Here is a 57,671-nt window from a genome sequence, read left to right as displayed (position 1 = left end):
GTCCCGGAATGTGGACCAACTACCAGTGGAAGAACATGGTCGGACCGCGGGAGAGCCGGCCGGACTACACCGGATGGTGGTACGAGCACGAGTCGAACGGCTGGGGGATACCGGACTTCCTCAACTTCGCCGAGGCCCTGGGTATCAACGCGGTTCCCACGTTCAACTCGTACGAGACTCCACAGGACATGGCCGACTTCGTCGACTACCTCAAAGGCTCCACCAGCACCACCTGGGGTGCTCGGCGCGCCGCTGACGGACACCCGGCCCCCTACGCGTTCCGTCAGATCGAGTTCGGCAACGAGGAGAAGGTCGACTCGACCTACGCCACCCGCTTCAACAACGCCGCGAACGCGATCTGGGCGAAGGACCCCTCGATCATCGTGACGGTCGCTGACGTGGAGTACACGAACGTCATCGCGGATCCCGACCACGTGACCGGCGCGGGGAGTGGGCTCGGCTCCCTGTCGGCCTACCAAACGATCCTGAGCAACGCGGTCGCCCACAACGCCCAGATCGCGATCGACCTCCACATCGGCGACGACGCCCCCGAGCGGGTACACCAATCGATCGATGCGCTGAGGAGCTTCGACCACTGGCTGCACGAGTACAACCCGGGCGCCAACTACCACATCAACGTCTTCGAGCTCAACTCCGGGCAGCACAACATGGAACGCGCCCTGGCGAACGCGAAGGCGATCTCGCTGCTCCAGCAGTACGGAGACCGGGTGACCGTGGTCGCGTCGGCGAACGCCCTGCAGCCGGACGGGCAGAACGACAACGGCTGGGACCAGGGCCTGGTGTTCTTCGACACTCACCGCAGCTGGCTCCAGCCGCCCGGGTACGTCACCGCGATGTTCTCCGAGAGCAACCTGGGAACCGTCGTGCACGCCGAGACGAACAACCCGTCCCTGGCCGTGAGCGCGCAGTTCAACGGAAGCAAGCTGGTCCTCAACGTGACGAATGAGTCCTCGACGGCGCAGTCGCCCACGATCGCGCTCACGGGCTTCGCGCCTACGAGCCGGACGGCTCAGATCACCAGTCTCAGCGGCGCACGCACCGATCAGAACAACGCCGGCAACGTCAACCAGGTGACACCGCAGAACAGCACGACTGCCTACACGCTCGTCGGCAACGCGCTGAACCTGACGTTCGCGGCCAACTCCGTCACCGTCGTCACACTGTCCTAGCTGGGAGTGCGGTCCGTGGATTCGTGTTTGGCCCCGGGGCAGGTTCCGCGCCGGTTCAGGGTGGCTTCGCCGGTGAGTCCGCGGGCCGTGAGGCCGATCATTGCGAGGCGGATCATGGCTTCGGCGCGGTGTGGGTGGGTTTCGTGGTCGCGGGCGAGGCGACGGCGGTGCATGAGCCATCCGATGCTGCGCTCGATCGTCCGCCGTCTCGGAATGATCGTGAACTCGCGTGCGCCCGGCGGTCGTTGGGCGGGGCGGACGTCGATGCCGAGGCGGGCGCCGTGGTCGACGGCGGTAGTGCGGTAGCCGGGCGTCCACCCAGGCCTTGGTCACGCTGGGTTGGGCGGCGGCGATGCGGGACAGCATTGTCACGCCCACCGTGACCAGGGCTCGGGTGCCATCGCCAGGACGCGCTCTCGGCGGTCACCTGCTACCGCCAACTCACGTTCCGGCAGAGGCACGCGGGCCACCGCCGACATCGAGCGGCGCGAAGCGGCAGTCCGCCACAGCACAGGCAGCAGCCGATGTCATCCGGTCACTGCCGGCGCACCAGACGCGTCGGCATCCGCGCCGCCTCCGCTGCTGTGCCCGGTACTCAATCGGCCGTGGCGCGGAGGGCAACCCGGGTGGTGCCCCTTCTCATGGTGCAGGCGATCAATGGGCTTCGCCCCGCCTTCACTCCGGCGCCGTAGGGGTGTCCGTCCCGGGCTCGGCCTGTGGGGAGGACGGGGTCTGGAAGGAAATGTGGGAAAAGTCGCGGCCTTGGACTACCGGCGCAGCGAAGGTGCCGCCGCTGATCTCGTTGTGGAAACTCCCGGTGTCCAGCGAATTGGCCAGCTCGTACCACCGACGCAAATCTGCCTGAAAATCCGCGTCCAACGCAGCCCGGACGGCGAGTGCTGTGCTCAACGCATGGGCCCGCCCCACTTCGTCCGGGGACTCCGCCAGGTGGGCCAGCTCTGCCTCTCCCGAACGGGCGGCCACGGCGTGTGCATTGCCGCGCCGCCGAAACGGGCGTCGTACCAGCGAGCTCAGCGCCGCCCAGGCCTGTTGGCCGGCCTTGCCGCCGGCTCCGCCCGCCAGCGCCGCCAAGAGTGCCACCGAAATCGGCTCCAACTCCCTCTCCGCCCCTTCGCTTTCGATGGGTGGGGGTGGCAGCGTGTGCTGCCACCCCGGTGCGCCGACTGACCCTCAGAGGGTCACATCATGATGCACCGATTCGCGCTGACCGTTGCGGTGGAGGCGAGCTCTGGAGCGAGGGCGGGCACTCCAGGTGCGGCCGGGAGTGCCCATCGCGCTCGCGGTGCCGGCCGTCTGAAGCCGGCCGGGCGGCGTCCGGCAAGGCGACCGCTCATGAGCATGGTCATCGACCACACCGCCACGGTTTGTTCCTGTCCTTGCGGCTTCAACGCGGCCTCGATCAGGCCCCACGGAGCCGGGAAAGTGCCGCGCGGGAGGGGCTCGCCGGCTCGCGAACGGGGCTCGTACTTCGCCCGCGGCGGATTCCCCTTCCCACGCGCAGGGGCTCCGCCGGGGCAAGGTCCGGGGAGAGCCACGTTCGCCCGGTTTGATCGCCGAATGCGGTGGGAGGTCAGGACAGCCTCTCCGCAGGAGCCATACGACCCGGACGCGGAAGACGTCCGGCTTCGCCGCGTCAGCGGCGCGGAGCGCGGATCCCTCCAGGACCGGGCGGCCCGTTCCGGTGTTGCCGATCGGGTTCACGCGTACGGTGTGCACCCGCGCCCCCGGGCCGGCCTCACACCGAGAACTCGCGTATCACCGTGTTGCGGAACACCGCGCTGCCGCCGATCGTGAACAGTGCGAGCCGGGTGTCCAGTAGATACGGGAACACCTGGCTGGTGTGCACGTAGCGGCCGTCGTCGACGAACATCTCCACCGACGTGCGGTCCACCAGGATGCGCAGCTTCACCGTGCCGGCGGACGGGTCGACCGGGCTGTGGCTCTCCTGCCACTTGCCGGACGTGTCGGCGTTCACCGTGTTGCGTCGGTTGAGGAAGGCGTAGTTGGCGTAGATCCCGGCGTCGATGTGCCGACCACCGTTGGGTGAGCGCCTCAACTGGAGTCCGGCACCGGTGAGTTGGGACCAGGTGATCTCGGTCGTCACCTCGTACGAGATACCGGTGTAGTCGAGCACCTTCGTGCCGTCCACGGTCACGTCGCCCAGGTTCACGGTGCGGGAGACATGCGAGTCGAGGCCGGCGACGGGCTGGGAGGCGAGGTAGTAGGTGCCGTCGGACGCCTTCTCCAGGGTGATCTCGCGGACGACGGAGTCGGTGCCGTTGAAGCCGTCGCAGTCGATGGTGGGGGTGGTGTCGGCGTAGTCCCAGTTGTTCACCCAGCCGATCGCGTACCGGGCGGCCGCGTCCACCGCGCCGCTCGCGTCCCGCTTCTCGAAGGTGACGGCGCCGTACCAGTCCCAGCCGTGGTCGAGCCACTGCGGGTCGCTCGCATCGGCGGTGAACGCGCTGCCGTCGAAGGAACCCGTCCAGTAGGCGTACGTGTTGGGCAGCCCCGAGCTCTTCCCGTTGGCGCTCACACCGAGCACCCATTTCACGGTGCCGTCGCCGGCGGCGATACGGAACAGGTCGGGGCACTCCAGGACGCCGATGCCGTCGTGGACGAAACCGTTCACGTACGTCCAGGACTTGAGGTCGTCGGAGTGGTAGAAACCGATCTTGTCGTTCTCGGCGAGGGCCATCACCCAGCGGCCCCGGTCCTCGTCGCGGATCACCTTGGGGTCGCGGAAGTCGGCGACGCCGGGGTTGGGCAGGACGGGGTCGGTCCCGTAGTTGTCGAAGGTGAGACCGCCGTCGGTCGAGTAGTACAGGAACTGCTCCTGGTGGTCGGTGCCGCCGCCGGGGGACATGGTGACGATGACGACCACCGCACCCGCGCCGAATCCGGCCGTGTTGCCGGTGTCGACCACCGCCGAACCCGACCAGAGGTCGCCGTTGGACGTGGTGTCCTTGGGCACGGCGACCCCGCGGTCGGTGAAGGAGACCAGGTCCTTGGTGGTGGCCAGGCGCCACGCGGTGCCGACGACGCCGGTGAAGTAGTCGGCGTTGTAGAGGTAGTAGTAGTGGTACTCGCCGTCGATCCAGACGGGCCGCTGCGGGTCGTTCTTCCACTGGTCGGGGACCGTGAAGTGGTACGCGGCGCGGTAACTCGCCCCGCTCGCAGCGGAGTTGGTGCTGTTCTCGGCCGTGGCCCCGGGCTTGGGCTCCGTGGCGGCGGTGGCGGTTTTGGTGGACAGCAGCGCGGCGGCGGTGCCCGTCGCCGATCCCGCGAACAGTGATCTCCTGGAAATCCCCGATGTTCCGGGCATGACGCATCGTTCCTCTCGTGGCGGCCCATGAGGGCCCGTGGCGGGTCGTCGCGCACGTGAGTGCGGCTCACAACGCGGAGGGCGTGAAAAATCGGCTCCTGCGAACGAGGACTGTAGACCTAACTCGTTAAAGGTCAAGCGTTCCCGACCCTTGACAGGCCTACCGCCCGGTTCCCATCATCTGGGGCATCACCCCTGAACTAACACGAGTTAGGCCCGTTAGATGACTGACTCGCACCTCCCCCGCCGCACGCTGTTGCGGTACGGCGCGTACGGGGCCGGGGCAGCCGCCCTGGCCGGTACCGCGGCAAGCTGGGACCGGCTCACAGGAGCCGACATCCCCGGCCGTGACGACGGCTCCCTCGTCGTCGCCACCCTCGGCTCCGCCTTCGACCCGGCCACCGTCGACGCCCTCACCAAGGGCTTCCACCGGCTCCACCCCGACATCCCGCTGCGGGTGAACGCGGTGCAGGCCGTCGACTGGTCGGATTTCTTCGCGAAGATCCTCACCCAGATCGCCGCGGGTACCGCCCCTGACCTGGTGTATGTAGCCACCGAGGGCGTGCAGTTGTTCGCCCAGCGGCTCGGCGTATCACTGGACCGCTGGGTGCGGCGGGACGCGGCGGAGCTGCGTGAGTACTTCGCCGACGTCCACCCCTCGCTGGTCGAGTCGATGATGTACGAGGGCAACCTCTACCAGCTGCCCATGGAGTTCAACGCCGCCGACATGTACCTCAACAAGCAGGTGCTGAAGCGGGCCGGCGCGGGGTTCCCGGCGGCCGACTGGAGCCGCGACGACTTCACCGCGCTGCTGCGGAAGCTGAAACGTACCGGCGGCGCGCACTTCACGCCGTACTTCTGGACCAACCGGCTGTGGGGCGGCGTCGTGCCCTGGCTCTTCGCGAACGGCACGAACCTGCTGAAGGAGTCGAAGGCACCCGGCGGCTCCTGGCTGTGGGACACCTTCTACCCGGCCGCCGACCGGCAGGGGCGCGGCGGGGGCTTCCGCTGGACGACTCCGCAGGCCACCGCCGGCCGGGTCGAGGAGGCGTACGACTATCTCGCCTCCCTCGTCCAGGAGAACCTGTGCACCCGGCCCGAGGGCGGCAACGGCAGCAACCTGGTCGGCGTGTTCTCCACCGGCCACGTCGGCGTCACACCGGCGGGCGGCTTCTGGGCGGGCGGCCTGCAGCTGGCCGGCATGCGGGCCGCCGACTACGACGTGCAGTACTTCCCGCGCTGGCGTACCCAGCGCCACCAGTTCGGCGCGGCGGGCTACGCGCTGCTGCGCACCTCGAAGAAGCAGGAAGCCGCCTGGGAGTTCATCAAGTACGCGGCCCGCAAGGACACCATGACCCGGCTGTTCCGGAGCAACCAGACCACCCCGGCCCGGCGTTCGATGCTGAACACCGCCCGCTACGCCGCGAGCGGCCCGGCCCACTGGCAGGTCTTCTACGACACCCTCGACCGGTTTCCCGACACCGGCCCGATCCCCGCGCCGCCGCAGGTCGCCGAGGTGACCGACGTCCTGCTCAAGTACACCGGCACCGCGCTGGCCTCGCCGCGTGCGGTGGGTCCCGCGCTGCGCCGGATGCAGGGCGACCTGGAGCAGGCCATGGAGCGTGAGGTATGACGAACACCCAGACCCCGGCCGTACGTCCACGGGCCGCCACGCCACCCGCCGTCGCCGCGCGGCCGTCCGTCCGCGACCGCGGCGCCCGGCTGCTGGCCGCGCTGTTCCTGGCGCCCACGGTCGTCGGCATCGTCGTCTTCACGGTCGTGCCGATCATCGGGTCCGTCGTGCTGAGCCTGTTCCACTGGAACGTGATCGACCCGCCCCGTTTCGCCGGCGGCGCCAACTACCGCACGACCTTCACGGACTCGACCGTCCTGGTCTCCTTCCGCAACACGCTCCTCTTCATGGTTTTCGCGGTCACGCTGCAACTGCTGATCGCGCTGACGCTGGCGCTCGCGCTGAACGGGCGGATGCCGGTGTGGCTGCGGTCGGTGTTCCGTTCGGCGTTCTTCTTCCCGCTGGTGCTGTCCGCCGCTTCGATCTCGGTGGTGATGAAGTACCTGTTCAACCAGGACTTCGGGGTGGTGAACTGGCTGATCGGCCTGGTCGGCGTCGCGCCCGTGCCCTGGCTGACCTCGGAGCACGCGGCGATGGCCACGGTGGTCCTGGTCTACGTCTGGCAGCAGTTCGGCTTCTCGTTCCTGCTGTTCATCGGCGGTCTGAACAACATCCCCAAGGAGATCCACGAGGCCGCCGCTCTCGACGGCGCGACCGGCCTGCGCAAGCACCTCGGCATCACGCTGCCGCTGTTGTCGCCGACGCTGCTCGTCGCGTCGGTGGTCGGCATCATCAACGCCCTGCAGGTCTTCGAACAGCCTTACGTCCTCACCGACGGCGGACCCGGCGACGCCACCCGCACCGTGGTGATGGTGATCTACGAGAGGGCGTTCGAGCAGCTCGACTTCGGCGAGGCATCCGCGGTGGGCGTGCTGCTCTTCGTGATGATCATGGCGGTCACCGCCCTCCAGTTCCGGCTCAGCCGGCGTTTCGTCCACTACCAGTGAGCCGGTGAGCCGCATGAGCCAAGCAACCCCGACCCTGAGTCGCCTACGTTATTCACTCACCCCCTGGGCCCGGATCGCCGCACTGACCGTGTGCGCCCTGCTGACGCTGGGCCCGGTCATCTGGACCGTCGCCACCTCGTTGCGCACTCCGGCCCAGTCCTTCGACCTGCCCCCGCAGATCATCCCGACGCACCCGACGACCGCGGCCTACCGCGGGGTCTTCCAGCAGATCGACGTGTGGCTGCTCGCCCTGAACTCCGCGCTGGTGACGGCACTGATCGCCGTCGGCCAGATGATCACGGCGGGCCTGGCCGGATACGCCTTCGCGCGCTTGGAGTTCCGTTTCAAGAAGCCGCTCTTCGGCCTGGTCCTGGCGACCATGATGGTGCCGTTGCAGGTCACCATCGTGCCGGTGTTCCTGGTGCTGAAGACGATGGGCCTCACCGACACGCTCCTCGGCCTGATCATCCCGGCCTTCCCGACCGCCTTCGGCACGTTCCTGATGCGCCAGTACTTCCTCGGTATGCCGAAGGACCTGGGCGAGGCGGCCATGCTGGACGGCGCGGGGACCTGGCGGATCTTCCGCTCGGTGTACGCGCCGCTGGCCACACCCGGCCTCGCGATCGTCGGCGTGCTGGCCTTCAACTACCACTGGAACGAGTTCTTCCGCCCGCTGATCCTGGAGACCTCCAGCCAGAACTACACGCTTCCGCTGGGCCTGGTCTCCCTGCAGGGCAACCTCGGCACCGGATCCATCTCGGTGGTCCTGGCCGGGGTCGTGCTCTCGATGCTCCCCGCCGTCGCCGTGTTCGCCGTCGGCCAGCGCCCTCTGCGCGAGGGCATCACGTCCGCAGGAGTCAACCGTTGAGCACTGACCCCAACGTGCCGCGTTTCAGGGTCCGTCCGCCCGCCGGCTGGATCAACGACCCCAATGGGCCGTTCCGTTGGCGGGACCGCTACCACCTCTTCTACCAGCACAACCCCGACGCACCGGTGCACGCGAACGTCCACTGGGGTCATGCCTCCAGCGCCGACCTCGTGCACTGGGAGCACCACCCGATCGCGCTCACCCCGACGCCGGGCGGCCCCGACGAGGCCGGCTGCTGGTCGGGCTGCGTGACCGACGACGCCGGCACACCGACCGCCGTATACACGGGAGTTGACCATTCCCACACCGGACTCGGCACCATCTGCCTGGCGCGGGCGGCGGACCCGGACGACGAGCGGCTGACCGAGTGGAAGCCGCTGCCGACGCCGGTGGTGGCGGGGCCGCCGCCGGGACTGGACGTGGTGATGTTCCGCGACCCGTTCGTCTTCCGCCACGCGGACAGACGCTGGGCCCTCGTCGGCGCCGGGCACGCCGACGGCACGCCGTCGGTCCTGCTCTACGACTGCGACGACCTGACCGACTGGCGGTTCGCCGGTGTGCTGCTTGACGGCAGGGACCCGGTGGCCGCGGGCGCGTTCGGCGACAAGGCCGTGGGCTGGGAGTGCCCGCACCTGTACCGGACAGCGGGCGGCGACCACGTACTTCTGGTGTCCCTGTGGGACGGGGATCCCTGCTCCACCGGATACCTGACGGGCCGTCTGCAGGCCTATGGACAGGGCGCGTTGGGGTTCGTGCCGCGCGCCGGCGGCCGGCTCGACCAGGGGCGGGACTTCTACGCTCCCGCCGTCCTCCAGGAGCCGGATCGCGCACTGCTGTGGGGCTGGTCGTGGGAGGCCCGCCCGCAGGAGGAGATACAGCGGGCCGGATGGGCAGGCGTCCTCACCGCGCCACGGGTCGTCGACGTCCACCCCGACGGTTCACTGCGGGTGAGTCCGGCTCCGGAGCTCGAACTGCTGCGCCCGGCCGAGCCGTTCGTCACCGCACCGGACCGGGTTCCGCTTCCACAGGCGTACGACCTGACGGTCACCGCACGCGAACCGACCATGGTGAGCCTGCTCCGGGACGCGTCGGGCCGGGAGCTGACTGTCCGGGCGGACCCTGCCTCGGGGACCGTCGTCCTCGACCGCGGCGCCTGGCCCCGGACCGGCAGGGAAGGCTCCGCCCCGATCACCGTGTACGTGCCGAAGGCGCCGGAACTCACGCTCCGGCTGCTCGTCGACGGCTCGCTCCTCGAACTCTTCGTCGCGGACCGGGCCATGGTCACCGAGCGCGTCTACCGGCGCCCCGGCGACATCGCCGAGTTGCTCGTCGACGGGCCGGGTGCCCGGGTCACCGGGTGGGCGCCGGACCCACGGAGGCGCGGCTGACCACGGGGCAGGCCAGGCGCCGGACGGTCGCGGGCGGCGTACGGTCGGCTTCGATGGCGTCCAGGAGCAGCCGGGCCGCCGCCTCGCCCATCGCCCGGTGCGGCAGCGCGATGGAGGTGAGCGGCGGGGTGAGGAACGCGGCCATGTGCTCCTGGTCGTCGTAACCGACCACCGACAGATCGGCGGGCACGTCGATCCCGAGCCGGGTCGCGGCGTGCAGGACACCCGCCGCGACCCGGTCGTTGTAGCACAGGACGCCTGTGGGGCGACGGCCCCGCTCGACCCCGTCGAGCAGGCGCAGCGCCCCCGCGTATCCCGCGGAGATCTCCCCGCCGCCGCGCACGATCCACTCCCCGGGCACGGTGATGCCCTCGGCGCGCAGCGCGTCCCGGAAGCCGCGGGTACGTTCCACCGAGGCGATGTCGTCCAGACCGCCGATCACGGCGAGCCGGCGGTGGCCCGCGCCGAGCAGCAGCCGGGCGGCGGTACGGCCACCGGCGCGCTCGGCGGGGACCACGGCGGGCAGGGAGTCGTCCTCGGGCAGGCAGTTGGCCAGCACGGAGTGGGTGCGGTGCAGGCCCTCGGGGACGCGGACCCGGCGCAGTGACATGGCCGCGTAGATGATGCCGTCCACGCGCCGGTTGAGCAGTTCCGCGACGGCCGCGTCCTCCTTGGCCGGGTCACCGCCGGAGTCGACGGTGAGGACGAGATGGTCCCTGTCCCAGGCGGTCTCCATGGCGCCGCGCAGCAGCCGGCCGGCGAACGGTGAGGACGCGATCTCGTCGGTGACCAGCCCGACCACGGCCGTACGGCGACGGCGCAGACCGCGGGCCACCGGGTCGGGGCGGTAGCCCAGCTGGGCCACGGCCTGCCGGATGCGTTCCTGGGTGGCGGGCGAGAGGTTGCCCTCGGCTCGGCCGTTGAACACGAAGGACACCGCGGTGTGCGACACACCGGCGAGCCGGGCGACGTCCCGTGACGTCGGGCGCCCGGTGCCCGTGTTCCTGCTCTCCTCGGCACCGCCCACGCCGTCCGCCGCCCTCGCCCAGCCCGTCCCTGTCGATCACCGCCCACCCTATCCGCGGGGAGCGCCACGGCACACAGGAGATCCTCAGGGCGCCGCGGCGTGGGCGTCCGATGTGACCACCGGATTCGCCGGAGGACGGGGACCGCTTCGGACTGGGCGTAAGCACGACATCCGCCGGCGATGCCGACCCACCGGCCCGGTGGAGGGCAGCGCCGGCCGGACCGCGCAAGCCGCTCACGACGACCGTGCTGTGGTGGCGGACCTGACCGGCGCCCTCGCTGAAGGTGACGTCCTTGGTCCGGTGAACGGTGTTCTCGATGACCCAGTGCGTGCGTACCCGGGCCAGACGACGAGCTGCTTGACGATGATGGTGAAACCGTGACGCGCCGCGTGCTCAATGAGTGCTGCTACCAGCGACTCCTCACACTGACCATGTAGGACACGGTCCAAGGACTTCGACGGTCTCCTCCAGCGGCGTCGCGTGGTCGTTGCGGTGCAGCTGGTGCAGCTGGTGCAGCTGGTGCAGCTGGTGCAGGTCGATGCAGTCGGTTCCGAGGCGGCGCAGCGAGTGGTCGACCTCGGTCATGATCGCCTTGCGCGACAGACCGCGGCCATTGGCGCCGGGTCGTATCGGGTGTGCCGGAGTTTGGTCGCGATCACCACGTCGTCGCGGGGCCTTCTTGATGCCCGGCGGGGACCCCGACGAGGTTGTCGCCTCCGCTGGGATGTCTCCTCCACTCGAACTCTGAGCAGCGCAGCGCCGCTCGAGCCGTGGGTTTCAGAGGGTGGACACCGTGTGGGCACGGTCGGCCATGGCCCGTTTCGCCGACCCTGCATGTGGGGCGAAGCGCTCCCACCCGTGCGGAACTCCGGGGTGGACGTGCAGCTCTATGGGCACGCCGGCGGCAGCGAGCTGTTGGGCGTAGGCGATTGCCTCGTCGCGGAAGATGTCGAGATCACCGACATCGATGTAGGCGGGCGCGAGACCGGTGAAGTCGGTAAGCCGTGCGGGGGCGGCTACGGGCGACACCGTGTCGGCACCGAAGGCGTCGCCGAGGACGGCTCTCCAGGCGGTGTAGTTGTTGTCGTAGGTCCAGGTGAGGTATGTGCTCCTGGCGGGGTCGGGTGTCTGGTTGCGGTCGTCGAGCATGGGATAGACCAGGATCTGGCGCGCCAGTGCGACGCTGCGGTCGCGGGCGAGGATTGCCGCGCCGGCCGTGGGTCCGCCGCCGCCGCTGTCACCCATGACAGCGATACGGCCAGGGTCGACACCGAGTTCGTCGGCGTGACCGATGAGCCAGGTGAGAGCCGCGAAGACGTCTTCGGCCAGGGTGGTACCGATGCCCTCGTCGGGTGCCCGGCGGTAGTCGACCGACAGGAACGGCACGCCGGTGCGGTCGACGTACCAGGAGATGACCTCGTCGTACAGATCGAGGGTGCCCATGACCATGCCCCCGCCATGGGCGTAGACGACGGCCGGCGTGGGCGCGGCGCCGGCCGAACCACTGGGTTCCCGGCTGTTCTTGGTGTACCAGCGCAGCCGGATGGCTGCTTCGTCATGGCCGCGCGCGTAGTAGGTGCTGCTCTGGACGCCGGAGGACGCGGGCACGAGACCGGCCATGTATGCCTGGCCGGCTTCGCCTACGGCCCGTAGCGTCCGCCAGTCTCCGCGCTCGGGACGCGGCCCGGCGGCAGTCTGTTCGGCCAGGGCTGCCATGACATCGACGATTTCGGGATCAAGGCTGTAGCTCATAGCGCGCGGATGCTCTCGTGTGGGCGCCACCGGACCGTGGCCGGTCGGGGGCGGTCGGCGTCGAGGCGGGAGAGTCAGTACCCGGGGTTCTGGTTGAAGATCACGACGAGACTGACGATCTCGCCGTCGCGAACACTGAAGTAATTGGAGAGGATGATCTCGTCCGGGAGGCTGGTCTTGTCGAACGTGCCGTCGTAGGCGCCCCGCACGACGGTGTCACCGTGGTGGTCGAGGACCTCCCGGACGTCGATGGTGACGCTGTCGCCGACCATCTCGCGCTCCACCCACCGGCGTACGGCGTCCTTGCCGACGAACTCGCGGCGGTTGTCGTTGACGTAGGCGTCCTTGGCGAAGGTGGCCATGACGGCCTCGAGGTTGAAGGCGTTGATGGCGTGGATGTGCTCGGCCACCACGCCGGTCAGCTCGGTTGCGCGCATGAGGTGCCCTCCGGTCGTGTCGATCCGACCCCAGCGGCCGGTGGTGAAAACACTCCCCGCTGCCGTGGCGGGAGGGTCAATGTCACCTTGGAGGCGTGACTCTCCCGTATGGGGAGAGTGCACAATCGAGCCATGAAGACGTCGTTGTCGATCGGCGATTTCTCCCGTGCGACGCATCTGAGTGTGAAGACGCTCCGGTACTACCACCGCATCCGACTGCTTGAGCCGGCTGATGTCGACCCGCACACCGGCTACCGCCGCTACACCACCGAACAGATTCCGACCGCGCAGATCATCCGGCGCTTCCGAGATCTGGACATGCCGGTGCACGAGGTGCAGGCGGTGCTGTCCGCGCCGGACGCGCAGGCGCGCAACACTCTCATCGCGGGGCATCTGAGTCGGCTGGAGGAAGGTCTGTCCCGCACACAGACCGCGGTGACCTCCCTGCGTGACCTGCTGAGGCAGCCTTCCCCCGCGGAGCCGGCCAACATCGCCCACCGCAGCGTCGAGGCGACCCCGGCGGTGGCCGTCACGGAAACTGTCGATCTGGATGACGCCTTGAACTGGTACCAGGGCGCTCTCGGTGAGCTGTATGCGACCCTGGCCGCCCAGAACGTGCCTCCCGCGGGTCCGGCCGGCGGCATCTTCAGCGGCGACCTGTTCACCCACGAACGGGGACAAGCGACCATCTTCGTGCCCTGCGTCGGCACGCTGCGGCCCCTGGGCCGGGTGAGCCCGCTTGTCGTTCCGGCCGTCGAACTGGCGACCATCGAGCACCTTGGCCCGCACACCGGCATCGACCGCGCCTACGGCACGCTCGCGACCTACGTCACCCGCCATGCGCTGGCGGTCGAGGGCCCGATCCGCGAGTACTACCTCACCGGCCGCCACGACACCACCGACCAGGCGCAGTGGCGCACCGAAATCGGCTGGCCCATCTTCCGTACGCACATCTGAGCGCGCCGCAGATGCGGGGATCTGACCCGAACCCGCGGGGATGGCCGCGTGACCTTGTGCTGGCCTGCGTCGTTGCTCACCCGCTTCACCCGCTTCACCCGCTTCACCCGCTTCACCCGCTTCACCCGCTTCACCCGCTTCACCCGCTTCACGCGCCACGGGGGAGGGTCCCAAGGCCAGGGCCAGTCAAAACGCCGCAACCATGGCCCACGGCACTCGCAGGGGTGGCCCCAAGGCTATGACCGCGGCGAAGAAGTGCGCCTACTGGGCCCTGCGTCAGCGGGGATGGCCCCTACCAGTCGCTCTACGTCCCCGGCCTGCTGTACTCCCCACGCCCGCGGGAATGGTCCCCGGTCACGCACCATCCGAAAACGGGCGATCGAGGCCCGGCCGCTGGTCGCCATGGTCGTGATCGCTGCCACCTGCACCCGGGCAGGTCATTGCGTGTTGTTCGGCCTGCCGTGCCGGGTCTGTGAGGTGACTCCCGTGGGCCGGCCTCGGCCATGATGCCGTCACCGGAGGGGTCTGTTTGCCGGACTGATGGGAGCAGTGGGACGGTAACCCGCCTCGGCCGAACCGTCGAGGCGCGTGCCGCCGAGCCTGGCTTCCATCGTCACGCGACTGCGGACAAGACACCTACCGGGGCAGTGTCCGCACACGGAACAGCCCCCAAGTCGGCCTGTCGGATGCCGACCGGGTTGCCGGCGAAAGATGCCGACCGTGATCGGTGTGGGTCGCTTCAGCGCTGTGATCGTCCTGGCTGATCTGCATGACGCCAACTGGATTCTGACGGCACGTCGAACTCGCCACTGCGGCACGAGTCGCGTGGTTCAACCACCAGCACCTCCCCTCTGTGATTGGCGATATCCGTCCGCCGAACTTGAAGCCGACTCCTACGTCCAGCAGTCCAACTCGGGTCTGGAGTCGACACGTAGAGCGTCCAACAATCCGGGATCGATTCACCTTGGAGGGGCGTCGAGGGCACGCGCCGTCGGGAGGGCAGGGGGCTCGACGAAGACGTTCCTTTGAACGACTTGCACTGCCGGAAGGGGGTCTCGACGGCACGTTGGCCAGAGTCGCCTCAGAGCGCAAGGACCGCGTAGATGTTCCGGCTTGCCAGCTCTTGGCCGAAGCGAGACGACGGAAAGGTCAGAGGTCGTTGCCGTTCCCCACGACGAGCGGAAGGCGGTGCGTGAGGCGCCGCGGCTGCCCGGCGGAGGCTCGAGCACACAGACTCCTTACTCGGCCCAGTACGCTGAACACTGACCTCGAAGAACGACCCGTCGCTCGACAGAGCCGCAGATGAGGGGCGGTTCCGGAGAAATCCGGAACCGCCCCCTTGATCGTTTTTTGCCGTCACAGGGACCGGCAGCCCCTCAGCCGCCACTCACACCTGCGGCCTACGAACCCTTCTCCTGCCGTGGGAAGGCCTGGTCCGCGCCGGGCAGGGTGGGGGCCGGCAGCGTCGCCACCTCCTCCTTCGCTTTCTCCCGCTGCTCCGCCGTGTCCTGCGGCACCTTCGGTGGGCGCGGGCGGGCGCCGCGGAAGCGGAACGCGGAGGTGAGGTCGCCGAAGGTGTCCCGATAGCCCATCACGTAGGGGCCGTTGACGCCGTCGGCGGCGCGGTGGGCCGGCAGCCAGTTGTCCATCTTGCCGTTGTTCCAGGCGCAGTGCTGCACGTCCCAGGCGTGGCTGGTGGACGGGGCGGCCTGGGCACTGGAGGTGTGCCGCGCTCAGCTCCACGGCGCATCTGTACTCGCCGGTCGTCTTCGACGACATCAACTACGCGAGCCGCCCCTACGTCCCGCTGGAGGCCTACGGCCGGTCCAAGACCGCGATCGTGCTGTTCGCCGTCGAGGCCGGCCGGCGCTGGGCGGCGGACGGCATCACCGCCAACGCCGTGATGCCCGGCGGCATCCGAACTCCCTTGCAGCAGCATGCCTTTGGCGACGACGTGTCGGGCGAGGCGCGGACGGTCTACGACACCTAGCCGTGGCGCACCGCCGCCCAGGGCGCCGCCACTTCGGCGCTGGTGGCCGGCTCGCCGCTGGTCGATGGAGTGACCGGACGGTACTTCCAGGACAGCGCCGAAGGCCCGGTCATCGACCCGAAGGAACTGGAGACGGACCCGGAGCCGGTAGGTGTCGCCGAGTACGCGCTCGCCCCGACGGCCGCCGAGCGCCTGTGGGAGCTGTTCGCGACCGCGGTCTCCGGCCGGCGTCCGTGACGGGAACGGTAAGAGTAAGAGGGGGAGCGAGCCGCTTCTCCAGACCGTCCCGGCGGCAACGCCGCCCAGGCCGACGTCAGTTCACAGAGTGACGGTCTTGTACTCCACATACTGCGCGAGCCCAACTGCCCCGTACTCGCGGCCGATCCCGCTGGCCTTGTAACCGCCGAAAGGACCGTCGAAGGCGATGGGCGCCCCGTTGACGGTGACCGTGCCGGTGCGCAGGCGGCGGGCGACGGCGAGCGCGTGGGCCTGGTCGGCGGACCACACTCCGCCCGAGAGGCCGTACTCCGAGTCGTTGGCGATCCGTACGGCGTCGTCCTCGTCGTCGTAGGGGATGACGACGAGAACCGGGCCGAAGATCTCCTCCTGGGCGATCCGCATCGAGTTGTCCACGTCGGCGAAGACGGTCGGGGTGACGTAGTTGCCGCCTTCGAGGCCGGGGGGAACCTGGGGGCCGCCGGTGACCAGCCGCGCGCCTTCCTTGATGCCGAGTTCGATGTAGTCGCGTACGCGCTGCTGCTGGTCGGGGCGGACCATCGGGCCGATGAACGTGTCGGGATCGTTCGGGTCACCGACCTTGAGCGACTCGACGAGGTTCTTGAGGGTGGCGACGACCTCTTCGTAGCGACTGCGCGGCGCGAGGACGCGGGTCTGCGCGATGCACGCCTCGCCGTTGTTCAGCAGAGAGGCGAACTTCAGCCCCTGTACGGCCTGTTGGACGTCGGCGTCGTCGAGGATGACGGCGGCCGACTTGCCGCCCAGCTCCAGGCTGACCCGTTTCAGCTGTTCGCCCGCGATGGACGCGATCCTGCGGCCGGCCCCGGTCGAGCCGGTGAACGCGATCTTGTCTACGTCGCGGTGGGAGACCAGGTACTCACTGGTCTCGCGGTCGGCGGGAAGGACGCTGATCACGCCCGTCGGCAGACCGGACCGCTCCAGCAGTTCGGCGAGGAACCCCATGCTCAGCGAGTTCTCCGGGGACACCTTGAGGACGACCGTGTTGCCTGCCAGCAGCGCGGGGATGACCTTGGCCAGGGCTGCGGAGAACGGGGAGTTCCATGGAATGACGGCGGCCACGACGCCGATGGGCTCGCGGCGCACCACGCTCCGGGTGGGGGAGTCGGGGTCGGACGGCGTCAGGGTCTCCTCCCAGCCGAGTTCCTCGGCCGCCTTGAGGTAGGCGGCCGCCTGCCGACCGAGTCCGGGTTGTCCGGCCAGCGTGAACCAGCCGGCCGAGCCGTTCTCCGCCGAGATCAGCGCCGCGATCTTCTCGGCGTCGGCCTCGCGCAGCGCGTTGAGCCGCCGGACGACGGCGATGCGTTCGGCGGGTGCGGTACGCGGCCAGGGGCCCTCGTCGAACGCGGCACGGGCGGCGGCCACGGCCCGGTCGATGTCGGCAGTGCGAGCCTGCGCGGCCCGGCCGATCACCGTCCGGTCGTGCGGCGACCGGATGTCGAGCAGCTCGGGGCTGCTCGGTGCGGTCCACGAACCCGCGATGAAGAGTCGGTCGTAGATGATCATTTGCTCTCTCCCGAAGGGGTGGGGGACTGAGGGGCGATCGATGATTCTTGATATCTGTCACTTCAATGTAGCACTTGTGTGTCGGATAGCCTCATGTGTGCGCTGATAAGCGGGTTAGGTTCCACACGTCGGGCTATGCTTTGCCGTGTGAGAGCCGACGCGGTACGCAACCTCGAAGCCGTCCTGACGACCGGAGCGCGCATGCTCGCCGCCGATCCGGGCGCGAGCATCGCTGCCATCGCCGCCGAAGCCGGCGTCGACCGGCGCACTGTTTATCGGCGGTTCGCGTCCCGCGAGGAACTGCTGGCGGCCATCTACGAGGCCCGCGTCGAGGCCATCGAGCGCACCGTCGAGGACTCCAGGCTGCGCGAGGCTCCCGTCGCCGTGGCCCTGCACCGGTACGTCGAGGGGATCATCGGCGTCAATCGCAAGTGGCCCGTGGAGCTCACCCGGATGAAGGCCGACGAGACGATCCGCGAACGGCGTGACGTCCTGATCCAGGAGGTCGACACCTTCCTGGAACGTGCCACCGACGAGGGGCTCCTGCGCGCCGACGTCCCGACCGCATGGGCGAGTTCACTGCTGCCGCAGCTCATGCACCTGGCCTCGCGGCAACTGCCCGAACTCGGTGCCGCCCAGGCCGCCGACATGGTCGTCGACACCTTTCTACGGGGGCTCGGCGGCCGGTGACGTCGGCGGAGTGCGCTGACCCGAATCCTTGACCCCTGTTCGGCCCTCCGTGATGCTGTGTTGCGGCACGCGCCAAGCGTGCCGTAATGAGCAACGTTCTGCTCGGGTCCAGTACCAGCGGAGGAGTGGCCATGACGCACCAGGTCCGTGCTGTCGTCGCGCGGGGGAAGGGTGCCCCCGTCAGCCTGGAGACGATCGTCGTCCCCGACCCCGGCCCCGGTGAGGCGCTGGTGAAGGTCGAGGCGTGCGGGGTCTGCCACACCGATCTGCACTATCGCGAGGGCGGCATCAACGACGACTTCCCGTTCCTGCTCGGGCACGAGACCGCGGGCGTCGTGGAGTCGGTGGGGGAGGGCGTCATCGATGTGGCCCCCGGCGACTTCGTGATCCTCAACTGGCGTGCCGTGTGCGGGAATTGCCGGGCCTGTCGGCGTGGACGGCCGCAGTACTGCTTCAACACCCACAACGCCAAGCAGAAGATGACCCTGCTCGACGGCACCGAACTCTCTCCCGCCCTCGGCATCGGCGCCTTCGCCGAGAAGACCCTGGTCGCGGCGGGGCAGTGCACCAAGGTCGACCGGGCCGCATCGGCTGCCGCCGCCGGGCTGTTGGGCTGCGGCGTGATGGCCGGCATCGGTGCGGCCATCAACACCGGCAACGTCGGGCGCGGTGACACGGTCGCCGTCATCGGTTGCGGTGGCGTCGGTGACGCGGCGATCGCCGGGGCCCGGCTCGCGGGGGCGGCGCGGATCATCGCGGTAGACATCGACGACCGGAAGCTGGAGAAGGCTCGTTCGCTGGGCGCCACGCACACCGTCAACTCCAAGGCCACTGACCCCGTTGAGGCCATCCGGGAACTGACCGGCGGCTTCGGCGCCGACGTCGTCATCGAGGCGGTCGGGCGCCCCGAGACGTACAAACAGGCCTTCTACGCCCGTGACTTGGCGGGCACGGTCGTCCTCGTCGGCGTGCCGACCCCCGAGATGAAGCTCGAACTCCCGCTCCTGGACGTCTTCGGACGCGGTGGCGCGCTCAAGTCGTCGTGGTACGGCGACTGTCTGCCCTCCCGTGACTTCCCGATGCTGATCGACCTCTATCTCCAGGGGCGGCTGGATCTGGACGCCTTCGTCACGGAGACCATCGCGCTGGAGGACGTCGACAAGGCGTTTGAGCGGATGCACGGCGGCGATGTGCTGCGTTCGGTGGTGGTGCTGTGATGGCCGCTCGTATCGAACACCTCGTCACCTCAGGGCAGTTCAGCCTCGACGGCGGCACCTGGGACGTCGACAACAACGTGTGGATCATCGGCGACGACACCGAGGTGGTCGTCATCGACGCCGCGCACGACGCCGACGCCATCGCGGAGGCGGTCGGCGACCGTCGGCTCACCGCCGTCATCTGCACCCACGCCCACAACGACCACATCGACGCCGCGCCCGAACTCGCCGACCGCACCGGCGCTCCGATCCTGCTCCACCCCGACGATCTGCCCCTGTGGAAGCAGACCCACCCGGACCGGGCGCCCGACGGTGAACTGGTCGACGGGCAGGTCGTGGTGGTGGCGGGGGTCGAGGTGACCGTGCTGCACACACCCGGGCACGCGCCCGGCGCCGTCTGTCTGTACGCGCCCGCTCTGAACGCCCTCTTCAGCGGTGACACGCTCTTCGCGGGCGGACCGGGGGCCACGGGACGGTCGTACTCCCATTTCCCGACCATCGTCGACTCGATCAGGGACCGGCTGCTCGGGCTGCCGGGCGACACCGTCGTATACACCGGACATGGGGATACGACGACCGTCGCCGCCGAGGCTCCGCATCTTCAGGAGTGGATCGACCGCGGGTTCTGAGCACTGCCGGGTGTTGCTGATGGCGCGAGATGTTGCGTGAAAAGCAACACTGGGTAAGGGGTTCGCGTGGCCTCTGAATACCTTGACAACGGTTTGGGGCCGCCCTCAAACTGACGTTGCGCTTACCGCAATCCGTTTCGCTATACGCACCGAGGTGTCATGATGATTCCCGCGTGCCTTCTCGTGGATCTGCCGCGAGGCGAGGCCTACCGGCTCGACATCGATCCGCCGGTTTCGGTGTTCCACACCGACGACGGCGAGGTCTTCGCCATCGACGACACGTGCACCCACCAGGACGCCTCGCTCGCGGACGGCTGGCTGGAGGGCTGCGAGGTGGAATGCCCGCTGCACGCTTCGAAGTTCGACCTGCGGACCGGTGCGGTCGACGCCCCGCCGGCCAAGCGCCCGGTGCGTACCCACGAGGTGCTCGTCCAGGACGGCATGATCTACGTCGTGCCGTCCACGGACGCCCCGAACCTGCCGCCCTGCGTCGCGGCCCGGCTCGCCGGAGGCCCCGCGTGAGGACCGTGGCCGTGGTGGGCGCCTCGCTGGCCGGGTTGTCGGCGGCGCGCTCGCTGCGGAAACAGGGCTACGACGGACGGCTCGTCGTCATCGGCGACGAACCCCATCGCCCGTACGACAGACCGCCGTTGTCCAAGGAGTTCCTCGCCGGCACCCTCGGCGAAGCCGATCTCATGCTGGAGACGGACGACGAGGACCTGCGCGCGGAGTGGCTGCTCGGTGCCCGTGCCGTCGCGCTCCAAGTCGACGGCGCGGAGCGGGTGTTGCTCCTCGACGACGGGCGGGAGGTCCGGGCCGACGGTGTCGTCGTCGCGACCGGCGCCGTGGCGCGGAACCTGCCCGGCACGGACGGACTGGCCGGGGTGCACACCCTGCGCACCCTGGACGACGCCCGCACCCTGCGCGACGAACTCGCCCTGGGCGGACGGCTGGTGGTGATCGGCGCCGGCTTCATCGGCGCCGAGGTCGCCTCCACGGCGTACGCCCTCGGACTCGACGTGACGGTGATCGAGGCGGCACCGACTCCCCTCGCGGGACCGCTCGGCGCGACCATGGGCGGAATCGTCTCCGACCTCCACGAGGCCCACGGCGTACGGCTGTTGTGCGGTGTCGGGGTCAAGGGACTGAGCGGTGAGGCCCGCGTCGACGCCGTGCTGCTGGAGGACGGGCGAACTGTCCCCGCCGACATGGTCGTTGTCGGTGTCGGCGCGCGACCGTGCGTCGAGTGGCTGGACGGGTCCGGGGTCGAGCTCGACAACGGCGTCAAGTGCGGTGCCGACGGCCGGACCAGCCTCGCCGGCGTGGTCGCCGTAGGAGACTGTGCCAACTGGTACGACCCGCGGGCGGGGTCGCACCGTCGGGTCGAGCACTGGACCGGGGCGCGGGAGCGGCCCGATGCGGCTGTGGCCGCGCTGTTGTCGTGGGGCGCGGTGGAGGCGGGGGCGCCGCGGCCGCCGTACTTCTGGTCGGACCAGTACGGCGTGAAGATCCAGTTCGCCGGTCATGCGGCCGGTGCCGACAGTGTGACCGTCGAGGAGGGCGCCACCGGCGACCGCAGTTTCCTCGCCGTCTACCGGTGTGCCGGGCAGCCGGTCGCCGTGCTCGCGATGAACCAGCCGCGGCTTTTCATGCGGTGGCGCAAACAGCTTGCCGCCACGGCGAGTTGACCCATAACCACACCGTCCAACCACACCGTCCGGAGTCGCTCTTCCCGGCGGGTGAATGACCGACCCACGATGTTCTCGGAGGAGTGCACTGTGACCTCGACCAGTCTGCCGGACAGCCTGATCGCCACCCTGCCCGGCTCCTCCTACACGGACCCGGGCGTCTTCGCCCAGGAACAGGAACGCATCTTCGAGACGATGTGGTTCTGCACCGTGCGCGCCTCCGACCTGGCCAAACCCGGCGCCTTCCGGACCGTCGACGTGGGCCGCGAGAGCATCCTCATCACGCGCGCCCGCGACAACTCCATACGCGCCTACTTCAACGTCTGCAGGCACCGCGGCGCCAAGCTCTGCACCGAGGAGACCGGCGAGGTCAAACGCGCCTTCCAATGCCCGTACCACGCCTGGACGTACGACCTGAACGGCAAACTCGTCGCGGCGCCCAACCTCACGAAGATGCCCGACGTCGGCCGCACCGAGTTCGGCCTGGTGAGCGTCGCCGTCCGCGAATGGCTCGGCTATGTGTGGGTCAACCTGGCGGAGAACCCGCCGTCGTTCGACGAGGACGTCATCAGCGAGGTCGTCAACCGGCTCGGCGACGTGGAGTCCATCGAGCACTACGACATCGACCGCCTCTCGGTGGGCAGGCGCATCGTCTACGACGTCAGGGCGAACTGGAAGCTCATCATCGAGAACTTCATGGAGTGCTACCACTGCGCCACGATCCACCCCGAACTCACCGAGGTACTACCGGAGTTCGCCGACGGCTACGCCGCGCAGTACTACGTCGGCCACGGCGCCGAGTTCGGTGACGAGGTGCGGGGATTCACCGTCGACGGCTCGGAGGGACTCGACCGCATCCCCGGGGTGAGCGACGACCAGGACCGCCGCTACTACGCGATCACCATCAAGCCGCAGGTGTTCATCAACCTCGTCCCCGACCATGTGATCTTCCACCGGATGTACCCGGTGGCCGTCGACCGCACGATCGTCGAGTGCGACTGGCTCTACCTCCCGCACGTCGTCGAGAGCGGCAAGGACGTCAGCCGGTCCGTGGAACTCTTCGACCGGGTCAACCGCCAGGACTTCGAGGCGTGCGAGCGCACGCAGCCCGGGATGAGCTCACGGATGTACGCCAAGGGCGGGGTGCTGGTGCCGAGCGAGCACCACATCGGCGCCTTCCACGACTGGGTGAACGAGCGCCTGGGAATCGGGACCCACCAGGGGTGACTCAGCCCAAGTAGCCCATGCGGTGGCTGATTTCCTCGGCGCCCTTGACCAGCACCGGGGCGAGTTCGTGCAGGCGCTCCTCGGTGAACCGGTACGCCGGTCCCGATGCGCTGACCGCCGCGATGACCTCGCCGTCCCGGTCGCGCACCGGCGCGGCCATGGCGTGCAGCCCGAGCTCCAACTCCTCCAGCGTCCAGGTGTATCCGCGCTCCCGGGCCTCGGCGAGGTCCTTCTCCAGCTTCGACTTCGAGGTGATGGTGTGCGGGGTCACCTTCTTCAGGCCGGCCTCCGCCAACAGCGCGGTGCGCTCCTTGGCGGGCAGGTGGGCCAGCAGGGCCTTGCCGCTGGAGGTGGCGTGCAACGGGGTCAGTTCGCCCACCCAGTTGTGCGCGGTGACGGCGCCGGGGCCGCGGACCTCGTACAGGTTGATCGCGTACTGCTCCTGCATGACGGCGATGTTGACGGTCTCGCCGATCTCCTCGGCGAGCCGCTCGCAGACCGGGCGGCCCTGCTGGGTGATGTCGATGCGGCCGGTGACCGCGCCGGCCAGCCGCACGATCCCGAAGCCGAGCCGGTACTTGCCGCGTTCGCCCGCCTGCTCCACCAGCCCGCGCGCCTCCAGCGCCCCGAGCAGTCGGAACGCGGTCGACTTGTGAACCTCGATCTCGCCGGCCACCTCACTGACACCGGCCTCGCCACGCTGGGCCAGGATCTCCAGCACGCTGATGGCACGATCCACGGACTGCACTCCGCCGGACTGCGAACCTGTCGTTTCAGTATCTGGACTGTAGTTGCTCACAGCGAAACTATACGCGTAGTGCGGTACAACGTGTTTACTACGGGGACTCCGGTCAGGCTCATTTGCCTGGTAGGGGGCGGTGTTTGGGGCTGAGGGGTTTCCGCTGCCACCTGGGAGTTCTTGGACGAGGACGCTCCTGCCCGGTCAGCTTTCGTCCGACCGGTGGTGTGACGACGCTGTTGAAGGCGTCCACCAACTCGTTGACCGTGGTGCCGGTACCGGTACCACGGTTGATCACATCGGATCGCCTGGAGCCGGTCATGACCTCGTCGAAGCGTTGCAGCGCGGACACATGGGCGCCTGCCAGGTCCCACACGTGGATGTAGTCGCGGATGCCCGAGCCGTCTCGCGTGGGCCAGTCGGTGCCCGTGATACGGAACGGCTCACCCTTGGCATGCGCCTCGATGAGCTTGCCCACCGCGTGGCCGGGCCGCCTCAGTTGCAGACCGGTGCGGAGCCGGGGGTCCGCACCGACCGGATTGAAGTAGCGCAGGGACAGGATCCGGATCGGCCGGGTGGCGGCGATGTCGGCGAACATGCCTTCGCACACGGCCTTGCTCCGGGCGTAGGGGCTCGTCGGTTCGAGAGGGGACTCCTCCGTGACGCTGAAGTCCTCCCCGGCGGCGTAGATCGAGCCGGACGAGGAGAAGATCATTCTCCCGCAGCCGTTGCGGAGGAGGTGACTGACGAGTTCCAGACTCTTGACCACGTTCGCCCGGTAGTAGCCCACCGGGTCGGCGACCGAGTCCGGGACGAGGATCAGGGCCGCGCAGTGCACCACGGCTTCGATGTCGGGATGCTCGACGAAGATCCGGTCGACGAGTGCGGCCGTCGGCGATGTCGCCCTCGTAGAAGGCCCGCCCTCGGTGAACTCCCGTCGGCCCGTCACGAGACTGTCCAGTACGACCGGAGACCAGTACTTTCATGTGCCGCCACCCCTGTCTGTCGTGTCTTTCGTAGCGTTCGACCTCGGCCGCCCTATCTGATGGTCTTGAGCAGGGGAACAAGCTCCGGCCACGGTGCGAAGTCCGTGTAGGCGCTGCCGCAGCGGTGCAGCGAGAGGTCCTGCGCGGTGACGTCGATACGGCCGCCGTTGGCCTTGAGGTGCTGGAGCATCCGGCGCGACTCGTCCACCGTGTCGGGGTAGGTCAGGTGCCAGTCGCCGGACGAGTACGCCTGTTCCCGCTGGACGAGCCGGGGCAGCACCGAGTCGTTCCATTTGAAGTGGTGGACCTGGGGGAAGGCCTCCTCGGCGGGCATGAGCCGCCCCGTCTCGGCCCCGTGCTGGCCGAGGTGCAGTCGTACATCGCCGCGGGCCAGGGTCACCTTGGACGATCCGGCTCCCGGCAGGCGCAGCGTCACGAGTCCGGCGAGCGGGTACTGCGCCCAGATGGATTCGTGCGGCCGCAGCGCCGCCAGACTGCCGTCGGCGGCCACCCGGTCCAGCAGGGCACCCTTGACGTGGTCGTACCCGTCGGCCTCGCAGGCGGCGATGATGTCGGTCAGCGGCCGGTCGTAGACATGGAACTCGTCAAGGTCCGCGACGACCCACCAGTCCTTGGGATGCCGCCGCATCTGCGCCCGGATCAGATAGCCGTTGAGGTCCTCGTCCCAAGGCCCCTGGTGCACCGCGGCGAAGGAGATGCCGTGCCGCGCGACCACGGCCTGGGAGCGCTGGAAGTCGGGGTCGTCGAACGACTCGATGTGCCGGGCGATGTGGAAGGACTCGACACCGAGCGTGCGGTAGTGCGTGATCGCGGCGTCCAGCAGGCCGGTATCACCGCCGACGACGGATACGAAGCGGATCGTCACGTCAGATCTCTCTCGTCTTCAACTGGGCGGTTCGGTAACCCCTCGTCGGAGGAGAGGGGCAGGGCGGAGAGGGGAGGGGAGGGGGAGGGAAGGGGGCGACGTGGTCGGATGCCGTCGGCGCGCTAGGTCGCCGCCTCCTGCGGGCTCGCCGGGCTGCTGTCAGCCGCGTCCCGCAGAGCCATCCGGAAGAAGAGGAGCACGGCGGCGAGCGCGCAGAGACCGGCACAGATCCAGAAGACGCTGCGGTAACCCGCCTGCGCGGCGACCACCGCGGTGATCGCTCCGGCCAGCAACTGGGCGACCGGGAACGTGGACGAGTAGAGCGCGGACACCGTGCCGGTTCCGCCGGGAACCTCCTGTTGCACCACCACCATCGGGATACTCGTGATCACCGCGATCCACATGGCGTTCGGCACCTGGAGGGCGATCAGTACGGGTGCCGAGCCCGCCATCGGCAGCAGGCAGAAGAAGACGACGGCGATCACCACGGCGGCGGCCACGACCCGTACCTTCCCGACGCGGTCGGCCAGGCGGCCCACCGTGATCATCAGGGGAATCTCCAGCGCCGCGCAGGCTCCGGCCATCAGGCCGACCAAGGAGGCCGACAGGTGCAGATCCTTGGTGACGTACAGAGCGATGGCGATGAGGTACATCTGGTTGGCCACGTTGACCGCCGTGACCGAGCCGAGCAGGAGCCAGGAGCGGCGCGGCACGGTGGTGAGAAGACGGCGCAGGGCCGAACGGCGGCCCTCGGCCCGCTCCTTGGGCTCCGGCCGGGGCGGCGGGGGCAGGGCCGGCAGGAACCAGCGGCCGAAGACCACGGTCAGCAGAAGCAGGGCCGCGGCAGCCGCGTACATGCGCCCGAACCCCGCGTGGGTCAGCAGGAAGAAGCCGACCGGCGGACCGACCACCCACCCGGCGGAGAAGATCGACCGCACCGCGGAACTGAAAGGGGTCACCTCTCTGCCGGTCGCGTCGGAGAACTCCTTGACGTACGCGAACAACTGGGAAATGTATGCCTCGTTGAGGCCGAAGAGCACGACTCCGGTGGCGAACACCACCGCGTAGTCACGGGCGCTCGTGAAGACGAGCGCGCCGGTCACCCCGGCCAGCGCGGTCGAGGCGAGGGCGATCCGTCTGTCGGACAGCCGGTCGGACAACCAGCCCATGGCCAGATTGATGCCGATGCCGACGACGGCACAACCGATGAAGTAGAGGCCGATGAGCCCCGGTCCCGCACCCACGGCATCCGCGAGGAACAGGCTGAGCGTGGTGCCGAACACCGACATCGCGAGGGCATAGCATCCGGCGGCGATCCCCAGGGACGTCGCCGTCCTGCTGGACCCGCGCGCCCGGGGGGCACCTTCCGCGGTCCGGGCGCGAGTGAGACGCAGGAGCTTCACGTCGTGCCCCCGTCGCCCAGGTGCTGTGTACGCCAGCGTTCGTCGTGGGTCACCAGCCACTTGCCCACCGAAGTCGCGGAGGCGAAGACCGAGAGGCGGGGTTCGGTGGGGGTTCCGATCACGACGGCCTCACCGACGGATTCGAGCATCGGAATGTCGTTGGCCCGGTCCCCGAAGGCGACGGCTTCGGCCGGTGACACATACGCCTCCCGGAGGATCCTCCGTACCGCATGGCCCTTGGAGGCGAGGGGCGACAGTACTTCCACCGGCCCGCCTTCCTCGGGCCGACAGGAGTAGGTGACGGTGACACCGAACCCCAGGGCCTCCGCCGTGCGGGCCAGGTCTCCGGCGTTCAGGTCTCCGCTACGGCAGAGCAGTTTCGTGATGGGGAGAGCGCCGCCGGTCAGGTCCGGGATGTCCGCACAGAATCCGTCCGCCCCCGTGTCCGTCGCCGGCCACCAGGCATATCCCGGCTCGTAGCCGAACGCGGACTCGAACTCCGTCGCGAAACTGACCTTGGGGTCGACGCCGCGGAGCGCTTCGGAGAAGTCCCGCACTCGCTGTCCGTCCAGTGCGGCGAGGATCCGGGTCCCGCCGTCCACGACCTCCGACGCCCCGTTCGAGGTGACGATGTGACGGGAGAGCTCCTCGACCGCTGCCGGCAGGTCGGACAGACAGCGTGAGGGGCGCCCGGTCACGAAGACGAGACGGGCTCCGCCGGAGGTCACCTGCCGCAGCAGGTCGATGTCCTCGTCGAGGACGAGCCCGCCTGGGCGCACGAGAGTCCCGTCGAGGTCGCAGAAGATCGCCTTGATCACTTCGTCCCCCGTTGACGCCGTAGCGCGGTTCCGCGACCCGTCACCACCAGGAGGTTCCTGAGAGCGGCGTAGGCCCCTGCGCCGGGTTCGCCGCGCCGTACGCCTCTCCATGCCACCGTGCACGCCTTCCTCAGCTCGTGGCGCAGGGACATGGTGGGCAGCACCTTCAGGGATTCACCGTGCGCCTGGCCCGTTCCGTAGGCCCGGACGCTTCTGAGGTCGTCCCGGATACTGAGCGGCTTGTGCCAGATGACCGCTTGCCGGACGAGGCGGACCGGTACGTTCGACTTCCGCCGACGCAGCTCGAAGTCGCGGTCCTCGCGCCACTTCATCGCGGTGTTGAAGTGGTAGCCGCCCATCTTCGTCACGATGTCCGTGCTGTAGAGAAGCGGTGGGCTGTAGGCGTTGACCTTCTTCGTGACCAAAGGGTCTTCCGTCAGTCGTCGCGCCGCGGCCACCAGCCGGCTGCCGCGGCCCGCGGTTTCGAACCGGACGCGTCCCTTCACCAACCCGAAGGACGCCTCGGCCAGCATGGAGGCGATGGCTCCTGGCTCGAACGCGCAGTCGGAGTCCATGAGGAGAACGAGCGGCGTGACCGCCTGCGTGATCGCGCGGTTGTAGGCCAGCCCGATTCCGCTCTCCGAGGTGCTCAGGACGGTCACACGCGATGCGCCTTTCGCATACGTCGTCAGTGCCTCGAGGAACCAGTCCGGCGACCCGTTGGTGGAGATGATGACGGGGCAGGGGACGTCGATGGACGCCAGGCACCGATAGATCAGGGGATCGTCGCGAACAGGGATGATGATCGTCAGGTCGGGCGAGGACAAGGGCGAGACCGTGGGGGAGACAGCGGGCGAGGGAGTGACGGCGTCGGTGCTCAATGGGAGCTCCTCGGTCGGCTCACCGCTGCTTCGAACCGCCGGACCACGGCATCGGGATCGACGTGCGTCACCAGACTGTGCGTTCCGTTTCCCCGCCTGAATCGAATGGCTCCGCGGTTCGCCAGATCCGTGTCGACGGAGATCGTCCCCGTCTCCGCCTTGTACGGCAGGGTGTCGTCCGCCATGAGTGAGGCCGCCACCACGTCCCAGACGGGTTCGCGGTCCGTGCACTCGCCCCGCGGCGACTCGCGTTCGAGCTTGTCCAGAGCCGCACCCAGGGGAGTGCCGGTACGCCTGATCCGGTCCACCGCCACCGGCACCAGCCGAGGAGCCTCCAGAACCTCCAGTGGGACCATCACCACGGTCTCCCATCCCGCCGACAGACAATCCTCCAGGGCTTCGGGATCGGCGAACGTGTTGAACTCGGCGTGCTCCGTCACGTTTCCGCTCGCGATGGATCCACCGGAGATCCACAGACGATGCCGCGCCGGGACGGAAGGCGTGAGCTGCCGCAGGGCCCGGGCGATGTTCGTGACGGGACCGATGGCGAGGACGTCGGATCCCCGAGATCGCGTCAGGGCCGCGGCCAGCGCATCGGGAGCCGGCCCGTCCTCGATGCCGGTGTCCCAGAAACCGTCGTCGTCCGGGCGCAGCGAAGCGACATACGTGTCCGCGGGCAGGGCCGCGACGACCCCGCGCACGTCCTCCCGGACGGGCTCGTGCCACCAGAGGGGCTTCTCGCATCCCCGTACGACATCGATGTCGAGAAGGTGATCCCGGGCCAGGGTGCGCGCGTGTCCCGCCGAGGCGGTGGCAGTGGTGTTTCCGAAGACCGTGGTGATCAGGCGGGGGACGCGGGCCATGGCGAAGAGATAGTGGAGCGCGAGAGCGTCGTCGTTGATGCCCAACGTGTCGGTGTCGACGATCAGTTCGCGTTCGGTGTCCGGCTCAGAACTCAAGGGGGGCTCCCAAACTCATCCAGTACCGGAGCGCTTGGGCGTAGCCGCGCCCTTCGTTCTCGAGAAGGGCCATGGCGTCCTCCGGTCGCAACACGCTGACGGAGGCGACCTGTTCGGCCCCGACGGGGTTCGTGGGCGGACCGACGAGCTTCCCTTCGACCACTCCCCACAACCAGGCCTTCAGCGGGAAAGGGGCGTACGGCTTGTACGGGACGCGGTTGTAGGAGACGCCGCTGTGCGCGGCGAACCAGCGGGGTTCCCCTCTCATGAGGTACCCCGCCTCTTCGGCGAGTTCGCGCCCCATGCACGCGTCGACCGACTCGCCTTCCTCCCTGGTGCCACCGGGGAGAAAGGCCGTGCCGTCGGCAAGCCGGCAGACCACGACGCCGTCCTCGACCAGGGGGATGGCTCGAACGCTCTGGACCAGTTCGTCCGGAGGCCGTCGGTCGGTGAACCTGACGATGGTCTGAGCCCACTCCCAGTCCTCTAGGTGTTCTCGCACATCAGCCCCCGGGCGCCTGCCGCTTCGGCGATGAACCTCAGATCGGTCCGGTACGTCACGAACGACTCCGCGTAGGGGACTCCGAGGGCCGCCCCCTGAACAGCGTCGGCCCTCTCGATCCCGCTCATGGACCGCAAGTGCGGGTCCGGCTTGGTCTGGTACCGGTAGCACGCGACCGCGGCCTGTTTCTGCCCGTAGTGCTCGGTGATGTCGAGGGTGGTCGTCGCCTGCTCCAACTGCGAGCTCCATGAGTCCTCGGGACATTGATAGCCCAGGATCACGGACGGCGTGTGATGCCCGGCTCCGCGGTTGCGGCATGCGGCGAACGCCGCCTGGTGGGCCACCTGGTGGTCCTGGTGGAACGCTCCGCGAGCCGGCAACAGCACGAGTTGTGGCCGCACACGGTCGATCGAGATCGGAGAGCCGGACTCCATCGACTCGACGAGCCGCGCCGTCTCCGTGTGCAGGGTGTCCCGGTGATCGCCGTCCTCGATCATCACGTGGAAATCGCTCACGCCGAGTTTGCTGCATGCCAGCGCGAACTCCGTACCCCTGTCGCCGGCGATCCGAGTCGTGGCAGGGCCACCGGTGTTGATCCCGTGTTGAACGATGAGCTCCACATAGACGTCCATGCCGGAGGCCGCCAGCGTCGCGATGGTGCCTCCGCACCCGAACGTCTCATCGTCGGGATGCGGCGCAATGACGAGCACGCTCCCACGCGCCATTTCTAATCCCCCTCCGTTCGCTGCTGTACGAAAGCGGTGAATTCCCCCGCCTCCGGCCTGACTTGGAATGTTTCGTAGCTGGGAACACGCACGAGTGTGGTCGTGGTGAAGAAGCGGCTTCCGTGCAGCCCTTCAGGCAGCCGTCTCTCTCCGGTGGTCAGCAGGGCGAGGTACTGCTCCACCAGATGCGTCGTGCCCCAGAAGGCCGCCGCGCAGCCGCCTCCGAACCGCACGTTGATCTCGGTGAAGACGATGCCGTCGGGCTGAAGGAACCCCTGCACGCAGGAAGGTCCTACGACCCGCAGCTCCCGCAGCAGTTCGGCGATGAGCTCTTCGAGCTCAGGGTGGTGGAAGGTCTCGGTGACCGTGGACATGCCCGAGCGGGTCCGCAGCCGTCGGCGGGCGACGACGAGAGGCAGATCCGAGCCCGTGTACAAACAGTCGGCGGAGAACTCCTGTCCTGTCAGCACTTCCTGGACCAGGCCATCCGGATTCCGGGCCAACCAGGCATCCAGCTCCGGCCTAGTGGAGCAGACCATGGAGTCCGCCCCGCCGCTGCCCGAGCGCGTCTTGACGAACACGCCGGCAGCCGGGAGGAGACCGGCCCGCCGGTCATCGGCCGAGAAGGAGACCGGCGTTCGGAATCGGGAATCCTGGCTCAGCCGGCGTGCGAACTCCGCCTTGTCCGAGCAGACCCGAACCGTTTCGGGCGAGGGAATCCACTGCGTCAGACCCAACTCGCCCAGGGTGTCCGCCTCGTTGGTGGCGTAACGCACCTCGGCGTCCGTGTTGAAGCTGACACAGTCGGCTCCGAACTCCTTCGCGGCCTTCGCCAGAGCTTCGAGGTAGGCGCCGCTCTCCGACGCGAGAGGGAGCAACTGCGCTCGATGCGGGTTGGCCAGTAGTGCGGGGCAGAGGGGATCGGCGTCGGCCCAGAGGACTTCGTACCCGAGCTGCTCGGCCTGCAGCGCCACCGCGTAGCCGGACGCGCCGCCGGTTCCCGTGACAACTATCCGCATACGGTCCACTTCGTTCATCCGCATCCGGTCCATTTCGTTCTCAAGCTCCCAGGAGTCCTGGTCGCGGCGCGGGAGGAAGCAGTGCCGTCGAGCACGCGATTTAGTCCCAATCTCCTTGGGCCACGATCTCCCGGACGCGCTCGCCGAAGGTCGGGTCGGCACCCGGGTACGGATTGGCGATGACGGTGCCGTCCCCGAGGAAATGGGCCATCCCGCGGCCCAACTTGCGGCCCGTCTCGGTGTGGATGTCGAGCGCGTAGTCCGGGATGACCGGGGCACGGAGACCCCTGTTCATCGTGTGGCGCGACCACATGCAGATCTCGTCCGTGGTCTCGTCCTTGGGGAACCCGACCAGGTAGCGGACAGCCTGGACGAGGAAGCCCCAGCGCTCGCCGGTACCCCGCTGCATGCGAAGGCCCACGTTGTGCAGGGACTCGACGACGAGCGTCTGCATGAACGTTCCGTCATTGCAGTCCGACACGGAGATGACCAGGAGTCGGTTCCACAGGTGTGCTTCCAGCTCCGGGCTTGTCTCGTACATCTCCCGGGCGACGAGAAGTGCCTCTTCCAGATTCCCCCTGCGGATGTATTTCTGAAGGGCGGATATGAGCTCATCGCAATGAAAGCCGCGGACGCTTGTCACGTCTGCCCAAGGATCTCGGGTGGTCGGCGGAAGGGACATGTTCCTCCTTGCATTTGGATGGGCACCACAGCCCTTTATCCGGGTTGTCCGGGTTATCCGGGAGCTTCTGCTCGCTTCCGCGGGAATCTGTGCGGTGCCACGGGGAGGCATTTCTCATTCCTACACAGCCGCAAACGTAGATCGCGGCGGAGCGAAAAGGGTAGGAACTTTCACGCCCACCGAGTGGGGTTGGAATGTCCTGGTTAAGACGTTAATCGTGAGCCGTGGGCGAGCGGGACGGCCGGACGTTCGCGCCGTGCGGGTCGATGCGTGCGGCCGAGTAGTCGCAGCTCAGGGCGGCGTCGGGATCGACCCTCTTCTTTCATGAGTTAAAATAAGGCGTGTGTCCGTGTGATTGGCTGGTTAGCGACGAAGGTGACGGTGCGGTCGAAAAGCCGCGTGGGGCTCGACGGGTCCCGATGGGCTGACGGATGCCGCTGTCGTGGGTGTGGGCACCTCCAGGACGGCGGTTGAGCGGGGAACTGTCCGTCGCCGCAGATGAGCGGCCTCGCCGATTCGGACGTGCCGGCGGGGAGCGCGTACCGCAGCGCCGCTCGGCGGGCTGTCGTGCGGGCGGTGTGGGTAGGGGTGGGGTTCTCTTGGTGAGGGTGAGAACCGGCCATCCGTCTGACTGCACGACTTTGCTTAACTCGTGAAGAAATAGGTTCCGTCTCGCGGTCGGCTGAACTGCGGTGACTGTCTCGCAGGGTGCTGACCTGTACGACGTGAGCGGTTCTCCGGGCGTCGACCGTCGCTGCCGATTGAGGCGCAAATTGGCCGATAGTGTCCCCGGGTAGGGCGGCGTGAATTTTGCTGACGCTTCTCAGCTGCGATGATCTACGTTTGCGACTGCGGCCATATATGAGAAGCGGCCCTCCGACTGCCAGGCTCTTTGGTTCCTTCCACCGTCCGGCGATGCCGACTCAGGGATGGAGGGGGCCGCGAGGGGGGTCGCCATGACTGGTGGTGTGGCGCCGGTTTCCGTCGGGGGACGGTGCGTGCGGAAACGCCGAGAGCCGGCACTCCTTTTCCCGCTCGATTGCACGGGGTCAACGGCAGCGGCTGTTGCGGCCCGATCGCCGGCCTCGGTTCTTGTGTCCGCCGACTGCGGGTCGTTCGCTGTGAAGATCGCCAGAGAAAGAGGAATGCCCATGCCAGACCTCATCCATTCGCTGCGCGACTGGTCCATGTCGGGATATCGGTTGCCGTCGATGATTCGGCTCGCGGAGCGCATTCCTGTGCTCCCGGACGACCTGCGCTACTCCTTCGGCCTCGTGGACCGGCCGATGTATGCCTACGGCGTGCGCAAAGCTGTGGAGCTGGCCCACTCGCTGGGGCATGACGGAGTGACCGTTCTGGAATTCGGCGTGGGTGAGGGCGGTGGCCTTGAGGCCTTGGATCGGCATGCGCGGCGCTACTCCTTCAGCAGCGGCATCGACGTCCATGTCTTCGGCTTCGACACCGGTCACGGGCTGCCCGACTCCGCCGACTACCGAGATGTGCCCTACATGTGGACGCAGGGCCAGTACCAGCTGCGGAAGGACGATGTGCTCGCTCGGCTCGCCGGTTCGGCCCAACTCGTGCTCGGTGACGTGTCCGAGACGGTGCCCGAGTTCCTTCGCACCCACGCCGACCACCTGACCAGGAATCCCCTGGGGTTCGTCTCCTTCGACCTGGACTACTACTCCTCCACCACATCGGCCCTGGCGCTGTTCCGCGACGCGGACGACGCACACCTGTTGCCGCGTGTCACCGGCTACTTCGACGACATTCTCTCCATCGTCGAGGAGACCGGTGAACTTGCCGCCATCGCCGATTTCAATCGTACGGAGGAGAAGGGAACCATCGGCAAGGTGAACGCGCTCCGCAGCCACCTTCCTTTCGACCCCCTATGGGCCGACCAGATATTCGAGTACCACCGCTTCGAGCACGCGGACTACAGCCGCCATGAGTCGGCACGGAACAACCCGAAATGGCGCCCGTGAACAGCTCCGCGCATCGGTAGCTCCGAGGGAAACTGGCTCTTCGCAGTTGAGGGTGTAGCGCCGAGAACATAGGGCTGTTGGGTGGTTGGATGTGAGTCGTCAGGAGGTGCGAGCGGGGGAGTTCTCGCGGTTCGCGAGGACCTCGGCCATGTGTGTCTGCGCCCAGTTTCTGAGCCCGCGCGTCATGTGGTGGAGCGAGAGGCCGAGGCTGGTCAGCTCGTAGGAGACGGTGACAGGGACGGTTGGCGTCACGGTACGGGTGAGCAGGCCATCGTGCTCCAGCGACCGTAGCGTCTGGGTCAGCATCTTCTGGCTGACCCCGGCCAGAAGACGAGAGATCTCGGAGTAACGCATCGCCTTTGGAGCATCTGTGTGTGCTGCACCGGGCTGGCCAGGGCTGTTGTCGCCGCCCAGCGCACACAGGATCAGGACGACCCACTTGTCCGAGATTCGGTCGAGCAGCTGTCGGCTGGGGCACCCTGCCAGGAACGCGTTGTACTCCACCTTGGCCTGAGCCCTCTTCTGGGCCGCCTTCGTCGTCGTCACTGATCGCGCCTCTCACCGATGGGTGGGTTACGCACTCCCAAGTGCCTACTTCCCGACAGGAAGTTTCTCTCCAATGCTGATGCAGGGAGGCAGCAGGCGCCACCCCCAAGTGCACGACGAAAGGCAACAGGATGAGCACACCCTCCCTCTCTCTTCCCGGCGGCACCTGGATTCTGGGGGACCTGACCGTCACCCGGTTCGGCTACGGCGCCATGCAACTGGCCGGCCCGTGGGTCATGGGGCCGCCCACCGATCGCGAGGGTGCCCTGGCCGTTCTGCGTGAAGCGGTCGACCTCGGTATCACCCACATCGACACCAGCGACGCCTACGGGCCGCGCGTCACCAACGAGTTGATCCGCGAGGCACTGCACCCCTATCCCGAGTCGCTGCACATCGTGACCAAGGTGGGCGCGACCCGCGACGAACAGGGTGGCTGGCCCACGGCCCGGCGACCCGACGATCTGCGCCGCCAGGTCCACGACAACCTCAAGTCCCTCCGGCTCGACGTACTCGACCTGGTCAACCTCCGACTCGGCAACGCGGAAGGTCCCCAGCCCGGCTCGCTCGCCGAGGCGTTCGAGACGCTCGTGGAACTCCAGCAGCAGGGCCTGATCCGCCACCTCGGGGTCAGTAACGCCACCGAGGAGCAGGTCACCGAGGCGCAGAGCATCGCCCCGATCGTGTGCGTGCAGAACATGTACAACCTCGCCCACCGCCACGACGACAAGCTCATCGACCGGCTCGCCACCGAAGGCGTCGCGTACGTGCCCTTCTTCCCCCTCGGGGGCTTTACCCCGCTTCAGTCCTCGGCGCTCTCGGCGGTCGCCGCTCGATCGAAGGCGACACAGATGTCCGTCGCACTGGCCTGGCTGCTGCAGCGATCACCGAACATCCTGCTCATCCCCGGCACGTCATCGACAGCGCACCTGCGCGAGAACATCGCCGGCGCGGGACTCTCCCTCTCTCATGAGCACTTGACCGAGCTGGACGACATCGGCCGCTGAATGCCCCGTAGCTGAACGGCCCACAAGCCACGACCGAAGCCACCGTTCAAGTTTCGGCCCCGGTCACCTTCGCGCGACCGGGGCCGAAGCGGGACGATTCGCCCTCACCTGGTTGACTTCAGATCATCAACCGTCAGGACTTGGGGTCTTCGCCGTATCGGAGGTTGGTCTGCGGCTCGGGTGGTCCGGCGTTGATGCTCTCGTTGCCGAGGTTGCCTCCGGACGGGGTGGTGCCGGAGGCGACACCATCGCACCCGCGCCGGGGACCTGGCTTGGACTCTGTGGAGCGGGGTTCCCGGTGCTGGTCGGCATCGCCACGTTGCTCGCGATCTTCGCGGCCTCCGCGGCGACTGCCATGTCGGCGACACCGGTGCGGTGCAGGTCGCCGTGGCCGCCGCCGTAGGTCGACCAGGGGCCGAACTCATAGGTGGGGTACGGGCGCAGCAGGACACCTGCGCCCCTCCAGGGAGTTGCTCGAACGCCAACTGGCCGAGGCCAAGGTGCCCGTCACCTCCTACCTGGCTGACGGGATGCTTCACGGACATCTGAAACTCACCAAGTCCTTGCCGCAGACCGGGAGTTCACTCGACTTCTTCGCCGGCGTGCTGGGCGGCACGACCGCGCCCGCGAAGCACTTTTATCTGATCCGACTGCCTCATGTCTGGGGGAGCGATGCCCCGCGGGAGGACGGCAGTTGGGCGACCGCCTGCTGCCAGGCGGCCTCAACGGCTGTGCGGGCGTGTGCGGTGGCCTTGTTGATGTCTCCGGTGAGGTGGATGGGTTCGCCGAGGTGAACATGGAGGTCCGGACGGCGCAGCGGTGCGGTGACGACGCCGGCGATCTGCTTCGCCCGCCCGCCGGAGATGATCCGGCGGGCGCCGGCGTGTCCGAGCGGGACGACGGGTGCGCCGGTGGTGAGTGCGAGGCGAGCCAGACCGGTGCGGAAGGTACCGGGCTCGCGGTCCGCGGAGTCCCGGCGGCGGGGGAGTCCGCCCTCGGGGTAGATCACCACGACCCGGCCGACGGCGAGAGCCTCGGCCGCCAGGTCCAGTGCCGCCGCCGCGCTACCGCTGCCCCGGTGGACCGGTATGTGGCCCTCGCGGGTGAGACGGCTACCGAGGAACGGGACCTTCCACAGTCCCGCGGTGGCGAGGACGACCGGCTCGACGCCCAGCCGGTGCAGCGCGGCCAGGACGAGTCCGGGATCGGCCAGAGCGGTGTGGTTGGGCGCGACGATGCTGCCGGGCGCGATGGTGCGGGCCGCTCCGGTGGTCAACGTCAGACGGCCGAGGAGGGGGACGACGGTACGGGCGAAGGCGCTGAGCACGTGCTGCTGACTCTCTGATCTGCCGGTGGTGCCCGGTGTGTGGACGATCTGTATCGTCACGCGGCCGGGTGGCCGGGGGCATGAGTACGCGTACTCACAAACGGTTTCCCGAAGATCGACGCACCCCGGGTCGGAGATCGACGCACTCCGGGGCACGGATGGCTCGGAGGCCAAGAGGTCGCGAGGACGACGACGCGGCGATGCTCTCCTCCGACCAGATCATTCGCGGCATGGAGCGCACCGCCCGTCGGCACGGATACGCGCTGTTGATCGCCGCCTCGTTGAAGGGGGGCCGGAGAGCCTGGTGGCCAAGGTGGCGGGACGCGTCGACGGGTTCGCCGTCATGGCGCGCACCGTGCCGACCGAGGAACTGGAGGTGATCTCCAGACGGCAGCCCGTGGTGATGCTCGCCGGGCCCCGCGAGGGAGGTGCCCATCTCGACCACCTGGACCAGCTGGACCACCTGGAGGTCGCCAACTCCGACGGGCAGCGAGAGCTCATCCGGCACCTCATCCAGGATCACGGGCTGCGGCGCCTGGCGTACATCGGCTCCGCCGAGGAGTCGCCGGACGAGGAGGCACGCTTCCGGGGCTTCCTGGAGGCGTGCTCGGCAGCGGACGTAGAAACAGATGACGAACCGGTCCTGCGGATGGCGATGTTGAGGCAGGCCGACGGGGCCAGAGTGGTGGACGTCCTGGCCGACCGGGACGGTCCACCGCCCGCGGCCCTCGTCTTCGCCAACGGCCAGATGGCCGTCGGCGCCCTGCACGCGTTGCAACGGCGGGGGCTACGGGTCCCCGAGGACGTGGTGGTGACGGGCTTCGACGGGATCCCGCTCGGCCGGCTCGTGCGACCGGCGCCGACGACGGTGCGTCAGCCCATGCTGCGGCTGGGGGCGCAGGCGGCCGAGCTGCTCGTACGGCGACTCGGCGGAGCGCCCGACAGGGAACCGGTGTCGCTGATGCTCCCGGTCACCGTCGTGCGCCGCGCCAGCTGTGGATGCGGCGAGGCCGAGGGAAGCGGAACTCGACACTGAACTCAACTAGGCCAGTTCCTGGACGGGTTGGCGAGATCTCCTGACGGTCACTCAGGGTTTCGGACCCGACCGACCGGTGGGCCGGAACGGGTCGGTTCACTGCCTCGTGAGCGGGAGTCCGAGAACTCCGCGGTCGTGTCCGACGATCACGTCGGGGCCGACGGCAGTCAAGCAGGTGACGGTCACATCCAGGGATATCCGCCGCACCGCGCCGGTCGCCGGTTCCCACACCCGCAGGCCGTGCCCGCGCTTGCTGCCGGTGACCAGGACGGTGCGACCGTCGTGCAGAGTGGTGGCCGTCATGACCGGTAGGCCGGCGGTGCCCGTCGCGGGAGGCAGTCCCTCGCCGACCGGCGTTCCGGTGGCCGGGTCCCACAGCATGACCACGCCGCGATCGTCGCCGGTGGCCAGCAGGGTTCCGTCGGCCGTGGGCACCGCCGCGACAGCTGCCACCCGGTGTCCGGCATCGCTGAGCGCGCGGTCCTTCAACTGCACGGCCGCGCCCGGGTCCCAGGGGTCGTCGACGGCCGGATCCCACATGTGAACGCCGCCCTGGTTGTCCGCCGCCGCGATCAGCGCATGGCCGCCGGAGACCGGGACGGCGGCGATCGACCGGATCGGACGACCGGAGGGGTTGAGACGCCCGACAGGTTCACCCGTGGCCGGATCCCTCAACCGGACCGCGCCTCGGGAGGTGGCGGTGACGAGCAGGGTCCGACCGTCGGCGAGGGCAGCGGCACACATCCCGGTCACTTCGCCGAGCCAGTTGGCGACGGGTTCGTGAACCGGCCGCCCGGTGACGGCATCCCACAGGCCGATCGCCCCGGAGCCACCTCCGCTCGCCAGGAGGACACGGCCGTCGGCAAGGGGCAACGCCGTCAGCGAGCGGACACGGTCGGGATGCCCCGACAGCGGCCCATGGACGAGTCGGCCGTCGGCCGCGTCCCACAGACACACCACGCCCCTGTCCCCGGCACTGGCACCAGCACCGGCCACGAGCGTCGGCCCACCGGGGAGGGACACCACCGTCAGTGAGTCGACGCCACCGGACGAACCCGGCGCGGAATCGGAGAAAGCCGAATCAGAGGACGCCGAATCAGAGAGAGCCGGATCAGAGAGAGCCGGATCAGAGAACACTGATATACGGCCCCAGGGCGTGCCGTCGGCTGCGAGCAGAGCGTTCCCGTCCTGCCGGAGACGGCTGGGTGTTTCACCTGCTGCCTCCCCTGCTGCCTCCCCTGTTGGTTCGACTGCCGTCGGCTGCACCGCCGTAGCCGAGCTGTCGGCGGCGGCCGTCGATGCCTGCGCGGGACCGCTCTGGGGGCGGGCGCCGTCCGGACTCTCCACCAGGCCGTCAGCGACCGTCCAGGTCTGTTCGCAGTTCCAGCAGCGGAAGTGCCCGGTGAGCAACGTCAGTTGGCAGGCCCATTCCTTCCCGGCCCATTGCGGGGTGCCCTTGGCCGCGACCATCCCGGCGATCAGGCACAGGACGGCCTGCCCCGGTGTTTCGACGGGCACCCCCGCCGCCGCGACCTCGCGTGCCACCCGCAGGAAGGGCGCCCACTCCTGCCCCAGTGTCTCGTCCCGCAATGCGTCGGCGACCTCGCCCCAGGGATGCTGTCCCTGACGGGCACGGTCCGGATCAGGCAACTCGGGAGCCTCGAAGGGCGGACGCACCGGGTCCGCGAAGAACTTGAGGATCTCGGTGTCGGACCCGCACCCGGGACACAACAACTGAAGGTAACTTTCCTCGGGTTCAAGATCCCACAGCGCCGCGCCGATGTGGTGACCGGCGAAGGCGACGCAGCTCAGGGCGAGTTGGCCGCAGACCTTCGCGGGAGCACCGACGGCGAGCAAGCTCCGTGCGGCCGCCTGCTCGGCCAGCCGAAGCGCGGCACTGAACCCCGCCTCCAGATCGGCCGGGACGGGGGGCCTGTCCTCGGCGGTCACGATGAAGCCCATGTCCACCCAGAAATCCACGGACTGCTCCGGTGACAACGCCGCTGCCGCCTCGACGAGATGGGGCAGGACCGCGTAGGCGCTGTCGTAGACGGTTCCGTCGGCCAGCACGTCGTCGGTCATGTACGTCCAGGTCTGCCGCCAGTCAACCTTGGTTCCGGTGGCTGCCGTTGAGGTCATGTGCTCCAGGAGCGCCTGCACCTCCTCGGCCGTCACACCGTCGAGGTCACGCCAACGAGGGCTGTTCAGGGGCAACTTCGGAATCATGGATTGAGTCTCGCAGTCAGCAGTGACAAGGAGCGGATGCAAAAGGAACGGAGAGGAAGGGGAGGAGGGAGGGGATGGGAAGGAAGCAGGGACGGGAGAGAACCAGGGGCGGGGGTCCGGCGGACGAGGTGACGTGCGGTGGGGCGTCGGGTGTCGGGCGGCACGTCACGCCCTGTCGCGCAGCAGCTCGTCGGCCTGATCGGCGACAGTCACCACCGCACGGGGCGCGACCCGTTCCAACAGGGGCAGGGCAGTTGCCCAGTCGTCGAGGACCATGACCTGCGCGGCAAGCCTGCGGGCGCGGGGCGGATCGGACAGCTCCGCGAGTACGGTCAGGGCGCGGGCCCGTGTCGCGCGGTAGGCGATCGAGTGGGCGAGGACCTCGGCGCGGTCCGGGTCGCCGCGCCGGGCCAGTTCCCGGACGACCGCGATCAGCGCCTCGCCTTCTGCCCAGCGGTCGGTGATCGAGTGGGCCACGCTCTCGGCGCGGTCCGGATCGCCTCGCCGAACCAACTCCCGGACCACTTCGATCAGTGCCCTGGTCTGCGCCCGGCAGTCGGTGATCCCGTACCCGAGAGCCTCGGCCCCGCCCGTGTCGCCGTAGCGGGCCAACTGTCCGACGATCTCGGCCTGTCGCCTCGCGCGCCTTTCGGGGGCGATCCGGTCGACGAGCGTCATGGCCCGCTAGACCTGCCCGCGCCGGGCCAGCAGAAGCGTCAGGGAGCTCAGCAGAGAATCGTGATCAAAGCCGATGGCAGTGTCGAGCAGCACCTGCGCCCGGTCCGCCAGGGCGAGGGCCACGTCCTGGGCGGCGGTTTCGGCGACCGCGTCCAGCACACAGGCCATGTCCGAGGCGCCGAGCGGGGAACTGGGCACCGGCCTCCTCCAGCACCCCTTCCTCACGGCAGGCTTCCGTTTCCGGGTCCGCCCCCTCCTCGGCAAGGAACGCTTCAGCCTCTGAGGAACGCGGGGGTCCGCTCGGGCCGCGGGGCCGCGGGAAACAGTGCGGAAACCTGGGCCTCCAGGTTGCGTGGCTCGCAACCTAGTGCGTATAGCGATACTCGTATTAGCATGCCTCGCGTATCTACGGCGCGAGCGAGACGAGAGATCATGGCTCCCCTGCAATACGACTTCGTCATCGTCGGTGGTGGATCCGCCGGCAGCGCACTGGCGAACCGGCTCTCCGCGGACCCGGCCAACCAGGTGCTGGTCCTGGAGGCCGGCCGGCCCGACTACCCGTGGGACGTCTTCATCCACATGCCGGCCGCGCTGACCTATCCGATCGGCAGCCGGTTCTACGACTGGAAGTACGAGTCGGAACCCGAGCCCCACATGGGCGACCGGCGCGTCTACCACGCCCGCGGCAAGGTGCTCGGCGGTTCCAGCAGCATCAACGGCATGATCTTCCAGCGCGGCAACCCCATGGACTACGAGCGATGGGCCGCCGACGCCGGCATGGAGAGCTGGGACTACGCGCACTGTCTGCCGTACTTCCGGCGGATGGAGAACTGTCTCGCGGCCGATCCCGACGACGAGTTCCGCGGCCACGACGGCCCGCTCGTCCTCGAACGCGGGCCCGCCACGAACCCGTTGTTCGGCGCCTTCCTCAACGCCGTGCAGGAAGCGGGCTATCCGCGTACCGACGACGTCAACGGCTATCAGCAGGAGGGCTTCGCGCCCTTCGACCGCAACGTCAGCAGAGGCCGCCGACTGTCCGCCTCGAAGGCCTACTTGAAGCCCGTGCGGAAGCGGTCCAACCTCACCGTCGCCACCCGCGCGATGGTCACCCGTGTCCTCTTCGAGGGCAAGAAGGCCGTCGGCGTCGAGTACCGGCACCGCGGCAAGGTCCGGCAGGTGCGTGCCCGCGAGGTCGTCCTGTGCGGCGGCGCGATCAACTCCCCCCAGCTGCTTCAGCTTTCCGGCGTAGGCAACGCGGAGGAGCTGACCGCGCTCGGCATCGACGTCGTCCACGATCTGCCGGGCGTCGGCGAGAACATGCAGGACCACCTGGAGGTGTACATCCAGTACGCCTGCAAGCAACCCGTCTCCATGCAGCCGTACATGGCGAAGTGGCGCGCCCCCTTCATCGGCCTGCAGTGGCTCTTCCGCAAGGGCCCCGCCGCCACGAACCACTTCGAGGCAGGCGGCTTCGCCCGTAGCAACGAGGACGTCGACTATCCCAACCTGATGTTCCACTTCCTGCCGATCGCGGTCCGCTACGACGGCTCGTCGCCGGCCGGTGGCCACGGGTACCAGGTGCACGTCGGGCCCATGTACTCCGACGCGATCGGCTCGGTGAAGATCAAGAGCAAGGATCCGCTGGAGCACCCCGCGCTGCGCTTCAACTACCTGTCCACGGAACAGGACCGGCGTGAGTGGGTCGAGTCGGTCCGGGTCGCCCGCACGCTCCTCAACCAGCCGGCGCTCGCCCCGTACAACGACGGGGAGGTCTCGCCCGGGCCGTCCGTGGAGAGCGACGAGGAGATCCTGGCGTGGGTCGCCAAGGAGGGGGAGACCGCTCTGCATCCGTCCTGCACGTGCAAGATGGGAACGGACGAGATGTCCGTCGTCGATCCCGGCAGCATGCGGGTGCACGGTGTGGAGGGGCTGCGGGTCGTCGACGCGTCGGTGATGCCGTACGTGACCAACGGCAACATCTACGCGCCGGTGATGATGATCGCGGAGAAGGCGGCCGACCTCATCCTGGGCAAGGAGCCGCTTGCTCCGTCCGAGGCTGTGTATTACCGGCACCGGGGTGCGCAGAAGCAGGCGGGGTAAGTGGGCCAGGCGTTGAGAGGTTGAGGGTGCCGGGGGTTTTGGGGGCTGCCGCCCCCAGGCCCCCGCTTCGGCCCTGAAGGGGCCTCGTCCTCAAACGCCGGACGGGCTGGATATAGCCGGCCTGCGTTTCGAGTTGCCCCCGGCAGGCTGCCTTCAGCGTGCCTGTGTCCCAAGCGCCGCCGCCAGAAGCCGTATACGGCACACACCTGCACCCGCACCCGCCGCACCCTCACCCGTGCCCGCACTCACGCCCACCCTCACCGGAACACAACCGTCCGATTCCCGTACACCATCACCCTGCTCTCGCTGTGCCACTTCACCGCGTGCGCCAGCACCTGCGCCTCCACGTCCCGCCCCACCGTCACCAGCTCCTCCGGGTCGAGTGAGTGGTCGACCCGGACCACGTCCTGGTCGATGATCTGGCCCTCGTCCAGTTCCGGCGTCACATAGTGCGCCGTGGCGCCCACGAGCTTCACCCCTCGGTCGTACGCCTGCTGGTAGGGGCGGGCGCCCTTGAAGCTGGGGAGGAAGGAGTGGTGGATGTTGATGGCGTGGCCCTCCAGCTGCTTGCAGAGGTCGTCGGAGAGGATCTGCATGTAGCGGGCCAGTACCACCAGGTCGATGTCCAACTCCCGTACCAGTTCGAGGAGTCGGGCCTCCGCGTCGGCCTTCGTGTCGCTGGTGACCGGGATGTGGTGGAAGGGGATGCCGTACGTCTCCGCGAGGCCCTCGAAGTCCCGGTGGTTGGAGACGATCGCCGGGATCTCGATGTTGAGGGCACCGGTGCGGCGGCGGAACAGCAGGTCGTTCAGGCAGTGGCCGAACTTGGACACCATGATCAGGGTTCGGGTGGGGGTGGCGGCGTCCCTCAGGGTCCAGGAGATGCGATACGCCTCGGCCACCGGGCCGAATCGGTAACGCAGTGTTTTCAGGTCGGCGTTTGGATCGGAAACGTCGAAGTGGACCCTCATGAAGAAGCGGCCCTTGAGCCGATCATCGAATTGCTGGCTCTCCAGGATGTTGCCGGAGTTCCGGACGAGAAAGCCGCTCACGGCATGGACCAGTCCGGCGCTGTCCGGGCACGAGAGAGTGAGGACGAATTCGCGGCCAGGGTGCGGTCGAGGGGACATGAGCGGCCTCCGTCGGTGCGTGTTGCGCAACTTGGTGAGCGATACGCAACATGGTTGGGCCGGGCGCCGCTTGCGGTCAAGAGGCGGCCGGGCAATGGGTCGCATGGTGAAATCGTCATCTGCCAACCCCTTGACGTATGTCTGCACATTCGCCATGGTGTTCCACCACAAGCAATACGGTGCACGATGCGCAACGAAATTCGCTCGAAGGGCTCCACACGTGGCAGACCTGTATGTGGACGGAGAATGGCGCGATGCGGTGGCCGGCGGCCACCGTGACATCCGCTGTCCCGCCGACGGCACGCTCGCCGCGACCGTGTCCGAGGGAACGCGTCCCGACACCGAGGCCGCGATCGCCGCCGCCCGCCGCGCCTTCGACGAAGGGCCCTGGCCGCGCACCCCCGAGCGGGAGCGCGGCGCGCTGCTGCTGCGCACCGCCGAGATCATCGAGCGTGACGCCAAGGAGTTCGCCCGCGCCGAGTCGCTGGACACCGGCAAGCGGTTGGTGGAGAGCGAGTACGACATCGCCGATGTCGTTTCGTGTTTTCGTTACTACGGCGGGATCGGTGGCACCGACGCCGGACGGGTCATCGACACCGGGCGGGACGACGCCGTAAGTCGGGTCGTGTACGAGCCCGTTGGGGTGTGCGGGCTCATCACGCCCTGGAACTACCCGCTGCTGCAGGCCAGTTGGAAGGTCGCCCCGGCGCTTCTCGCGGGGAACACGGTCGTTCTCAAGCCGAGTGAGCTGACGCCCTCCACGTCCATTCTGCTGATGCGCGCGCTGGAGGAGGCCGGACTTCCCGCCGGTGCCGCCAATCTCGTGCTCGGTGCCGGGCCCGAGGCGGGTGCGCCGCTCTCCGAGGATCCCGCCGTCGACATGGTCTCCTTCACCGGGGGCCTTGAGACCGGCAAACGCATCATGGCCACCGCCGCCGCGACCGTGAAGAAGGTGGCGCTGGAGCTGGGTGGCAAGAACCCCAACGTCATCTTCGCCGACGCCGACTTCGAGACGGCCGTGGACTTCGCGCTCACGGCCGTCTTCCTGCACTCGGGCCAAGTCTGTTCGGCCGGCGCCCGGTTGATCGTCGAGGACTCGCTGCACGACCGGTTCGTCGACGAAGTCGTGCGGCGGGCACGGCAGATCAGGCTCGGCGGGCCCTTCGATCCTGAGGCCGAGACCGGGGCGCTGATCTCCGCACAGCACCGGGAGAAGGTCGAGGCGTACGTCGCGGCGGGCGTCGCCGAGGGTGCTGTGCTGCGGTGCGGCGGTGAGCGGCCGACTGAACTCGGCCTCGCCGACGGCCACTTCTACCCGCCGACCGTGCTCGACGGCTGCACGCAGGACATGCGGGTGGTGCACGAGGAGTCCTTCGGACCGGTGCTGACCGTCGAGCGCTTCACCGACGAGGACGACGCCGTACGCATCGCCAACGACACCGAGTACGGACTCGCCGGCGCCGTCTGGACCCAGGACGCGGGGAAGGCCCAGCGGGTCGCCCGGCGGCTGCGGCACGGCACGGTGTGGATCAACGACTACCACCCCTATGTGCCGCAAGCGGAATGGGGTGGCTTCGGACACTCGGGCGTGGGCCGGGAGTTGGGACCGACCGGCCTGGACGAGTACCGAGAGCCCAAGCACATCTGGCAGAACATCCAACCCCGGCCGCAGCACTGGTTCCGCGGCTGAACGCCGAAAAGAGGTCGATCGTGACCCCAGCACAGACCGAGGTGCCGCAGCGGCGCGGCACTCCCCAGGACTCGGCCCCCACCCCGGTCATATCCGTGCGCAAGCTGTGGAAGGTGTTCGGGCCGAAGGCAGAGCAGGTACCCGATTCCGAGGAACTGTGCGGGCTCACGCGCCGTGAGCTGATGGACCGCACCGGCTGCACCGCCGCCGTACGCGATGTGAACTTCGAGGTCTCGCCCGGCGAGGTCTTCGTCGTCATGGGCCTGTCCGGCTCCGGGAAGTCCACCCTGGTGCGATGTCTGACCCGGCTGATCGAACCGACCTCCGGGGAGATCGTCTTCGAGGGCGAGGACATCCGGGACGCGGACGCCAAGCGGCTGCGCGAGCTGCGGCGCCGTAAATTCTCCATGGTCTTCCAGCACTTCGGGCTGCTGCCGCACCGCCGGGTCATCGACAACGTGTCGTTCGGCCTGGAGATCCGCGGCATGGGCAAGGCCGAGCGGACCAAACGGGCCCTGGAAGTCGTCGAGTTGGTGGGACTGTCGGGGTACGAGAACTCCTACCCCGACCAGCTCTCCGGCGGAATGCAGCAACGCGTCGGGCTGGCAAGGGCGTTGGCCGGTGACCCGGACGTGCTCCTCTTCGACGAACCGTTCTCCGCGCTCGACCCGCTGATCCGCCGTGACATGCAGAACGAGGTCATCCGGTTGCACCACGAGGTCGGCAAGACCATGGTGTTCATCACCCACGACCTGTCCGAGGCCCTCAAGTTGGGCGACCGCATCCTCATCATGCGCGACGGCAAGATGGTGCAGTGCGGCACGGGGGACGAGCTGGTGGGCGCTCCCGCCGACGACTACGTGCGCGAGTTCGTGAAGGACGTGCCGCGCGGTGACGTCCTCACTCTGCGCTGGATCATGCGTCCCGTCGTGGACGGAGACGCCCTGGACGGCCCCGAGTTGGGCCCGGACGTCGTCGTACGCGAGGCCACCCGGGCCGTACTGGCGGCCGACAAGCCGGTCAAGGTCGTCGAGAACGGCAAGCTGCTCGGCATCGTCGGCGACGAGGAGATCCTCGCGGTCGTCGCCGGGCAGGAGGGCGACGCGTGATGACCGTCGCCGTGGAGAAACCGGAGCCCGCACAGGAAGTCGCGGACGCGGCGCCGGAGTTGAAGAACCCGCGACGCAAGGTCACCCGGCCCATGATGGTGGGCGCGATCCTCGTCGTGTGGCTGGTGCTGTTCGCCGTGCTGCGCGGGAAGCAGACGCTGACACTCGCGGCGGCCGATCTCACCGGACTGCACCGGTGGTTCAACGACCTCAACGACTCGGTCGGCGCCAACCGCAACTCCAACCCGCTCTTCCTCTACTTCTTCAACGAGATCCGCCTGGTCATCGACAACCTGGTGACCTTCGTCCAGGACCTGATCTCGCAGCCGAGCGGCGACCGGCCGCTGCCGCAGATCGGCTGGCTCGGTGTCGTCGGCATCGCCGGGTTCGTGTCCTGGGCCGTGGGCAACTGGCGGGTCGCGCTCCTCGCCATGGCAGGCTTCGCCTTCTTCGGGCTCCAGGGCCTGTGGCAGGAGAGCATGGACACCCTGGCCCTGACCCTCTCCGCGGTCCTCGTGGCGCTGCTGTTCGCGATCCCGCTGGGCGTGTGGGCGGGGCTGTCCGACCGGTTCAACCGGATCATGACGCCCTTCCTGGACTTCATGCAGACGATGCCGACCTTCGTCTACCTCGCCCCGCTGACCCTGATCTTCCTCATCGGCCCGGCCTCCGCCGTGATCGCCACGGTGATCTACGCGGCCCCGCCGGCGATCCGTATCACCGCGCACGGCATCCGCTCCGTACCGGAGACCACCGTGGAAGCGGCCGATTCCATGGGGTCGACGCGCTGGCAGTCGCTGCTGAAGGTATTGCTGCCGATGGCCAAGCGGACCGTGGTGGTGGGCGTCAACCAGACCATCATGGCCGCCCTGGCCATGGTGACCATCGCGGCCCTGATCGACGCGCCCGGCCTCGGCAAGACCGTCATGCAGGCCCTCCAGTCGCTCGACGTCGGCACGGCCTTCAACGCGGGTCTGGCGATCGTCGTGATGGCCATCGTCCTCGACCGGGTCACGACCGCGTCCAGCACGCGCGCGGAACAGGCCCGGAACTCGTCCGGCCGCTTCCTCAAGTGGCGCCGTCCGCTGCTGGGTTCGGGCGCGGTGGGCGTCGTAGTGCTGATCTACCTGTCGCACACCTACCTGTGGGCGGCGCAGTTCCCCGGCGAAGGCAGCACCGGCGGTCACATCGCCAACGCGGCGGACAGCGTGACGACTTGGGTGCAGGACAACCTGTCGGGCCTCACCAACGCCTTCCGCAACGCGATCACCAACGGCCTGCTCAACCCGTTCCAGTCGCTGCTCACCGACTCCCCGTGGTGGCTCGTCGGCGCGGTGCTGATCGGGATCGGTGTGGTCGTCGGCGGCTGGCGCTCGGGGGTCACAACTGCCGTCTGCGTAGGCCTGCTTGTCGGAACGGGCGTGTGGTCGGACGCCATGACGGCCCTTGCCTCGACGATCGTGGCGACCGTGCTGGTGATGGTGTTCGGCATCGCCTTCGGGGTGTGGATGGGGCGCAGCACGCTGGTGGACCGGCTGCTTCGCCCCACGCTGGACGCGGCGCAGGTCATGCCGCCGTTCGTCTATCTCGTGCCGTTCCTCGCGCTGTTCGGCCCGACACGCTTCACGGCCATCGTCGCCGCGATCGTCTATGGGGCGCCGGTCGCCATGAAGATCATCGCGGACGGGGTGCGGGCGGTGCCCGAGACCACCATCGAGGCGGCCACCTCCGCCGGGTGCAACACCTGGCAGATCATCACCAAGGTTCAGCTGCCGATGTCACGCGGTGCCCTGACGCTCGCTATCAACCAGGGCCTGATCTACGTGCTGTCGATGGTTGTAGTAGGCGGCCTGGTAGGTGCGGGCGCCCTCGGCTACGACGTCGTGGCCGGATTCTCACGGGGGGAGCTGTACGGGAAGGGGCTTGCCGCGGGTCTGGCCATCGTCCTTCTCGGAGTCATGTTCGACCGGATCACTCAGGCCGCGGCGCGCCGCGCCACCGCTTAAGGAGCACGACACCATGGCAAGACACTGGCGAGCCGGCGCGGCCGGCCTGGCCGTCCTCGGCCTCACCCTCACCGCGTGCGGCGGGGCGAAGGTCGGAGACAGCTCCTCCGCGGGCTCGGGAAGCTCGGGCAAGTGCGGCACCTTCAACCTGGCCGTCAACCCGTGGGTGGGCTACGAGGCGGACGCGGCGGTCGTCGCGTACGTCGCCCAGCACAACCTCGGTTGTACGGTCACCAAGAAGAATCTCAAGGAAGAGATCGCCTGGCAGGGCTTCGGCTCCGGCGAGGTCGACGCGGTCCTGGAGAACTGGGGCCACCCCGACCTGGTGAAGAAGTACATCGACCAGCAGAAGACCGCCGTGGACGCCGGCCCGACCGGCAACAAAGGCCTCATCGGCTGGTACGTGCCGCCGTGGCTGGCCAAGGCGCACCCCGACATCCTCGACTACAAGAACCTCAACAAGTACGCGTCGAAGTTCAAGACGTCCGAGTCGGGCGGCAAGGGCCAGCTCCTCGACGGCGACCCGTCGTACGTCACCTACGACGCGGCGCTGGTGAAGAACCTGAAGCTGAACTTCAAGGTGGTGTACGCGGGCAGCGAGACGGCGCTCATCCAGGCCTTCCGCACCGCCGAGAAGAACAAGCAGTGGGTGATCGGCTACTTCTACGAGCCGCAGTGGTTCCTGTCCGAGGTCCCGCTGAAGAAGGTCGCCCTGCCCGCGTACAAGGACGGCTGTGACGCCGACACGGCCAAGGTTGCCTGCGACTATCCCGTCTACAACCTCAACAAGATCGTCAGCGCGAAGTTCGCCAAGTCCGGCAGCCCCGCCTACAACCTGGTGAAGAACTTCAACTGGACGAACGACGACCAGAACGAGGTCGCCAAGTACATCGCCCAGGACAAGATGACGGACGATGGGGCGGCCAAGAAGTGGGTCGAGGCCAACAAGGACAAGGTCGACGCCTGGCTTAAGTAGCGCCCGGCGTCCGCCGCTAATGTGGTTGTTCTCCGGCCAAGGCTCCGTGGGTGTGTTGCGTGAACTGCCGGAGAACAACCTATTTCGCCCGCGATTCATCCCGAATTCCAACATGAAACCTTCACCTGGAGCGTGGCCGCCGGCAAATTGGTCAAGCTGCGGCAAAAATGATCTCCGAGGCCCGCGGTGAAAGCATCTCCCCGGTAAGATCCCGTCCGGAATGGCACACGGTTACGACCAGACCCAAATTCATTCGGAAACGGGGAGACGTGGGGATTCGCAAATATATGCGGAGCGTTCTGATTGCCGGGATTCTGCTTGGGGCATCCATCTTCACGCCAGCCACTCAGGCTGACGCTGCAGCTGGGCAGTACCACTTGAACCTCGGTCAGAAGCTGACCGTCGGGAAGTGCATCGTGTCCACTGCTGGACAGCGCGGGGCTGTCGCAAAGCTTTGCATGGGCAAGTATGCCAACGCGCTCATCTACTACAAAGGTGTTCTAAAGGGTGAGTTCGGACCGAATCACGTGACGTCGGCTCAGCCTCAGGCCTACATCACGCTCGCATCCGACCACAACGTCAAGATTTATAAGTACTCCGGTGGGCCACTTCTGTTCAACAGCAAGACCGCCGGGAGATTCCCGGCGACCCAGCTGTGGATCGACTCCTGCGCGGCTCTTCCCTACTGGAACGTCGCCCTGGTCAAGCCTGGAAGCTTCAACTGGCCCTGGAAGGGCGAACACTGCGTCGGCTAGTTGTACCCGACCACCCCGATCTGACAGTTGTCGACCTTGCCTGGGGCCCGTATTTCAATAAGCGCTCGGTAGAGGGGTGTTGGTGGGAGTCTGAGATATGACTCCATGTCTGGCGGGCGGCGTTGCCGCTCGTGCTCTGCGGGCCAAGTTCGATCAGATCCTGCCGCACCTCGATGAGCGTCGCCGTCGGTTGTACCTGGCTAGTGAGGCGACGGCCCTCGGCTGCGGCGGGATCGTCAGGGTCGCCGCCGCCTCCGGCACCAGCACTGCAACCATCGCGCGTGGTATGGCCGAGTTGGCCGGCTGCTCCTCGCCGACCCTGCGGGTCCGGGCTCCTGGTGCGGGCCGCAAGCGGCGGACTGATACCGACCCTGGTCTGCTGCCCGCGCTGGAATCGCTGATCGAGCCGCACACCCGAGGCGACCCCGTCTCCCCGTTGCGGTGGACCACGCTGTCGTTACGGGCCCTGGCCTCAACCCTCACCGCACAGGGCCACCGCAGGTCGGCTCCGTTGGGGCCGGGGGCGGTTACGCGATCGGTGCGGATGACGGTGCCGTCCAGGTTGAGGTGGGTGTACCCGGCGGCGGCCGCCCGCTCCAGCGCGGTGGACAGGTCGGGGGCGTGGTCGGCGAGCACGGTCAGCCCCTCGTGGAGACAGCGGTAGGCGGTTGGCACCGAGATCTGGTTGTCCCGGGCAAGTTGGGCCAGCCGGGTCCCGTCGACGAACCACCGCAGGACGAGGATTCCCTGCTTGAAGACGCCCAGGGCGCGGGTGTTCTTGCGGGTGCCGAGCCGCTCGCGGCGCTCGCGCAGGAGCCTGGCCAGGGTCTCGGCGGTCTCCCTGCTGACATCGAGCACGGCGGTGTAGGTGATACTGGTCAACGCGTGAAGCCTCTGGCCGTACGGAACTTGATCTTCGCAGACCCGTTCCTACCAGGGGCTTCAACCCTATCTGACGCCAGGTCACCCGGCCCCGGGCCGCCTCACCCAGGCCATGTCACACACCGCAACCGTCACGTTGCCGAGAACACCTCAGTGGATCAAGTAGTGGATTGAGCGGTGGATAGAGCAGGGCGCCCGAGTGCCCCGTAAAACCGCCGGAAAGGCCCGGCAGGCTGCGTCGTCAGCCTGCCGGGCCTCGGTGCGTCCGGGCCGCGATACGAGTCGCGTCCGGGTCGGTTTGCCCGACGTCACGGACCCCTTGACACCCGCTCCTCACGCCGGGCACATTGAGTTGCGCAACCTGAAGCATGTTGCGCAGACAGCAACCGGATTGCTTTCTAGCCGGAGGTGCGGCGATGGCGGGACCCCGAGTGGTCATCATCGGAGCGGGCGTCGTGGGGGCGGCGCTCGCGGACGAGATCTCCGCGCGAGGCTGGACCGAAGTGACCGTGGTCGACCAGGGCCCGCTGCCCGCCACCGGGGGCTCGTCGTCGCACGCCCCAGGCCTGGTCTTCCAGACCAACTCCTCCAAGACCATGACCGAGTTGGCCCGCTACACGGTCGAGAAGTTCTGCTCCCTCGACGTCGACGGCCAGCCCTGCTTCCTCCAGGTCGGCGGCCTCGAAGTCGCCACCACCCCCGAGCGCGTCGCCGAACTCCACCGCCGCCACGGCTGGATCACCGCCTGGGGCATCGAGGCCCGGCTGCTCACCCCCGAGGAGTGCGTCGAGCACCACCCCCTCCTCAACCCCGACAAGGTGCTGGGCGGCCTCCTGGTCCCCACCGACGGCCTCGCGAAAGCCGTCCTCGCCGTAGAGGCCCAGATCCGCCGGGCCACGGACCGTGGTGTGCGATTCCTCGCCCGCCACGAAGTCCTCGACGTCCAGCGGGCCGACGGCCGCGTCACCGGCGTCCTCACCGACCAGGGCGAGATCCCCGCCGACATCGTCGTGTGCTGCGCCGGCATCTGGGGCCCGAAGATCGCCCGCATGGTCGGCATGAACCTCCCGCTGACCCCGCTCGGCCACCAACTCGCCTGGACCGGCCCGGTACCGGCCCTCGCCGGCCAGACCGAGGAGGCCGTCCGCCCGATCCTGCGCCACCAGGACGCCGACCTCTACTACCGCGACCGCTTCGACGCCATCGGCATCGGCTACTACGGCCACCGCCCGATGCCCATCTCCGCCGACGACATCCTCTCGGTCGACGAGGCCGACGACATGCCGTCCGTCCTCAAGTTCACCGAGGACGACTTCGCGGACGCCTGGACGGAAACCCAGTCCCTGCTCCCCGCGACCCGGGAGGCGAAGGTCGAGGAGGGCATCAACGGCCTCTTCTCCTTCACCACCGACAACTTCCCCCTCCTCGGCGAGTCCCTGGACGTCAAGGGCTTCTGGGTCGCCGAGGCGGTCTGGGTCACGCACTCGGCGGGCGTCGGCCGGGCGATGGCCGAGTGGCTGGTCGACGGATACTGCTCCTCCTTCGACCTCCACGAGTGCGACGTCAACCGCTTCGAACAGCACCAGCTCGCCCCCGAATACGTCCTGGCACGCGACTGCCAGAACTTCGTCGAGGTCTACGACATCCTCCACCCCCTCCAGCCGTCCGGAAAGCCGCGCCCGATCCGCACCAGCCCCTTCCACACCCGCCAGCAGGAACACGGCGCGGTCTTCCTGGAGGCGAACGGCTGGGAGCGCCCGCAGTGGTACGAGGCCAACTCGGGCCTGGTGGAAGGCCGTTCGATCCCCACCCCCAACGACTGGGCGGCGCAGTACTGGTCGCCCATCGTCGGCGCCGAGGCACAGGCCACCCGCGAGACCGTCGCGATGTACGACATGACGGCCCTCAAACGCCTGGAGGTGACCGGCCCCGGCGCCGCCGACTTCCTGGAGGGCCTGGTCACCGGCAAGGTCGCCAAGTCGGTCGGCTCGGTGACGTACACACTCCTCCTCGACCACGACGGCGGCATCCGCAGCGACATCACCGTCGCCCGCCTGGCCCACGACCGCTTCCAGGTCGGCGCCAACGGCAACCTCGACCTCGACTGGTTCACCCGCCACCTCCCCGCCGACGGCACGGTCCAGGTCCGCGACATCACGCCGGGCACCTGCTGCATAGGCCTGTGGGGCCCGCTCGCCCGCAAGGTCCTCCAGCCCCTGACGGACGAGGACTTCACGAACGAAGGCCTCAAGTACTTCCGCGCCAAAACGGCCTACATCGGCACGGTCCCCGTCACCGCCATGCGCCTCTCCTACGTCGGCGAACTCGGCTGGGAGCTCTACACCACCGCCGACCAGGGCCAGAAACTCTGGGACACCCTGTGGCAGGCGGCCAAGCCGCTCGGCGGTGTCATCGCCGGGCGCGGCGCCTTCAACAGCCTCCGTCTGGAGAAGGGTTACCGCTCCTTCGGCACCGACATGACCTACGAGCACGACCCCTACGAGGCCGGCGTCGGCTTCGCCGTCAAGCTCGACAAGGGCGACTTCATCGGCAAGGCGGCACTGGAACGCCGAAAGACCGACGTGCGACGCCAGTTGACCTGCCTCACCATCGACGACCCGCACTCCGTCGTCATGGGCAAGGAGCCGGTCTACGACGGCGAGCGCGCCGTCGGCTACGTCACCAGCGCGGCCTACGGCTACACGATCGGCAAGGGCATCGCCTACGCCTGGCTCCCGGCCGAACTCGCCACCCCCGGCACCCAGTTGCACATCGGCTACTTCGACGAGCGCGTCGAGGCGGTTGTCGCGGCGGAGCCGCTGTTCGACCCGACCATGTCCCGCCTCCGCGGCTAGCCGGAAGGACGCGAACGCCGTATGAACGCGCTGAACACCCCCTTGGCGGAACTGGATCCCGAGGTCCACGCCGCGCTCCGCGCCGAACTGCACCGCCAGCAGTCCACGTTGGAGATGATCGCCTCCGAGAACTTCGCGCCGTCCGCCGTACTGGAGGCGCAGGGCTCGGTCCTCACCAACAAGTACGCGGAGGGCTATCCCGGCCGCCGCTACTACGGCGGCTGCGAACACGTCGACGTCACCGAGCGGTTGGCCATCGAGCGGGTCAAGTCCCTGTTCGGCGCCGGGTTCGCCAACGTGCAGCCGCATTCAGGCGCGCAGGCCAACACGGCTGTGTTCTTCGCCCTGTTGAAGCCCGGCGACACGATCCTCGGCCTCGACCTCGCGCACGGCGGACACCTCACCCACGGCATGCGCCTCAACTACAGCGGCAAGATGCTGAACGTGGTGCCGTACCACGTCTCCGAGACCGACAACCTGGTCGACATGGACGAGGTGGAGCGCCTCGCGAAGGAACACCGCCCCAAGATGATCATCGCGGGCTGGTCCGCGTATCCACGGCAGTTGGACTTCGCGGCCTTCCGGCGGATCGCCGACGAGGTGGACGCCCTGCTGATGGTCGACATGGCGCATTTCGCGGGACTGGTCGCCGCCGGACTGCACCCCAACCCCGTGCCGCACGCACACGTGACCACGACCACGACACACAAGACGCTCGGCGGCCCGCGCGGCGGAGTCATCCTCACCAACGAGGCCGACCTCGCCAAGAAGATCAACTCGGCGGTGTTCCCCGGCATGCAGGGCGGCCCCCTGGAACACGTCATCGCCGCGAAGGCGGTGTCGTTCAAGGTCGCGGCCTCACCCGAGTTCGCGGAACGCCAGTCCCGCACACTCGCCGGCTCCCGCATCCTCGCCGAACGCCTCACCCGCACGGACGTGGCGGCCACCGGGGTGAAGGTCCTCACCGGCGGCACGGACGTCCACCTGGTCCTGGTAGACCTGCGTGACTCCGAACTCGACGGCAGGCAGGCGGAAGACCTGCTCCACGAGATCGGCATCACCGTCAACCGCAACGCCGTGCCCTTCGACCCGCGCCCGCCCATGGTCACGTCCGGACTCCGCATCGGCACACCGGCACTGGCCACGCGCGGCTTCACGGAGGAGGACTTCGCCGAGGTCGCGGACGTGATCGCGCTGGCCCTCCAACCGGAGCCCGACATCGGCGACTTGAGCGCCCGCACGGAGACACTGGCGGCGAAGCACCCGCTCTACCCGCACCTGTCCGAGGAGGGCGACCCCCGATGACCCCCCGCACCCCGGGCGCAGACCTCCCCGAACACCCCGACCGGCTCTGGCGCACACCCGAGCCGAAACGCTCGTACGACGTGATCGTGGTCGGCGGTGGCGGCCACGGCCTAGCGACCGCCCACTACTTGGCGAAGAACCACGGCATCACCAACGTCGCGGTGCTGGAGAAGGGCTGGCTGGCGGGCGGCAACATGGCCCGCAACACCACGATCATCCGCTCCAACTACCTGTGGGACGAGAGCGCGGGCATCTACGAGCACGCGCTCAAACTCTGGGAGGGGCTGGAGGAGGAGCTGGACTACCCGATCCTCTTCTCCCAGCGCGGAGTGCTCAACCTCGCCCACAGCCTCCAGGACGTCCGCGACAGCGTGCGCCGCGTCGAGGCGAACCGGCTCAACGGTGTGGACGCGGAATGGCTGGACGAACGGCAGGTCAAGGAGGTCTGCCCGATCGTCAACACCTCGCCGGACGTGCGCTATCCGGTGATGGGCGGTACCTACCAACCACGTGCCGGCATCGCAAAGCACGACCACGTGGCCTGGGGCCTGGCCCGCTCCGCCGACGCCGCCGGCATCGACCTCATCCAGAACTGCGAGGTCACCGGACTCGACATAGTCGACGGCAGGGTGGTGGGCGTACAGACCACACTCGGCCCGATAGCGGCGGGCAAGGTAGCGCTCTGCTCGGCCGGCCACACCTCGGTCCTGGCGGCCATGGCGGGCATCCAACTCCCGCTCCAGAGCCACCCGTTGCAGGCCCTGGTGTCGGAACTCCTGGAGCCCGTCCACCCGACCGTCGTCATGTCCAACGCGGTCCACGTGTACGTGAGCCAGGCGCACAAGGGCGAGTTGGTGATGGGCGCGGGCATCGACTCGTACAACTCCTATACGCAGCGCGGCGCGTTCCACATCATCGAAGAGCAGATGGCGGCGGCGCTGGAGTTGTTCCCGGTCTTCGCCCGCGCGCATGTGCTGCGCACCTGGGGCGGCATCGTCGACGTCACCCCCGACGCCTCACCCATCGTCGGCCTCACCCCGGTGGACAACCTCTACCTCAACTGCGGCTGGGGAACCGGCGGTTTCAAGGCCACCCCGGGCGTCGGCTGGGTCTACGCCCACACCATCGCCCATGACACCCCTCACCACCTCAACGCCCCCTTCTCGCTCGACCGTTTCACCACCGGCGCGCTCGTCGACGAGCACGGCGCTGCCGCGGTGGCCCACTAGGGAGCCGAACCATGCTGCTGATCCCCTGCCCCTGGTGCGGGCCCCGCGACGAAGCCGAGTTCCACTACGGCGGCCAGGCCCACGTGGCCTACCCGGAGACCCCGGCCGACCTGACCGACGAGGAATGGGCGCGCTACCTGTTCTTCCGCGACAACCCCAAGGGCCCGTTCTCGGAACGCTGGAACCATGCGGCGGGGTGCCGCCGGTGGTTCAACGCGGTGCGGGACACGGGGACGAACGAGATTCTGGGGGTGTATCGGGCGGGGGAGCCGCGGCCGACGGTGAGTGGGCGGGAGGCGATGGTCGATTCTCCGGTGCTTTCTGAGCCACGTCGAGCCTCACCCGTCCCGCCGGCCACTGATGAGCTGAGGCCGTCACCATCAGCCCGCCCCGCCACTGATCAGCTGGGCCCAACACCGTCAGCCCGTCCGGCGTTTGAGGACGAGGCCCTTTCGGGGCCGACGGGGGTCCAGGGGGCGGAGCC

General features: G+C 68.3%; 49 protein-coding genes and 5 pseudogenes (1 of these 54 running past the window's edge). 28 read left to right on the top strand and 26 right to left on the bottom strand.

The genetic code is table 11. The annotated features are described in order from the left end of the window. Positions 1-1,190 carry the 3' end of an RICIN domain-containing protein gene (locus ACFWP5_RS13785; RefSeq protein ID WP_384154731.1) on the top strand. Its footprint begins 1,669 nt before the window's first position, so the window shows 1,190 of its 2,859 coding nt (coding positions 1,670-2,859); the start codon falls outside the window, past its left edge; the stop codon is at positions 1,188-1,190. Between the two features lie 675 nt (positions 1,191-1,865). Here ACFWP5_RS13785 and ACFWP5_RS13780 read toward each other — a convergent pair. Beyond that, entirely contained in the window at positions 1,866-2,306 is a 441-nt protein-coding gene (locus ACFWP5_RS13780; protein ID WP_384154729.1) for a hypothetical protein, read from the bottom strand. A gap of 640 nt (positions 2,307-2,946) precedes the next feature. After that, the gene (locus tag ACFWP5_RS13775; RefSeq protein ID WP_384154727.1) at positions 2,947-4,536 is read right to left on the bottom strand and encodes a glycoside hydrolase family 32 protein; all 1,590 of its coding nucleotides are present in this window, start codon (positions 4,534-4,536) and stop codon (positions 2,947-2,949) included. A 223-nt stretch (positions 4,537-4,759) separates the two neighbouring features. On the opposite strand from ACFWP5_RS13775, the gene ACFWP5_RS13770 reads away from it, so the two are divergent. Genes ACFWP5_RS13770 through ACFWP5_RS13755 form a run of 4 tightly spaced genes read left to right on the top strand, consistent with a single transcriptional unit; the run spans position 4,760 to position 9,372 of the window. Continuing rightward, a complete protein-coding gene (locus ACFWP5_RS13770; RefSeq protein ID WP_384154725.1) occupies positions 4,760-6,169 on the top strand; it encodes an extracellular solute-binding protein in 1,410 nt (469 codons plus the stop codon). Further along, the gene (locus tag ACFWP5_RS13765; protein WP_384154723.1) at positions 6,166-7,116 is read left to right on the top strand and encodes a carbohydrate ABC transporter permease; all 951 of its coding nucleotides are present in this window, start codon (positions 6,166-6,168) and stop codon (positions 7,114-7,116) included. The genes ACFWP5_RS13770 and ACFWP5_RS13765 overlap by 4 nt, the downstream gene beginning before the upstream one ends. Before the next feature lie 13 nt (positions 7,117-7,129). Continuing rightward, a complete protein-coding gene (locus ACFWP5_RS13760) occupies positions 7,130-7,984 on the top strand; it encodes a carbohydrate ABC transporter permease (RefSeq protein ID WP_384154721.1) in 855 nt (284 codons plus the stop codon). After that, the gene (locus ACFWP5_RS13755; RefSeq protein WP_384154719.1) at positions 7,981-9,372 is read left to right on the top strand and encodes a glycoside hydrolase family 32 protein; all 1,392 of its coding nucleotides are present in this window, start codon (positions 7,981-7,983) and stop codon (positions 9,370-9,372) included. Before ACFWP5_RS13760 ends, ACFWP5_RS13755 begins: the two co-directional genes overlap by 4 nt. Here ACFWP5_RS13755 and ACFWP5_RS13750 read toward each other — a convergent pair. From ACFWP5_RS13750 to ACFWP5_RS13735, 4 genes and pseudogenes are all read right to left on the bottom strand, one after another. After that, complete coding sequence (locus tag ACFWP5_RS13750) at positions 9,335-10,399, bottom strand: LacI family DNA-binding transcriptional regulator (protein ID WP_384154717.1); 1,065 nt, start codon at positions 10,397-10,399, stop codon at positions 9,335-9,337. The two genes, ACFWP5_RS13755 and ACFWP5_RS13750, sit on opposite strands and share 38 nt — an antisense overlap. Before the next feature lie 448 nt (positions 10,400-10,847). Then, a pseudogene (locus ACFWP5_RS13745) lies at positions 10,848-11,071 on the bottom strand (aldo/keto reductase); the annotation flags it as partial. Between the two features lie 106 nt (positions 11,072-11,177). Then, positions 11,178-12,116, bottom strand: a complete 939-nt coding sequence (locus ACFWP5_RS13740; RefSeq protein ID WP_384154715.1) for an alpha/beta hydrolase — start codon at positions 12,114-12,116, stop codon at positions 11,178-11,180. Between the two features lie 110 nt (positions 12,117-12,226). Continuing rightward, positions 12,227-12,589 carry a nuclear transport factor 2 family protein gene (locus ACFWP5_RS13735; protein ID WP_384154713.1) on the bottom strand — a complete coding sequence of 121 codons (363 nt, stop codon included), beginning with the start codon at positions 12,587-12,589 and terminating at the stop codon, positions 12,227-12,229. Between the two features lie 132 nt (positions 12,590-12,721). Between ACFWP5_RS13735 and ACFWP5_RS13730 the strand changes: the two genes are divergently transcribed. Continuing rightward, positions 12,722-13,546, top strand: coding sequence for a MerR family transcriptional regulator (locus ACFWP5_RS13730; RefSeq protein ID WP_384154711.1), 825 nt, complete (start codon positions 12,722-12,724; stop codon positions 13,544-13,546). A 1,583-nt stretch (positions 13,547-15,129) separates the two neighbouring features. On the opposite strand, the pseudogene ACFWP5_RS13725 reads toward ACFWP5_RS13730, so the two are convergent. Continuing rightward, positions 15,130-15,273, bottom strand: a pseudogene (locus ACFWP5_RS13725) (phospholipase); the annotation flags it as partial. A 23-nt stretch (positions 15,274-15,296) separates the two neighbouring features. Between ACFWP5_RS13725 and ACFWP5_RS13720 the strand changes: the two are divergent. Together ACFWP5_RS13720 and ACFWP5_RS13715 are read left to right on the top strand one after the other, a co-directional pair. Next, positions 15,297-15,536, top strand: a complete 240-nt coding sequence (locus ACFWP5_RS13720; RefSeq protein ID WP_384154776.1) for an SDR family NAD(P)-dependent oxidoreductase — start codon at positions 15,297-15,299, stop codon at positions 15,534-15,536. A 69-nt stretch (positions 15,537-15,605) separates the two neighbouring features. Then, positions 15,606-15,773 carry a hypothetical protein gene (locus tag ACFWP5_RS13715; protein WP_384154709.1) on the top strand — a complete coding sequence of 56 codons (168 nt, stop codon included), beginning with the start codon at positions 15,606-15,608 and terminating at the stop codon, positions 15,771-15,773. A gap of 81 nt (positions 15,774-15,854) precedes the next feature. Here the strand turns inward: ACFWP5_RS13715 and ACFWP5_RS13710 are convergent, their stop codons facing one another. Next, positions 15,855-17,297 (bottom strand): aldehyde dehydrogenase, encoded by a 1,443-nt coding sequence (locus tag ACFWP5_RS13710; RefSeq protein WP_384154707.1) that lies wholly within the window; start codon positions 17,295-17,297, stop codon positions 15,855-15,857. 201 nt (positions 17,298-17,498) lie between these two features. On the opposite strand from ACFWP5_RS13710, the gene ACFWP5_RS13705 reads away from it, so the two are divergent. From ACFWP5_RS13705 to ACFWP5_RS13680, 6 genes are all read left to right on the top strand, one after another. Then, on the top strand, positions 17,499-17,987 hold the full coding sequence (locus ACFWP5_RS13705; protein WP_384154774.1) for a TetR/AcrR family transcriptional regulator: 489 nt from the start codon (positions 17,499-17,501) through the stop codon (positions 17,985-17,987). Between the two features lie 131 nt (positions 17,988-18,118). After that, a complete protein-coding gene (locus ACFWP5_RS13700) occupies positions 18,119-19,204 on the top strand; it encodes an S-(hydroxymethyl)mycothiol dehydrogenase (RefSeq protein WP_384154705.1) in 1,086 nt (361 codons plus the stop codon). Beyond that, a complete protein-coding gene (locus ACFWP5_RS13695) occupies positions 19,204-19,833 on the top strand; it encodes an MBL fold metallo-hydrolase (protein WP_384154703.1) in 630 nt (209 codons plus the stop codon). The genes ACFWP5_RS13700 and ACFWP5_RS13695 overlap by 1 nt, the downstream gene beginning before the upstream one ends. 159 nt (positions 19,834-19,992) lie before the next feature. Then, positions 19,993-20,355, top strand: a complete 363-nt coding sequence (locus ACFWP5_RS13690; RefSeq protein ID WP_266766476.1) for a bifunctional 3-phenylpropionate/cinnamic acid dioxygenase ferredoxin subunit — start codon at positions 19,993-19,995, stop codon at positions 20,353-20,355. Continuing rightward, positions 20,352-21,521: an NAD(P)/FAD-dependent oxidoreductase gene (locus ACFWP5_RS13685; protein ID WP_384154700.1), complete on the top strand. Its 1,170-nt coding sequence runs from the start codon at positions 20,352-20,354 to the stop codon at positions 21,519-21,521. Before ACFWP5_RS13690 ends, ACFWP5_RS13685 begins: the two co-directional genes overlap by 4 nt. 90 nt (positions 21,522-21,611) lie before the next feature. Continuing rightward, a complete protein-coding gene (locus tag ACFWP5_RS13680; protein ID WP_384154698.1) occupies positions 21,612-22,748 on the top strand; it encodes an aromatic ring-hydroxylating dioxygenase subunit alpha in 1,137 nt (378 codons plus the stop codon). A 1-nt stretch (position 22,749) separates the two neighbouring features. Here ACFWP5_RS13680 and ACFWP5_RS13675 read toward each other — a convergent pair whose 3' ends face one another. From ACFWP5_RS13675 to ACFWP5_RS13625, 11 genes are all read right to left on the bottom strand, one after another. After that, positions 22,750-23,496, bottom strand: coding sequence for an IclR family transcriptional regulator (locus ACFWP5_RS13675; RefSeq protein ID WP_384154772.1), 747 nt, complete (start codon positions 23,494-23,496; stop codon positions 22,750-22,752). 109 nt (positions 23,497-23,605) lie between these two features. Continuing rightward, entirely contained in the window at positions 23,606-24,436 is an 831-nt protein-coding gene (locus ACFWP5_RS13670; RefSeq protein ID WP_384154696.1) for an NAD-dependent epimerase/dehydratase family protein, read from the bottom strand. An 89-nt stretch (positions 24,437-24,525) separates the two neighbouring features. Beyond that, a complete protein-coding gene (locus ACFWP5_RS13665) occupies positions 24,526-25,359 on the bottom strand; it encodes a glycosyltransferase family 2 protein (protein ID WP_384154694.1) in 834 nt (277 codons plus the stop codon). Between the two features lie 122 nt (positions 25,360-25,481). After that, positions 25,482-26,675 carry a sugar efflux transporter gene (locus ACFWP5_RS13660; RefSeq protein ID WP_384154770.1) on the bottom strand — a complete coding sequence of 398 codons (1,194 nt, stop codon included), beginning with the start codon at positions 26,673-26,675 and terminating at the stop codon, positions 25,482-25,484. An 83-nt stretch (positions 26,676-26,758) separates the two neighbouring features. Further along, complete coding sequence (locus tag ACFWP5_RS13655; RefSeq protein WP_384154692.1) at positions 26,759-27,580, bottom strand: HAD hydrolase family protein; 822 nt, start codon at positions 27,578-27,580, stop codon at positions 26,759-26,761. After that, positions 27,577-28,461 carry a glycosyltransferase family 2 protein gene (locus tag ACFWP5_RS13650; protein WP_384154690.1) on the bottom strand — a complete coding sequence of 295 codons (885 nt, stop codon included), beginning with the start codon at positions 28,459-28,461 and terminating at the stop codon, positions 27,577-27,579. The genes ACFWP5_RS13655 and ACFWP5_RS13650 overlap by 4 nt, the downstream gene beginning before the upstream one ends. Then, positions 28,458-29,420, bottom strand: a complete 963-nt coding sequence (locus ACFWP5_RS13645) for a nucleoside hydrolase (RefSeq protein WP_384154688.1) — start codon at positions 29,418-29,420, stop codon at positions 28,458-28,460. Before ACFWP5_RS13645 ends, ACFWP5_RS13650 begins: the two co-directional genes overlap by 4 nt. Further along, complete coding sequence (locus tag ACFWP5_RS13640) at positions 29,410-29,922, bottom strand: NUDIX domain-containing protein (RefSeq protein WP_384154686.1); 513 nt, start codon at positions 29,920-29,922, stop codon at positions 29,410-29,412. Before ACFWP5_RS13640 ends, ACFWP5_RS13645 begins: the two co-directional genes overlap by 11 nt. Continuing rightward, a complete protein-coding gene (locus ACFWP5_RS13635; RefSeq protein WP_384154684.1) occupies positions 29,907-30,647 on the bottom strand; it encodes a PIG-L deacetylase family protein in 741 nt (246 codons plus the stop codon). Before ACFWP5_RS13635 ends, ACFWP5_RS13640 begins: the two co-directional genes overlap by 16 nt. Positions 30,648-30,649: 2 nt before the next feature. Then, positions 30,650-31,684 carry an ATP-grasp domain-containing protein gene (locus ACFWP5_RS13630; protein ID WP_384154682.1) on the bottom strand — a complete coding sequence of 345 codons (1,035 nt, stop codon included), beginning with the start codon at positions 31,682-31,684 and terminating at the stop codon, positions 30,650-30,652. Between the two features lie 82 nt (positions 31,685-31,766). Beyond that, positions 31,767-32,207, bottom strand: coding sequence for a hypothetical protein (locus ACFWP5_RS13625; RefSeq protein ID WP_384154680.1), 441 nt, complete (start codon positions 32,205-32,207; stop codon positions 31,767-31,769). 1,292 nt (positions 32,208-33,499) lie between these two features. On the opposite strand from ACFWP5_RS13625, the gene ACFWP5_RS13620 reads away from it, so the two are divergent. Further along, a complete protein-coding gene (locus ACFWP5_RS13620) occupies positions 33,500-34,333 on the top strand; it encodes a hypothetical protein (protein WP_384154678.1) in 834 nt (277 codons plus the stop codon). A gap of 99 nt (positions 34,334-34,432) precedes the next feature. On the opposite strand, the gene ACFWP5_RS13615 is transcribed toward ACFWP5_RS13620, so the two are convergent. Continuing rightward, the gene (locus ACFWP5_RS13615; RefSeq protein ID WP_384154676.1) at positions 34,433-34,879 is read right to left on the bottom strand and encodes a winged helix-turn-helix transcriptional regulator; all 447 of its coding nucleotides are present in this window, start codon (positions 34,877-34,879) and stop codon (positions 34,433-34,435) included. Positions 34,880-35,010: 131 nt separating this feature from the next. Between ACFWP5_RS13615 and ACFWP5_RS13610 the strand changes: the two genes are divergently transcribed. Then, positions 35,011-35,883, top strand: coding sequence for an aldo/keto reductase family oxidoreductase (locus ACFWP5_RS13610; protein ID WP_384154674.1), 873 nt, complete (start codon positions 35,011-35,013; stop codon positions 35,881-35,883). 655 nt (positions 35,884-36,538) lie between these two features. Here the strand turns inward: ACFWP5_RS13610 and ACFWP5_RS13605 are convergent. After that, a complete protein-coding gene (locus ACFWP5_RS13605; protein ID WP_384154768.1) occupies positions 36,539-37,210 on the bottom strand; it encodes a lysophospholipid acyltransferase family protein in 672 nt (223 codons plus the stop codon). Positions 37,211-37,224: 14 nt separating this feature from the next. Between ACFWP5_RS13605 and ACFWP5_RS13600 the strand changes: the two are divergent. Further along, positions 37,225-38,246: pseudogene (locus tag ACFWP5_RS13600) on the top strand (LacI family DNA-binding transcriptional regulator). Between the two features lie 96 nt (positions 38,247-38,342). Here the strand turns inward: ACFWP5_RS13600 and ACFWP5_RS13595 are convergent. From ACFWP5_RS13595 to ACFWP5_RS13585, 3 genes are all read right to left on the bottom strand, one after another. Next, positions 38,343-40,472: a WD40 repeat domain-containing protein gene (locus tag ACFWP5_RS13595; protein ID WP_384154672.1), complete on the bottom strand. Its 2,130-nt coding sequence runs from the start codon at positions 40,470-40,472 to the stop codon at positions 38,343-38,345. A gap of 165 nt (positions 40,473-40,637) precedes the next feature. Continuing rightward, positions 40,638-41,150 (bottom strand): hypothetical protein, encoded by a 513-nt coding sequence (locus tag ACFWP5_RS13590; RefSeq protein WP_384154670.1) that lies wholly within the window; start codon positions 41,148-41,150, stop codon positions 40,638-40,640. A 6-nt stretch (positions 41,151-41,156) separates the two neighbouring features. After that, a complete protein-coding gene (locus tag ACFWP5_RS13585) occupies positions 41,157-41,348 on the bottom strand; it encodes a hypothetical protein (protein ID WP_384154668.1) in 192 nt (63 codons plus the stop codon). Between the two features lie 234 nt (positions 41,349-41,582). Between ACFWP5_RS13585 and betA the strand changes: the two genes are divergently transcribed. After that, positions 41,583-43,250, top strand: coding sequence for a choline dehydrogenase (betA, locus tag ACFWP5_RS13580; protein WP_384154666.1), 1,668 nt, complete (start codon positions 41,583-41,585; stop codon positions 43,248-43,250). Between the two features lie 257 nt (positions 43,251-43,507). Here the strand turns inward: betA and purU are convergent, their stop codons facing one another. Next, positions 43,508-44,380, bottom strand: a complete 873-nt coding sequence (purU, locus tag ACFWP5_RS13575) for a formyltetrahydrofolate deformylase (RefSeq protein WP_384154665.1) — start codon at positions 44,378-44,380, stop codon at positions 43,508-43,510. A 220-nt stretch (positions 44,381-44,600) separates the two neighbouring features. On the opposite strand from purU, the gene ACFWP5_RS13570 reads away from it, so the two are divergent. The 6 genes and pseudogenes from ACFWP5_RS13570 to ACFWP5_RS13545 all read left to right on the top strand — a co-directional run. Next, positions 44,601-46,070 carry an aldehyde dehydrogenase family protein gene (locus ACFWP5_RS13570; protein ID WP_384154663.1) on the top strand — a complete coding sequence of 490 codons (1,470 nt, stop codon included), beginning with the start codon at positions 44,601-44,603 and terminating at the stop codon, positions 46,068-46,070. 20 nt (positions 46,071-46,090) lie between these two features. Further along, on the top strand, positions 46,091-47,179 hold the full coding sequence (locus ACFWP5_RS13565) for a glycine betaine/L-proline ABC transporter ATP-binding protein (RefSeq protein WP_384154661.1): 1,089 nt from the start codon (positions 46,091-46,093) through the stop codon (positions 47,177-47,179). Then, complete coding sequence (locus ACFWP5_RS13560; protein ID WP_384154659.1) at positions 47,179-49,185, top strand: ABC transporter permease; 2,007 nt, start codon at positions 47,179-47,181, stop codon at positions 49,183-49,185. Before ACFWP5_RS13565 ends, ACFWP5_RS13560 begins: the two co-directional genes overlap by 1 nt. 13 nt (positions 49,186-49,198) lie before the next feature. Further along, complete coding sequence (locus ACFWP5_RS13555) at positions 49,199-50,161, top strand: ABC transporter substrate-binding protein (protein WP_384154657.1); 963 nt, start codon at positions 49,199-49,201, stop codon at positions 50,159-50,161. A 269-nt stretch (positions 50,162-50,430) separates the two neighbouring features. Further along, positions 50,431-50,916, top strand: coding sequence for a hypothetical protein (locus ACFWP5_RS13550; RefSeq protein ID WP_384154655.1), 486 nt, complete (start codon positions 50,431-50,433; stop codon positions 50,914-50,916). A 97-nt stretch (positions 50,917-51,013) separates the two neighbouring features. Beyond that, positions 51,014-51,424 (top strand): annotated as a pseudogene (locus ACFWP5_RS13545) (ISAzo13 family transposase); the annotation flags it as partial. Here the strand turns inward: ACFWP5_RS13545 and ACFWP5_RS13540 are convergent. Further along, positions 51,409-51,798 (bottom strand): annotated as a pseudogene (locus ACFWP5_RS13540) (IS5/IS1182 family transposase); the annotation flags it as partial. The pseudogenes ACFWP5_RS13545 and ACFWP5_RS13540 sit on opposite strands and share 16 nt — an antisense overlap. Positions 51,799-52,214: 416 nt before the next feature. On the opposite strand from ACFWP5_RS13540, the gene ACFWP5_RS13535 reads away from it, so the two are divergent. The 4 genes from ACFWP5_RS13535 to ACFWP5_RS13520 form a co-directional block, all read left to right on the top strand. Further along, a complete protein-coding gene (locus ACFWP5_RS13535) occupies positions 52,215-54,653 on the top strand; it encodes an FAD-dependent oxidoreductase (protein ID WP_384154653.1) in 2,439 nt (812 codons plus the stop codon). 21 nt (positions 54,654-54,674) lie between these two features. Continuing rightward, positions 54,675-55,958: a serine hydroxymethyltransferase gene (gene glyA / locus ACFWP5_RS13530; RefSeq protein ID WP_384154651.1), complete on the top strand. Its 1,284-nt coding sequence runs from the start codon at positions 54,675-54,677 to the stop codon at positions 55,956-55,958. Beyond that, positions 55,955-57,187 (top strand): sarcosine oxidase subunit beta family protein, encoded by a 1,233-nt coding sequence (locus ACFWP5_RS13525; RefSeq protein WP_384154649.1) that lies wholly within the window; start codon positions 55,955-55,957, stop codon positions 57,185-57,187. Before glyA ends, ACFWP5_RS13525 begins: the two co-directional genes overlap by 4 nt. 11 nt (positions 57,188-57,198) lie before the next feature. Then, a partial coding sequence (locus ACFWP5_RS13520) for a sarcosine oxidase subunit delta (protein ID WP_384154647.1) occupies positions 57,199-57,671 on the top strand: 473 nt, incomplete at its 3' end.

This window comes from Streptomyces sp. NPDC058469 (assembly GCF_042721125.1).
In the GTDB taxonomy this organism is placed as follows: Bacteria; Actinomycetota; Actinomycetes; order Streptomycetales; family Streptomycetaceae; genus Streptomyces.
The sequence above is the reverse complement of the archived record's forward strand: the minus strand, read 5'-3'. Positions and strand labels throughout refer to the sequence as shown.

Excerpts from the sequence above, each read along its gene's own strand:
- ACFWP5_RS13775 (WP_384154727.1), bottom strand. The coding sequence starts at position 4,536 with ATGCCCGGAACATCGGGGATTTCCAGGAGATCACTGTTCGCGGGATCG.
- ACFWP5_RS13770 (WP_384154725.1), top strand. The coding sequence starts at position 4,760 with ATGACTGACTCGCACCTCCCCCGCCGCACGCTGTTGCGGTACGGCGCG.
- ACFWP5_RS13765 (WP_384154723.1), top strand. The coding sequence starts at position 6,166 with ATGACGAACACCCAGACCCCGGCCGTACGTCCACGGGCCGCCACGCCA.
- ACFWP5_RS13760 (WP_384154721.1), top strand. The coding sequence starts at position 7,130 with ATGAGCCAAGCAACCCCGACCCTGAGTCGCCTACGTTATTCACTCACC.
- ACFWP5_RS13740 (WP_384154715.1), bottom strand. The coding sequence starts at position 12,116 with ATGGCAGCCCTGGCCGAACAGACTGCCGCCGGGCCGCGTCCCGAGCGC.
- ACFWP5_RS13735 (WP_384154713.1), bottom strand. The coding sequence starts at position 12,589 with ATGCGCGCAACCGAGCTGACCGGCGTGGTGGCCGAGCACATCCACGCC.
- ACFWP5_RS13730 (WP_384154711.1), top strand. The coding sequence starts at position 12,722 with ATGAAGACGTCGTTGTCGATCGGCGATTTCTCCCGTGCGACGCATCTG.
- ACFWP5_RS13710 (WP_384154707.1), bottom strand. The coding sequence starts at position 17,297 with ATGATCATCTACGACCGACTCTTCATCGCGGGTTCGTGGACCGCACCG.
- ACFWP5_RS13705 (WP_384154774.1), top strand. The coding sequence starts at position 17,499 with ATGCTCGCCGCCGATCCGGGCGCGAGCATCGCTGCCATCGCCGCCGAA.
- ACFWP5_RS13700 (WP_384154705.1), top strand. The coding sequence starts at position 18,119 with ATGACGCACCAGGTCCGTGCTGTCGTCGCGCGGGGGAAGGGTGCCCCC.
- ACFWP5_RS13695 (WP_384154703.1), top strand. The coding sequence starts at position 19,204 with ATGGCCGCTCGTATCGAACACCTCGTCACCTCAGGGCAGTTCAGCCTC.
- ACFWP5_RS13690 (WP_266766476.1), top strand. The coding sequence starts at position 19,993 with ATGATGATTCCCGCGTGCCTTCTCGTGGATCTGCCGCGAGGCGAGGCC.
- ACFWP5_RS13635 (WP_384154684.1), bottom strand. The coding sequence starts at position 30,647 with ATGGCGCGTGGGAGCGTGCTCGTCATTGCGCCGCATCCCGACGATGAG.
- ACFWP5_RS13630 (WP_384154682.1), bottom strand. The coding sequence starts at position 31,684 with ATGAACGAAGTGGACCGTATGCGGATAGTTGTCACGGGAACCGGCGGC.
- ACFWP5_RS13625 (WP_384154680.1), bottom strand. The coding sequence starts at position 32,207 with ATGTACGAGACAAGCCCGGAGCTGGAAGCACACCTGTGGAACCGACTC.
- ACFWP5_RS13620 (WP_384154678.1), top strand. The coding sequence starts at position 33,500 with ATGCCAGACCTCATCCATTCGCTGCGCGACTGGTCCATGTCGGGATAT.
- ACFWP5_RS13610 (WP_384154674.1), top strand. The coding sequence starts at position 35,011 with ATGAGCACACCCTCCCTCTCTCTTCCCGGCGGCACCTGGATTCTGGGG.
- ACFWP5_RS13595 (WP_384154672.1), bottom strand. The coding sequence starts at position 40,472 with ATGATTCCGAAGTTGCCCCTGAACAGCCCTCGTTGGCGTGACCTCGAC.
- ACFWP5_RS13590 (WP_384154670.1), bottom strand. The coding sequence starts at position 41,150 with ATGACGCTCGTCGACCGGATCGCCCCCGAAAGGCGCGCGAGGCGACAG.
- betA (WP_384154666.1), top strand. The coding sequence starts at position 41,583 with ATGGCTCCCCTGCAATACGACTTCGTCATCGTCGGTGGTGGATCCGCC.
- purU (WP_384154665.1), bottom strand. The coding sequence starts at position 44,380 with ATGTCCCCTCGACCGCACCCTGGCCGCGAATTCGTCCTCACTCTCTCG.
- ACFWP5_RS13560 (WP_384154659.1), top strand. The coding sequence starts at position 47,179 with ATGACCGTCGCCGTGGAGAAACCGGAGCCCGCACAGGAAGTCGCGGAC.
- ACFWP5_RS13555 (WP_384154657.1), top strand. The coding sequence starts at position 49,199 with ATGGCAAGACACTGGCGAGCCGGCGCGGCCGGCCTGGCCGTCCTCGGC.
- ACFWP5_RS13535 (WP_384154653.1), top strand. The coding sequence starts at position 52,215 with ATGGCGGGACCCCGAGTGGTCATCATCGGAGCGGGCGTCGTGGGGGCG.
- glyA (WP_384154651.1), top strand. The coding sequence starts at position 54,675 with ATGAACGCGCTGAACACCCCCTTGGCGGAACTGGATCCCGAGGTCCAC.
- ACFWP5_RS13525 (WP_384154649.1), top strand. The coding sequence starts at position 55,955 with ATGACCCCCCGCACCCCGGGCGCAGACCTCCCCGAACACCCCGACCGG.